This is a genomic window from Pseudomonas sp. 18-147, from assembly GCF_051048045.1.
Classification (GTDB): Bacteria; Pseudomonadota; Gammaproteobacteria; order Pseudomonadales; family Pseudomonadaceae; genus Pseudomonas; species Pseudomonas aeruginosa.
Map to the genome: position 1 here is coordinate 4080018 of NZ_CP182296.1, position 56739 is coordinate 4136756.

General features: G+C 66.1%; 53 protein-coding genes (2 of these 53 running past the window's edge). 33 read left to right on the plus strand and 20 right to left on the minus strand.

Annotated elements, in window-relative coordinates:
• Together ACM0M4_RS19295 and lepB are read left to right on the plus strand one after the other, a co-directional pair.
• Window positions 1-831, plus strand: partial view of a S9 family peptidase gene (locus ACM0M4_RS19295; protein ID WP_003082674.1) — the end only. The gene continues 1221 nt to the left of window position 1, outside the view; only the last 831 of its 2052 coding nucleotides appear in the window; its start codon lies off the left edge, out of view; its stop codon occupies window positions 829-831.
• A gap of 76 nt (window positions 832-907) precedes the next feature.
• Window positions 908-1447: a signal peptidase I gene (lepB, locus tag ACM0M4_RS19300; protein WP_014834071.1), complete on the plus strand. Its 540-nt coding sequence runs from the start codon at window positions 908-910 to the stop codon at window positions 1445-1447.
• A gap of 6 nt (window positions 1448-1453) precedes the next feature.
• Here lepB and hxuC read toward each other — a convergent pair whose 3' ends face one another.
• The 5 genes from hxuC to ACM0M4_RS19325 form a co-directional block, all read right to left on the minus strand.
• Window positions 1454-4009, minus strand: coding sequence for a heme receptor HxuC (gene hxuC / locus ACM0M4_RS19305; RefSeq protein ID WP_003112363.1), 2556 nt, complete (start codon window positions 4007-4009; stop codon window positions 1454-1456).
• 128 nt (window positions 4010-4137) lie between these two features.
• The gene (locus ACM0M4_RS19310) at window positions 4138-5121 is read right to left on the minus strand and encodes a FecR family protein (RefSeq protein WP_003082671.1); all 984 of its coding nucleotides are present in this window, start codon (window positions 5119-5121) and stop codon (window positions 4138-4140) included.
• Window positions 5118-5645, minus strand: a complete 528-nt coding sequence (locus ACM0M4_RS19315) for an RNA polymerase sigma factor (RefSeq protein ID WP_003082669.1) — start codon at window positions 5643-5645, stop codon at window positions 5118-5120. The genes ACM0M4_RS19310 and ACM0M4_RS19315 overlap by 4 nt, the downstream gene beginning before the upstream one ends.
• A gap of 148 nt (window positions 5646-5793) precedes the next feature.
• The gene (locus ACM0M4_RS19320) at window positions 5794-6243 is read right to left on the minus strand and encodes a YcgN family cysteine cluster protein (RefSeq protein ID WP_003082662.1); all 450 of its coding nucleotides are present in this window, start codon (window positions 6241-6243) and stop codon (window positions 5794-5796) included.
• A gap of 76 nt (window positions 6244-6319) precedes the next feature.
• Window positions 6320-6595: a metal/formaldehyde-sensitive transcriptional repressor gene (locus tag ACM0M4_RS19325; RefSeq protein WP_003082658.1), complete on the minus strand. Its 276-nt coding sequence runs from the start codon at window positions 6593-6595 to the stop codon at window positions 6320-6322.
• A gap of 67 nt (window positions 6596-6662) precedes the next feature.
• Between ACM0M4_RS19325 and aitP the strand changes: the two genes are divergently transcribed.
• On the plus strand, window positions 6663-7637 hold the full coding sequence (gene aitP / locus ACM0M4_RS19330) for a CDF family iron/cobalt efflux transporter AitP (RefSeq protein ID WP_174816545.1): 975 nt from the start codon (window positions 6663-6665) through the stop codon (window positions 7635-7637).
• Between the two features lie 11 nt (window positions 7638-7648).
• Here aitP and ACM0M4_RS19335 read toward each other — a convergent pair whose 3' ends face one another.
• The 3 genes from ACM0M4_RS19335 to rnd form a co-directional block, all read right to left on the minus strand.
• Complete coding sequence (locus tag ACM0M4_RS19335; protein WP_003082652.1) at window positions 7649-8581, minus strand: D-2-hydroxyacid dehydrogenase; 933 nt, start codon at window positions 8579-8581, stop codon at window positions 7649-7651.
• Window positions 8582-8835: 254 nt separating this feature from the next.
• Entirely contained in the window at window positions 8836-9129 is a 294-nt protein-coding gene (locus ACM0M4_RS19340) for a YcgL domain-containing protein (protein ID WP_003082651.1), read from the minus strand.
• The gene (gene rnd, locus ACM0M4_RS19345) at window positions 9126-10250 is read right to left on the minus strand and encodes a ribonuclease D (RefSeq protein ID WP_003145300.1); all 1125 of its coding nucleotides are present in this window, start codon (window positions 10248-10250) and stop codon (window positions 9126-9128) included. The genes ACM0M4_RS19340 and rnd overlap by 4 nt, the downstream gene beginning before the upstream one ends.
• A gap of 140 nt (window positions 10251-10390) precedes the next feature.
• Here rnd and ACM0M4_RS19350 point away from each other — a divergent pair, with 140 nt between their 5' ends.
• Window positions 10391-11452: an SMP-30/gluconolactonase/LRE family protein gene (locus ACM0M4_RS19350; RefSeq protein ID WP_003082649.1), complete on the plus strand. Its 1062-nt coding sequence runs from the start codon at window positions 10391-10393 to the stop codon at window positions 11450-11452.
• Between the two features lie 147 nt (window positions 11453-11599).
• Here ACM0M4_RS19350 and ACM0M4_RS19355 read toward each other — a convergent pair whose 3' ends face one another.
• Window positions 11600-12379: a GntR family transcriptional regulator gene (locus ACM0M4_RS19355; RefSeq protein ID WP_003083340.1), complete on the minus strand. Its 780-nt coding sequence runs from the start codon at window positions 12377-12379 to the stop codon at window positions 11600-11602.
• Between the two features lie 374 nt (window positions 12380-12753).
• On the opposite strand from ACM0M4_RS19355, the gene ACM0M4_RS19360 reads away from it, so the two are divergent.
• Window positions 12754-14103, plus strand: a complete 1350-nt coding sequence (locus ACM0M4_RS19360; RefSeq protein WP_003144929.1) for an NCS2 family permease — start codon at window positions 12754-12756, stop codon at window positions 14101-14103.
• 240 nt (window positions 14104-14343) lie between these two features.
• On the opposite strand, the gene uraH is transcribed toward ACM0M4_RS19360, so the two are convergent.
• Window positions 14344-14724: a hydroxyisourate hydrolase gene (uraH, locus tag ACM0M4_RS19365; protein ID WP_003087207.1), complete on the minus strand. Its 381-nt coding sequence runs from the start codon at window positions 14722-14724 to the stop codon at window positions 14344-14346.
• A gap of 372 nt (window positions 14725-15096) precedes the next feature.
• Here uraH and puuE point away from each other — a divergent pair, with 372 nt between their 5' ends.
• The 11 genes from puuE to ACM0M4_RS19420 all read left to right on the plus strand — a co-directional run bounded on the left by puuE (window position 15097) and on the right by ACM0M4_RS19420 (window position 28455).
• A complete protein-coding gene (gene puuE / locus ACM0M4_RS19370; protein ID WP_003083336.1) occupies window positions 15097-16023 on the plus strand; it encodes an allantoinase PuuE in 927 nt (308 codons plus the stop codon).
• Window positions 16020-16535: a 2-oxo-4-hydroxy-4-carboxy-5-ureidoimidazoline decarboxylase gene (gene uraD / locus ACM0M4_RS19375; protein WP_014603106.1), complete on the plus strand. Its 516-nt coding sequence runs from the start codon at window positions 16020-16022 to the stop codon at window positions 16533-16535. Before puuE ends, uraD begins: the two co-directional genes overlap by 4 nt.
• Before the next feature lie 17 nt (window positions 16536-16552).
• Window positions 16553-17551: an allantoicase gene (gene alc, locus ACM0M4_RS19380; protein WP_003083331.1), complete on the plus strand. Its 999-nt coding sequence runs from the start codon at window positions 16553-16555 to the stop codon at window positions 17549-17551.
• A gap of 54 nt (window positions 17552-17605) precedes the next feature.
• Window positions 17606-18115 carry an ureidoglycolate lyase gene (locus ACM0M4_RS19385; RefSeq protein ID WP_003083329.1) on the plus strand — a complete coding sequence of 170 codons (510 nt, stop codon included), beginning with the start codon at window positions 17606-17608 and terminating at the stop codon, window positions 18113-18115.
• 48 nt (window positions 18116-18163) lie between these two features.
• Window positions 18164-19441, plus strand: coding sequence for a urate hydroxylase PuuD (locus ACM0M4_RS19390; protein WP_003122923.1), 1278 nt, complete (start codon window positions 18164-18166; stop codon window positions 19439-19441).
• Between the two features lie 618 nt (window positions 19442-20059).
• Window positions 20060-20578 carry an Hcp family type VI secretion system effector gene (locus ACM0M4_RS19395; protein ID WP_003083317.1) on the plus strand — a complete coding sequence of 173 codons (519 nt, stop codon included), beginning with the start codon at window positions 20060-20062 and terminating at the stop codon, window positions 20576-20578.
• A 180-nt stretch (window positions 20579-20758) separates the two neighbouring features.
• Window positions 20759-23287 (plus strand): type VI secretion system Vgr family protein, encoded by a 2529-nt coding sequence (locus ACM0M4_RS19400; RefSeq protein ID WP_003161815.1) that lies wholly within the window; start codon window positions 20759-20761, stop codon window positions 23285-23287.
• A complete protein-coding gene (locus ACM0M4_RS19405) occupies window positions 23284-24993 on the plus strand; it encodes an esterase/lipase family protein (protein WP_054375894.1) in 1710 nt (569 codons plus the stop codon). Before ACM0M4_RS19400 ends, ACM0M4_RS19405 begins: the two co-directional genes overlap by 4 nt.
• Entirely contained in the window at window positions 24990-26132 is a 1143-nt protein-coding gene (locus ACM0M4_RS19410) for a T6SS immunity protein Tli4 family protein (RefSeq protein ID WP_054375893.1), read from the plus strand. Before ACM0M4_RS19405 ends, ACM0M4_RS19410 begins: the two co-directional genes overlap by 4 nt.
• A 12-nt stretch (window positions 26133-26144) precedes the next feature.
• Window positions 26145-26405: a PAAR domain-containing protein gene (locus ACM0M4_RS19415; protein ID WP_003083211.1), complete on the plus strand. Its 261-nt coding sequence runs from the start codon at window positions 26145-26147 to the stop codon at window positions 26403-26405.
• A gap of 682 nt (window positions 26406-27087) precedes the next feature.
• Window positions 27088-28455 carry a nucleobase:cation symporter-2 family protein gene (locus ACM0M4_RS19420; protein WP_003083208.1) on the plus strand — a complete coding sequence of 456 codons (1368 nt, stop codon included), beginning with the start codon at window positions 27088-27090 and terminating at the stop codon, window positions 28453-28455.
• 91 nt (window positions 28456-28546) lie between these two features.
• Here the strand turns inward: ACM0M4_RS19420 and ACM0M4_RS19425 are convergent, their stop codons facing one another.
• Together ACM0M4_RS19425 and moaA are read right to left on the minus strand one after the other, a co-directional pair.
• Window positions 28547-28876, minus strand: a complete 330-nt coding sequence (locus tag ACM0M4_RS19425) for a low molecular weight protein tyrosine phosphatase family protein (RefSeq protein ID WP_003087185.1) — start codon at window positions 28874-28876, stop codon at window positions 28547-28549.
• 184 nt (window positions 28877-29060) lie between these two features.
• Window positions 29061-30056, minus strand: coding sequence for a GTP 3',8-cyclase MoaA (gene moaA / locus ACM0M4_RS19430; RefSeq protein ID WP_003083204.1), 996 nt, complete (start codon window positions 30054-30056; stop codon window positions 29061-29063).
• 235 nt (window positions 30057-30291) lie between these two features.
• Between moaA and ACM0M4_RS19435 the strand changes: the two genes are divergently transcribed.
• The gene (locus tag ACM0M4_RS19435; protein ID WP_003087183.1) at window positions 30292-30942 is read left to right on the plus strand and encodes a TetR/AcrR family transcriptional regulator; all 651 of its coding nucleotides are present in this window, start codon (window positions 30292-30294) and stop codon (window positions 30940-30942) included.
• A gap of 67 nt (window positions 30943-31009) precedes the next feature.
• Complete coding sequence (locus ACM0M4_RS19440) at window positions 31010-31273, plus strand: SDR family oxidoreductase (protein WP_350320974.1); 264 nt, start codon at window positions 31010-31012, stop codon at window positions 31271-31273.
• Window positions 31274-31315: 42 nt separating this feature from the next.
• Here ACM0M4_RS19440 and ACM0M4_RS19445 read toward each other — a convergent pair whose 3' ends face one another.
• Window positions 31316-31747: a GlcG/HbpS family heme-binding protein gene (locus ACM0M4_RS19445; RefSeq protein WP_003083199.1), complete on the minus strand. Its 432-nt coding sequence runs from the start codon at window positions 31745-31747 to the stop codon at window positions 31316-31318.
• Window positions 31748-32075: 328 nt separating this feature from the next.
• On the opposite strand from ACM0M4_RS19445, the gene gcl reads away from it, so the two are divergent.
• From gcl to ACM0M4_RS19495, 10 genes are all read left to right on the plus strand, one after another.
• Window positions 32076-33851: a glyoxylate carboligase gene (gcl, locus tag ACM0M4_RS19450; RefSeq protein ID WP_054375892.1), complete on the plus strand. Its 1776-nt coding sequence runs from the start codon at window positions 32076-32078 to the stop codon at window positions 33849-33851.
• 95 nt (window positions 33852-33946) lie between these two features.
• Window positions 33947-34729, plus strand: a complete 783-nt coding sequence (gene hyi, locus ACM0M4_RS19455; protein WP_003087181.1) for a hydroxypyruvate isomerase — start codon at window positions 33947-33949, stop codon at window positions 34727-34729.
• A gap of 74 nt (window positions 34730-34803) precedes the next feature.
• Window positions 34804-35694 carry a 2-hydroxy-3-oxopropionate reductase gene (locus tag ACM0M4_RS19460; protein ID WP_003087180.1) on the plus strand — a complete coding sequence of 297 codons (891 nt, stop codon included), beginning with the start codon at window positions 34804-34806 and terminating at the stop codon, window positions 35692-35694.
• A gap of 296 nt (window positions 35695-35990) precedes the next feature.
• Window positions 35991-37256, plus strand: a complete 1266-nt coding sequence (locus tag ACM0M4_RS19465) for a glycerate kinase type-2 family protein (RefSeq protein ID WP_015503184.1) — start codon at window positions 35991-35993, stop codon at window positions 37254-37256.
• A 1-nt stretch (window position 37257) separates the two neighbouring features.
• Window positions 37258-38691 carry a pyruvate kinase gene (gene pyk / locus ACM0M4_RS19470; protein WP_003083183.1) on the plus strand — a complete coding sequence of 478 codons (1434 nt, stop codon included), beginning with the start codon at window positions 37258-37260 and terminating at the stop codon, window positions 38689-38691.
• Window positions 38692-39057: 366 nt separating this feature from the next.
• Entirely contained in the window at window positions 39058-39972 is a 915-nt protein-coding gene (locus ACM0M4_RS19475) for an urea transporter (RefSeq protein WP_003122928.1), read from the plus strand.
• Window positions 39973-40036: 64 nt separating this feature from the next.
• Complete coding sequence (locus tag ACM0M4_RS19480) at window positions 40037-40888, plus strand: ion transporter (RefSeq protein ID WP_003083179.1); 852 nt, start codon at window positions 40037-40039, stop codon at window positions 40886-40888.
• Entirely contained in the window at window positions 40875-41501 is a 627-nt protein-coding gene (locus ACM0M4_RS19485) for an HD domain-containing protein (protein ID WP_003122930.1), read from the plus strand. Before ACM0M4_RS19480 ends, ACM0M4_RS19485 begins: the two co-directional genes overlap by 14 nt.
• A gap of 123 nt (window positions 41502-41624) precedes the next feature.
• Window positions 41625-43280 (plus strand): mucoidy inhibitor MuiA, encoded by a 1656-nt coding sequence (muiA, locus tag ACM0M4_RS19490; RefSeq protein WP_221345414.1) that lies wholly within the window; start codon window positions 41625-41627, stop codon window positions 43278-43280.
• A gap of 128 nt (window positions 43281-43408) precedes the next feature.
• On the plus strand, window positions 43409-44407 hold the full coding sequence (locus ACM0M4_RS19495; protein WP_003087175.1) for a sulfate ABC transporter substrate-binding protein: 999 nt from the start codon (window positions 43409-43411) through the stop codon (window positions 44405-44407).
• An 81-nt stretch (window positions 44408-44488) separates the two neighbouring features.
• Here ACM0M4_RS19495 and ACM0M4_RS19500 read toward each other — a convergent pair whose 3' ends face one another.
• Window positions 44489-44845 (minus strand): DUF1937 family protein, encoded by a 357-nt coding sequence (locus ACM0M4_RS19500; protein ID WP_003083172.1) that lies wholly within the window; start codon window positions 44843-44845, stop codon window positions 44489-44491.
• A 59-nt stretch (window positions 44846-44904) separates the two neighbouring features.
• On the minus strand, window positions 44905-46140 hold the full coding sequence (gene eutH, locus ACM0M4_RS19505) for an ethanolamine utilization protein EutH (protein ID WP_003083171.1): 1236 nt from the start codon (window positions 46138-46140) through the stop codon (window positions 44905-44907).
• Between the two features lie 346 nt (window positions 46141-46486).
• On the opposite strand from eutH, the gene ACM0M4_RS19510 reads away from it, so the two are divergent.
• The 4 genes from ACM0M4_RS19510 (at window position 46487) to ACM0M4_RS19525 (ending at window position 51518) form a co-directional block, all read left to right on the plus strand.
• Window positions 46487-47263, plus strand: coding sequence for a DeoR/GlpR family DNA-binding transcription regulator (locus tag ACM0M4_RS19510; RefSeq protein WP_003449757.1), 777 nt, complete (start codon window positions 46487-46489; stop codon window positions 47261-47263).
• A 184-nt stretch (window positions 47264-47447) separates the two neighbouring features.
• Window positions 47448-48857, plus strand: a complete 1410-nt coding sequence (locus ACM0M4_RS19515; protein WP_023084447.1) for an NAD(P)/FAD-dependent oxidoreductase — start codon at window positions 47448-47450, stop codon at window positions 48855-48857.
• Window positions 48844-50082: an NAD(P)/FAD-dependent oxidoreductase gene (locus ACM0M4_RS19520; protein ID WP_003122934.1), complete on the plus strand. Its 1239-nt coding sequence runs from the start codon at window positions 48844-48846 to the stop codon at window positions 50080-50082. The genes ACM0M4_RS19515 and ACM0M4_RS19520 overlap by 14 nt, the downstream gene beginning before the upstream one ends.
• A 20-nt stretch (window positions 50083-50102) precedes the next feature.
• Window positions 50103-51518: a glycerol kinase gene (locus ACM0M4_RS19525; RefSeq protein WP_003145093.1), complete on the plus strand. Its 1416-nt coding sequence runs from the start codon at window positions 50103-50105 to the stop codon at window positions 51516-51518.
• A 7-nt stretch (window positions 51519-51525) separates the two neighbouring features.
• Here the strand turns inward: ACM0M4_RS19525 and ACM0M4_RS19530 are convergent, their stop codons facing one another.
• Window positions 51526-52626, minus strand: coding sequence for a P1 family peptidase (locus tag ACM0M4_RS19530; RefSeq protein WP_003145095.1), 1101 nt, complete (start codon window positions 52624-52626; stop codon window positions 51526-51528).
• Between the two features lie 13 nt (window positions 52627-52639).
• Window positions 52640-54007 (minus strand): APC family permease, encoded by a 1368-nt coding sequence (locus tag ACM0M4_RS19535; protein ID WP_003110692.1) that lies wholly within the window; start codon window positions 54005-54007, stop codon window positions 52640-52642.
• Between the two features lie 200 nt (window positions 54008-54207).
• On the opposite strand from ACM0M4_RS19535, the gene ACM0M4_RS19540 reads away from it, so the two are divergent.
• Window positions 54208-55014 (plus strand): helix-turn-helix transcriptional regulator, encoded by an 807-nt coding sequence (locus tag ACM0M4_RS19540; protein ID WP_003083150.1) that lies wholly within the window; start codon window positions 54208-54210, stop codon window positions 55012-55014.
• Between the two features lie 3 nt (window positions 55015-55017).
• Here the strand turns inward: ACM0M4_RS19540 and ACM0M4_RS19545 are convergent, their stop codons facing one another.
• The 3 genes in view from ACM0M4_RS19545 to ccmH are tightly spaced (at most 26 nt apart) and all read right to left on the minus strand, a layout consistent with a single transcriptional unit that may run on beyond the window.
• Window positions 55018-55434 (minus strand): hypothetical protein, encoded by a 417-nt coding sequence (locus tag ACM0M4_RS19545; RefSeq protein WP_003087156.1) that lies wholly within the window; start codon window positions 55432-55434, stop codon window positions 55018-55020.
• Window positions 55435-55460: 26 nt separating this feature from the next.
• On the minus strand, window positions 55461-56684 hold the full coding sequence (gene ccmI, locus ACM0M4_RS19550; RefSeq protein WP_003083145.1) for a c-type cytochrome biogenesis protein CcmI: 1224 nt from the start codon (window positions 56682-56684) through the stop codon (window positions 55461-55463).
• Window positions 56681-56739, minus strand: partial view of a cytochrome c maturation protein CcmH gene (ccmH, locus tag ACM0M4_RS19555; RefSeq protein ID WP_003083144.1) — the final stretch only. Its footprint extends 409 nt past the window's final position; only the last 59 of its 468 coding nucleotides appear in the window; its start codon lies beyond the right edge, outside the window; its stop codon occupies window positions 56681-56683. The genes ccmI and ccmH overlap by 4 nt, the downstream gene beginning before the upstream one ends.

A 56739-nucleotide genomic window follows, 5' to 3' on the forward strand; every position in this document is an offset into this window, starting at 1 on the left:
CCCTTCGACGCCGACGCCTACGCCAGCCGGCGCATCTGGGCCAGCAGCGGCGACGGCACGCAGGTGCCGGTCAGCCTGGTGGCGCGCAAGGAAGTCCTCGACGGCATCGCCGCCGGGCGCCCCGCGCCGCTCTATCTCTATGGCTACGGCGCCTACGGGCATAGCCTCGATCCCTGGTTCTCCCACGCCCGCCTGAGCCTGCTCGAACGCGGCTTCGTCTTCGCCATCGCCCATGTCCGTGGCGGCGGCGAACTGGGCGAAGCCTGGTACCGGGCCGGCAAGCTGGAACACAAGCAGAACAGCTTCGACGACTTCATCGCCTGCGCCGAGCACCTGCTCGCCGAGGGCTACTGCCGTCCCGAGGGCCTCGCCATCAGCGGCGGCAGCGCCGGCGGGCTGTTGATCGGCGCGGTGCTCAACCAGCGCCCGCAACTGTTCGGCGCGGCCATCGCCGAGGTGCCGTTCGTCGACGTGCTGAACAGCATGCTCAATCCGGACCTGCCGCTGACCGTCACCGAATACGATGAGTGGGGCAACCCGCAGGAGCCCGAGGTGCATGCGCGGATCGCCGCCTACGCGCCCTACGAGAACGTCAGGGCCCAGGACTACCCGCACCTGCTGGTGGTCGCCGGCTACAACGACAGCCGCGTGCAGTACTGGGAAGCCGCCAAGTGGGTGGCGAAACTGCGGGCGACCAGGACCGACGCCAACCTGCTGCTGCTCAAGACCGACCTCGGCGCCGGCCACGGCGGCATGAGCGGCCGCTACCAGGGGCTGAAGGACGTGGCGCTGGAATACGCCTTCCTGCTCAAGGTCCTCGGCCTGGTATGACCACCGCGGGGGCCGGCGACGCCGGCCTTCCGCCACGAAAAAGGGAACCTTCGTGAAACGACGCTTCTGGCCCGCCATGGGCCTGCTCGCCGCGATCATGCTGGCCGTCTACCTGGCGAATCCGTTCGGCACCGCCAGTCTCGACCCGCGCGCACGGCTCCTCGGCGTGGCGCTGTACAAGATCCCTTCGCGCTCGATGGAACCGACCTTGCAACAGGGCGACTTCATCCTCGCCAACGCCGCGCGCTACGCCTTCGCCGACCCGCAGGTCGGCGACCTGGTGGTGTTCCGCTTCCCGCCGCAGCGCAGCATCGCCTATGTGAAGCGCATCGCCGGGATACCCGGCGATCGCGTGCGGATCGATGGCGGCCGGCTCTACGTCAATGAGCGCCCGGTGACGGAGCCCTACCTGGCGCAACAGGCGCTGCGCCAGCCGGACTCCCTGCGCATGGCCCAGCGGACCGTCCCCGCCGGCCACTACTTCATGCTCGGCGACAACCGCGACAACTCCAACGACAGCCGCTACTGGGGCTACGTACCGCGCGCCGACCTGGTCGGCCGGGTGTTCGCCGTCTGGTATGCCGAGGACACCCGGCGCATCGGTTCGGTGCGCTGACGCCCCTCAGAAGAACTGGGTGACGCTGATCTTGGCGTTGCGTCCCTGGCTGTAGACCAGGTCGCCGCCCAGCGGCTGGCGATAGGAGCGGTTGAACAGGTTGTCCACGGTGAAGTCGATGCGGGTGTCCTTCAGGCCCAGCTTGGCCGGGACCCACTCGGCGAACAGCCGATGAGTGTCGTAGCTGTCGTTGGCCGCGTGATCCCAGTAGATATCGCCGGAACCGGTACCCATCCCGCCGCTGTAGCGATCGCTGGGCAGGCGGTCGGTCTTGCGCACGAACTCGCCCTGCCAGCCGAGCTTGGCATCCCATTCCGGAACCTTCAGGCCGAGCATGGCCACCCACTTCGGCGGCGGGATGTCGCGCGCCCACACGTTCGGTCCCCAGGGATTGCTGTAGGCCCCATCGTGCTTGCCGGTCATCCACGAGTAGGACAGGCTGCCGAACAGCCGCTGGCTGTCGTAGAAGCTCTCGATCTCGAAGCCCTTGATGGTCAGGCCCGGCAGGTTGCGGTAGTTGCTCAGCGGCAGCATGTCGCCGCAGCTACCGCCGATACTGCCGTTGTCGATCGACTGCTGGCGGCAGCCGACGCTGCGGGTGCGGAATATCTCGTCCTTGATGCGGTTCTGGAACAACGTGGTGCGGATCTGCAGGCTGTCGCCGGCGACCAGCAGGTCCGGCAGGTTGATCACGCTGCCGCCACGGATCGCATGGATGCGCTCGGCGTCCAGGTCGCGGCTGCTGCCACCGATGGTCGAACTGTTCTGCACTTCGTACTGCTCGTCGATCACCGGCGCTCGCCAGGTCTCGGTGTAGTCGGCGAAGAACGCCAGGTTCGGCGTCGCGGTCCAGAACACCGACAGCCGCGGCGACCAGCCGGAGTAGGTCTGGGCGCGATAGTCATGGCCGAGCTTGGGATTGTCGTAGATCGGCGCCAGGTTGGCCTGGCCGTCGTTGCGCACGCTGTCGAAGCGCATCGATGGGGTGACGGTCAGGCTGCCGTAGGTGATCGCGTCCTGGATGTAGAAGCTCTGCGTGTCCTGCTTGCCGGCCGGCATGAATGCCGGTTGCAGCCAGCCGTAGTTGTAGCGCGGGGTCTCGTAGGTCTTGCCCGGCATGTGCATGAGGATGTCGCGCTTGTGCTTGTGCAGCGCCGCGCCCAGGGTCAGCTCGTGCTGTAGCGCTCCGGTATCGAAACGGCTGGTGTTGCGCAGCTCCAGGACCTTGTCCTGGTACTCGGTACGCATCCGTTTGCCACCGGTGGCGAGCTGGTAGAAGGCGGTGTCCTCGCGACGGTCGAGTTGCTCGGTGCGGGCGTCGGAATAGCTCAGTTGCAGGTCGATCCAGGGGTTGTCCAGCGGATGGTAGTTGTACTTGCCGGTCCAGGTGGTGTCGGTGGTATCGCGGTGGGCCAGCAGGCGGGTCAGGCCCAGCTCGTAGCCGTAGCGGTCGATGGTCCACTGGCTCGGCGGGGTCGGGTAGCTGCTGGCGGAGAACGGCGTCCAGCGCGAGCTTTTCGAGCGCAGGTAGGTGAAACCCAGGTCGTGCTCCTCGGTGGGGTGCAGGTTGAGCTTGAACAGGCCGGTCTTCTCGTCCTGGGCGCTGTTGGGCAGGCGCTTGGGGTTGATCGGGTAGTCGGTGGGCGACAGCGGCAGGTTGTCGGCCAGCTTCATGTCGCGGCCGTCGCGACCGTTGAGATAGAGCAGGGCATCGACGCGGCGGTCTTCGCTGCGACCGAACACGGCGCCGGAGTAGATCTTCTGCTGGTCGTTGGAGTGATAGCCGTACTTGAGCATGGCGCCGACGTCGCGGCCTTCGCGCAGCAGGTCCGGCGCGTCCTTGGTCTCCATGTGCACGGTGCCGCCGAAGCCGCCATTGCCGGTGAACACCGAGTGCGGTCCCTTCTCCACCTCGATGCGCTTGATCATTTCCGGTTCGATGAACACGGTGCCCTGCTGGTAGCGCTCGAAGCCGCTCTTCTGCGCGCCGTCCAGGGTATAGGGCACGTCCTCGGCGTCGCCCAGGCCCCAGATGTTGGTGGTCTGTCCGCCCGGCTTGGGCGAGCCGCCCATGGTCACTCCGGGCAGGGTCTGCAGCAGGCTGGGGATGTTGTCCGCCTGCTGGCGTTCGATATCCCGCCGGGTCAGGGTCGAACGGCCGACGTTGCTGGCGTCCACTTCGCGACCGTTGCCGACGATGGTCTGCGCGTCCAGTTGCAGCGCGTTGTCGCTGTAGGCGTCGACCTGGCGCCGGCGCACCACGTAGCCGCCGCCCGCCTCCACCAGCTCCAGCTCGGAACCGACCAGCAACCGCTCCAGCGCCTCGCGCACCCCGTAGCTGCCGCTCAGCGCCGGAGCGCGCAGGCCCCGCAGGAGCGACTCGTCGAACAGCACCTGGACCTGCGCCTGCTGCGCCAGGCGCGACAGCGAGGCGGCCAGCGGCTGCGCCGGCAGGTCGAAGCGTCGTTCGGCAGCGCTGGCGCCGGCGGCCCACAACGCGGCGCCGAGCACGGCGGCGGAACACAGCGGGCGCCAGGCGGCGCGGGTGAAAGGCAAGGTCATGCTGGAACTCTCCCCAAGTGACTGCTGGATGTCGCCGGCAGCGGCGACGGACAGCAGAGAAGACGCAGCAGGGAGAAAAACCCACATATGCGAATGAAAAATATTTTCATTAATGCTGACGACGCGCCTCAGCGCGCCAGGATCAGCACCTCGCCACCAGCCTGCGGCTGCACCCGCACCGGCAATAGCGCCGGCAGGGCGAGGAGAAAATCGTCGGGGCGGGCGATCCGCACCGTACCGGAGACCCGCTTGCCGGCAAGCCGGGGATCTCCCAGGCGGATCGGCGCGGCGCGATAGCGCGACAGTTCCTCCACCAGTTCGCCCAGCGGCTTGTCGCGGAACACCAGCTGCCCATCGCGCCAACTGGCGACCTGCTCCGGCGCCACATGGCCGAGTTCCAGGCGCTGCTCGGCGAGGTCCAGGCGCGCGCTGTCGCCAGCCAGCAGCACATGTTCGGCATCCTTCTCCAGGGACGGCTGCAACGCCACGCGCCCCTGTTTCACCGCCACGGCGAGGGCCTGCGCGTTGCGCCGGACGCTGAACTGGGTACCGAGTACGGTGACCCGGCTGTCGCCGCTGCCGACCCGGAAAGGCCGGGCCGGATCGTGGCTGACCACGAAGAACACCTCGCCTTTCTTCAACAGCACGTCGCGGGTGCGCTCGGCGTAACGCACCTGCACCTGGGTATCGACGTCGAGGAACAGCTTCGAGCCGTCCGCCAGGACCACCTCGCGCTGCTCGCCAGGCGCCGTGCCGTAGGCGAGGTTCGGCCCGAGCGACTGGTCGCGCCAGAACAGGGTGGCGACGAGTAGCGCGCAGAACACGAAGAACGCCGCCGCCAGCGCCCGTGGCAGGCGCCAGGCCGGCACCGGCTCGGGAATATCGTCCAGCGCCGGGCGCGGCAGGCCGTCGAACTCGCGCCAGAGCCGCTCCATGCCCTCGAGCGCTTCGCGATGGCGCGGATCGGCGCGTAGCCAATCCTCCAGCTCGGCCCGGCAGGCAGCGCTGAAATGCCCGGAACGACGCCGGCTGAACCAGTAGGCGGCGCGGTGATCGATGTCCTCTTCGGTTTCGTCTGCGAACAGCGGTTCCAGTCGTTCCAGCGGCTTCATCCTTCGCCTCCCTGGCCAAGCCGCCGCTTGCAGTGCAGCAAGGCGCTGGCGATGTGCTTTTCCACCATGCTCAGGGAGATTCCCATGCGCTCGGCCACTTCGACCTGGGACAGGCCGTCGAACTTGTGCAGGACGAACGCTTCGCGCCGCCGCGGCGGCAGCTCGGCCAGCGCGGCCGCCAGGTGGCTGAGACGCTGCTGCTGTTCGAAACGCTCGCCCGGCCCGGCCGCCTCGCCTTCCAGCGCGGCGGGTTCGTCGTTCGCCGCCGGCCGGTCGAGATCCTGGCCGCGGCTCTGCTGCCGGCGCCAATGGTCGCGCAACAGGTTGCGGGCGATCTGGAAAAGAAATGCGCGCGGCTGCTCGACCGATTGCCGGCCCGGCCATTTCAGCCACTGGGCGAAAGTATCCTGGGCGAGGTCGGCGGCGTCCGCCGAACTGCCCAGGTGCTTGCGCAGGAAGCGCAGCAACTCGCCATGGAACGCCTGATAGGCATGCGAGACGGAACCACGGAAGCGCTCATCCATCCGTGCATCCTCCGGCGGCGCCCCCCGCGCCGTTGACCCGCTGCAACACCTCGCCTCCCCGCTTCCGTCGGATACGGAAGTCCCTTGCAAATATGCGAATGATAATACATATCATTTCACAAGGTAAGGAAGTGCGACGGACGCGAGCTCAGCCGGCGCGGAAGATCAGGTAGTCCTCCCAGTCGTCCTCGGCCACCTGGGTCTCGCTGAGCATGCGCCCGGACTGGGAAATGCGTTCCTTGTGGACCCGCTCCGGGTCGCCGCAGACCAGGTGGTGCCAGAGCGGCAGGTCCTTGCCTTCGGCAACCAGGCGATAGCCGCAGGTCGGCGGCAACCACTGGAACTCGTCGGCCTGCGCCGGGGTGAGCTGGATACAGTCGGGGACGAAACGGATGCGCTCGGCGTAGTTGGTGCAGCGGCAGCTTTGCAGGTCGAGCAGCTTGCAGGCGATACGCGTGTAGTAGACGCTGCCGTCGTCCTCGTCCTCGAGCTTCTGCAGGCAGCACAGGCCGCAACCGTCGCACAGCGACTCCCACTCGTCCTGGTCGAGTTGGGCGAGGGTCTTGCGTTTCCAGAAGGGTTCGACTTTGGCGGCCATGGCATCGGGGGCTGGTGAAAAGGCGCGATAGTCTAGTCCCCCGCCCCCTCCAGGCCAAGCACCGGCCGGCACATGGCTACTTCAGGTAGGAACGCAGCGCGGTCACCACCAGTTCCAGGTCTTCGCGACGCTGCTCCGCGCTCGCCTGCTCGGCGCCGAGGTGTTCGCGGATGTGCCCCTCCAGCACTTCGTTCATCAGGCCGTTCACCGCACCGCGGATCGCCGCGATCTGTTGCAGCACCGCCGCGCATTCGCTGCCCTCTTCCAGCGCCTGCTCCAGCGCCCGGGTCTGCCCGGCGATGCGGCGCACCCGCGCCAGGAGCTTCTTCTTCCCATGGATGGTATGGGCCACCGCTCTCTCCTCAAGGTAATATACTGGGGTATAGTATATTTTCGACGTCTCGACAGGACAGTAGCAAATGCCCGGCACCCCGACTACCCAGCCCCTGCGCCATTCCCATCGGTTCGACCAGGGCAACCCGCTGGCCGAGCACAACACGCGCTGGGCGGTATTGCTCACCGCCTGCATGATGGTCGCGGAAATCGCCGGCGGCTGGCTGTTCAACTCCATGGCCCTGCTCGCCGACGGCTGGCACATGAGCTCCCATGCCCTGGCCCTGGGTCTTGCGGTACTCGCCTACGGCGCCGCGCGGCGCTATGCCAACGACCCGCGCTTCAGCTTCGGTACGTGGAAGATCGAGGTGCTCGGCAGCTACACCAGCGCCCTGCTGCTTCTGCTGGTGGCCGGGCTGATGCTCTACCAATCGGTCGAACGCCTGCTCGACCCCAGCCCGATCCACTACCAGCAGGCGATGCTGGTCGCCGCGCTCGGCCTGCTGGTCAATCTCGCCTGCGCCTGGCTGCTGCGCGACGGCCATGCCCACCACGGGCACGGCCACTCGCACCACCACCACCACCACCACCACCACCACCACCACCACCATCATGCCCACCGGCACGATCTGAATCTGCGCGCCGCCTACCTGCACGTGCTGGCGGATGCCGCCACCTCGCTGCTGGCGATCGTCGCGCTGGCCGGCGGCCTGCTGTGGAACGCGGCCTGGCTGGACCCGCTGATGGGTATCGTCGGCGCGGTACTGGTCAGTGTCTGGGCATGCGGCCTGATCCGGCAGAGCAGCCGGGTATTGCTGGATGCGCAGATGGACGCGCCGGTGGCTGCGGAAATCCGCGCGGCGATCGCCAGCAGCCCGCTGCCGGCGGAACTGCTCGACCTGCACCTGTGGCAGGTCGGCCAGGGCAAGTACGCCTGCCTGCTGAGTCTGCTGACCACCGAGGAAGGCAGCGCCGACTATTTCAAGCGCCGCCTGGCCGAGCATGAGGAACTGGTGCACATCACCGTCGAGGTGAACCCGCTGCTCCCGCTCGCCGCCTGAGGGAACGCGGCTCAGTAGCCGCGAGCGAAGTCCACCTCGCCGCGCATGGCGGTACCCGCCCAGAAGCGCGCGAGGTTGTCGCGGAACAGTTCGACCATCGCCCCCGGCAGGGTCGGCGCGGCGGTGTGCCCGGTCAGCAAGAGGCGCGGGGTATGCCAGAACAGGTGGTTGGCCGGCAGCGGCTCTTCGCGGCAGACGTCGATCACCGCGCCGGCCAGTTGGTTGTTCTCCAGTGCCGCCACCAGGTCGGCGTCCACCACCGCGACACCACGCCCGGCATTGATAAACAGCGCCGTGGGCTTGAGCCGGGCGAACAGCGCACGGTCGTAGATGTCGTGGGTATCGGGGGTGTCGGGCAGCAGGTTGATCAGGTAGTCGGCCGTCTCCACCAGGCGACCGAGGTCGTCGAGCGACCCCATGCGGTTGAACGGCACCAGCGAACGCGGATTCTTCGCCACCCCGGTCAGGTCCATGCCGAAGCCGGACAGGGTATGCGCCACCGCCTGGCCGATCTCCCCGGTGCCCACGATCACCACCTGCCGGCCACGCAACCCGCCAGGCGTGCGGCTATCCCATTGCGAACCGACCTGGCTGGCCAGGCGACCGAGGAACTGGCGCTCGTGGGCGAGCATGTAGGTCAGCAGGTATTCGCTCATCACCTGGCCGAAGATGCCTACCGCGCGTGTCAGGCTGTAGTCCTTCGGCAGGTCGGCGGCCAGCAGCGGCGTGATGCCCGCCCAGGTCGACTGCACCCAGACCGGATGCACGCCCTGGCGCAGCATCTGCGCCACCAGGTCGGGCTGGCCGAGCCAGATCGAGCACTCGCTGGCGGCGTCGATGAGTTGCAGGGGATCGTCCCCCGCCACCACCTTCAGGCTGGGGTCGGCCGCCATCAGCAGCGCGGCATAGAGAGCGTGGTCACGTTCGAGAATCAGCAAGCGCATGGGTCACACTGCCAAGCCGGACAAGGGCTGGCGATCAGGCCGGAGAATATTGTTCTTTCATGCATCACGGCTCCTGGAGGGAAGCCCTCGAGAGCAGCAGGTTTGGCGCTGGTAGACCACGGTCGCTGCCAGGGGTTCCGCTATCGTGCGACATCTTGCGGACATCATGCACCGAAGGCGCAACCTTGCACAGAGCGGGTTTCACGTCGTGAAAGTGGCGCCGGGAAGCCGGCGCCAGCGGGGTACGGCTCGCGTCAGAGCGGGTCGTTCATGCGCAGCAACTCTTCCGGGAGATGCTCGATGTACTCTTCTTCGCCCGGCGGCATCTGCAAGTGGAAGCCCTGCTTCTCGATGTTCTCCAGGACCTTGGCGACATCCTCGCGGGCCAGTTGGCGCTCGGGGGTGAGCAGCAGGTCGAAGACATGTTGCGGCGCGCCGAACGGCACCAGCAGGGCCTCGGGTACGCGGCTCAACGCCTCGCGCTTGTCGACGTAGAGGTACATCTCGTTCTTGCGCGGGCTCTTGTAGACGGAACAGATTCGTTTCATGCGCTCTCCAGGGCGTCCAGCAGGGCCTGGCCCATGCGTTCGCGGCGCCAGCCGCGGAGGGAATCGGGCAGTTCGTAGGGACCGTCGGGATAGCCGCTCTTGAGCAGTGCCTCGAGGATCTTCTTGCGCAGCATCAGCTCAGGCGCCATGCCCAGGGTCTCCGCTTCGCGCTGGCCGATGGCGCGCAGGCTCTTGAGCAGCGGGGTGACCTCCGGCGGCAGCGGCTCGGGCAGCGCCTCGGGCCATTCGCTCTGCGGCAGGCGCGAAGCCTGGGCGATCAGTTCGATGAGGAAGTCGCCGTCCTGGCGCACGGTGCGCGGATGCATGTCTTCGATCGCCGCCAGGTCGGTCTTGTTCTTCGGCAGCAGGCGCGCCAGCGGCCACAGGGTACGTTCGCGCAGCACGTGGTTGCGCGGCCGGTTGCGCAGGCGTGCCTGCTCCTCGCGCCAGGCGCAGAGTTCGCGGAGCACCGCCAGTTGCTGCGGACGCAGCCGCCAACCCAGCTTGACCTCGCGGTAGGCCTCGCGCGGATCACTCTCGCGGCAGAGGTTGGCGACCAGCTCGGCGCCGTCCTCCAGCAGCCAGGCGCGTTTCTCCTCGCTCAGCCGCGCATCCAGGGCCAGGTAGACCTGGGCGAGGTGCTGGACGTCGTCGGCGGCGTAGCGCATCTGCATCTCGGTGAGCGGCCGTTGCAACCAGTCGGAACGGGTCTCGTCCTTGGGCAGGTCGATGTCCAGCACCTCCTTCACCAGCTTCGAGTAGCCCATCGAATGGGCCATGCCGAGATAGGCGGCGGCCAACTGCGTATCGAACAGCGGCACCGGCAGGCTGCCGGTGAGGCGCAGGAACACCTCGAGGTCTTCGCTGCAGGCATGCAGCACCTTCACCACCCGCTCGTCTTCGAGCAGCTCGGCGAAGGGGCTCCAGTCCTGGATCAGCAGCGGATCGATCAGCCACTCCTGCCGGCCATCGCCCACCTGCACCAGACCGGCCGCGGGATAGAAGGTATCGACGCGCATGAACTCGGTATCGAGCGCGAGGTACGGCTGTGTGCGCCATTCCCGGCATTGCTGCGCCAGGCTGGCATCATCGCGGATCCACTGGATTTCGGGCGCGGTCACGAACATCTCCTTGGTCAAGTGCGGCGCATTATATAGAGCCTGGCGCCATGCGAGCATTCCGCTCGGCACCGCGCTTGCCGATGAGCGTAGCGAATGTCCATACTCCGCCCTTTGTCCGACAATCCGAACAAGGGAACTGCATGAAGAAGCTCAGCGGAATAATCGTCCTCCTGCTGGCTGGCGCGGCTCTTTACCTGGCCCTGAAGACCAGCCCGATCGACCCGCTCGCCTGGGATGCTCCGGCCGCTCCGCAGATGACCGGGGTCCTCGAACCCAACGACACCCTGATGAAGGCCGAGCTGCTTGGCCAGGGCCAGTTGCACGGCCCCGAGGACACCGCCGTGGACAGCCAGGGCCGCGTCTATGCCGGTCTCGCCGACGGCCGCGTGGTACGCCTGGACGCCAGCGGCAAGGTCGAGACCTTCGTCGACACCGGCGGCCGCCCGCTGGGCATGGACTTCGATGCCGCCGGCAACCTGATCCTCGCCGACGCCTGGAAAGGCCTGCTGCGCATCGATCCGCAGGGCAAGGTGGAAACCCTCGCCACCGAGGCCGACGGTGTCCCCTTCGCCTTCACCGACGACCTCGACATCGCCAGCGACGGCCGCATCTACTTCAGCGACGCTTCCAGCAAGTTCCACCAGCCCGACTACATCCTCGACCTGCTCGAGGCCCGACCGCACGGCCGCCTGCTGCGCTACGACCCGTCCACCGGCAAGACCGAGGTGCTGCTCAAGGACCTGTACTTCGCCAATGGCGTGGCACTCTCGGCAAACGAGGACTTCGTACTGGTCAACGAGACCTACCGCTATCGCATCACCCGCTACTGGCTGAAAGGCGAGAAGGCTGGCCAGCACGAGGTGTTCATCGACAACCTGCCGGGCTTGCCGGACAACCTCCAGGGCGACCGCAAGGGTACCTTCTGGGTGGCCCTGCCGACCCCGCGCAAGGCCGACGCCGACTTCCTCCACCGGCATCCCTGGCTGAAGGCGCAGCTGGCCAAGCTGCCGCGCATGTTCCTGCCCAAGCCGACCGCCTACGGGCTGGTCATCGCCATCGACGAACAGGGCAGGATCGTCCGCAGCCTGCACGACACCAGCGGCCACCACCTGCGCATGATCACCTCGGCGAAGCCGGTGGGCGACCAGCTCTACTTCGGCAGCCTGGAAAACGACCGGATCGGCCGCCTGGCGATCCCCTGAAAAAGCCGAGCGTCTAGTCCTGAAGTAGGTTTACACCTTGCTCCATCTAGTTCTCCGGAAAATCGGCATGGGAGGTGTAAACCTTATTTAGGACGGGACAGCGGAAACGAAAAAGCCCCGCATCGCGGGGCTTTTCAATGCTTCGGATCAGGCCGCCGAATCGCTGTCGGCCTTGGCCCGGCGTGGCTTCTTCTTGCCGCCGAGGAGGTGCGAGAACACCGCGTGCAAGTCGCCGGAAGCGTTGTCGCTCTCCAGGTTGAGCTTGCTGTCGATGTGCTCCATGTGGTGCATCATCAGGGTCACCGCGCGCTCCTTGTCGCCCTTCTCGATGGCGTCGAGGATCTCGTTGTGCTCGTCGAACGAGCAGTGCGAGCGACCGCCGCTTTCGTACTGGGCGATGATCAGCGAGGTCTGCGACACCAGGCTGCGCTGGAAACTCACCAGAGGAGCGTTGCGCGCCATCTCGGCAAGCTTCAGGTGGAACTCGCCGGACAGGCGGATGCCGGCGCCCCGGTCGCCACGGGCGAAGCTGGATTGTTCCTGCACCACCATCTCGCGCAACTCGGCCAGACGCTCGGCGGTGGCGTTGTCGGTGGCCAGTTCGGTGATGGCGCGCTCGACTGTGCGGCGGGCGAAAAGGATCTGCCGGGCCTCGTCGATGCTCGGGCTGGCGACCACCGCGCCGCGGTTCGGCCGTAACAGCACCACCTGCTCGTGGGCCAGGCGCGAGAGGGCGCGGCGAATGATGGTGCGGCTGACACCGAATATCTCGCCGAGCGCCTCCTCGCTCAGCTTGGTGCCGGGGGCCAGGCGTTGTTCGAGGATGGCGTCGAAGATGTGGGCGTAGACGATCTCGTCCTGGGTACCGCTGCGGGCAGCCTTGCCGGTGCGCGGCGGCTTCCTGATGTGTTGCAACTGATCGGTCATCGGTCTCGAACCTTGTGCGTCCGGCTTGTGGCCTGGGCTGATCCTCGCTCACGGGCGTGGGTGAGGCACGCCGGCGGCTGATAGCGAAATAGTGTACACAAGCAGCGGCATCCGACGCACCACCCCTTTCCGCCCCTCGTTCCGAGCGCGCGGCACCGCCCGGAAGGGGGCGTGACGGAAAGCTGATAAAAATGTGGCGAAACACCCTCAAACATTCTTTGACCTTTTTGTATACAAAGGCATAATCGCTCGCACGAGTTCTTGACCCAGAGGTCAGAAAATCGTGCCCTCACATCACCTTCGAGCCGCGTCAGGGACCTGGTAACCAACCGGCCCGCAGGACCTAACAACAAGAGCGATGAGGAGTACCTGCTGTGGAAAGCACCAAACAAGAAGAACAAGGGATCTACGCTGCGACACCGCCCGCCACCGGCCTGCTCGAACGCCTGTTCAAGCTCCGCCAGCATGGTACGACGGTCAGGACCGAGCTGGCGGCCGGGCTGACCACCTTCATCACCATGGCCTACATCATCTTCGTCAATCCCAACATCATGGCCGACGCCGGCATCGACCACGGCGCGGCGTTCGTCGCCACGTGCCTGGCGGCCGCCCTCGGCTGCTTCCTGATGGGCCTGTACGCCAACTGGCCGGTGGGCCTGGCGCCGGGAATGGGACTGAACGCCTTCTTCACCTACACCGTGGTCGGCACCATGGGCTACAGCTGGCAGATCGCCCTCGGCGCGGTGTTCATCTCCGGGGTGATGTTCATGCTGCTGACCTTCTCCCGGGTCCGCGAATGGCTGCTCAACAGCATCCCCCGCAGCCTCAGGTTCGCCATGGGCGCGGGAGTCGGCCTGTTCCTCGGCCTGATCGGCCTGAAGACCGCCGGCATCGTGGTGGCCAGCCCGGCGACCCTGATCAAGCTCGGCCACCTCACCTCGCCCGGCCCGCTGCTGGCAGCACTGTGCTTCCTGATGATCGCCGTGCTCGAGTACCGCCGGGTGTTCGGCGGCATCCTCATCAGCATCCTCAGCGTCACCCTGGTCGGCTGGGCCCTCGGCCTGGTGCAGTACGGCGGGGTGTTCTCGGCGCCGCCGAGCCTGGCGCCAACCCTCCTGGCGATGGACATCGCCGGCGCGTTCAACGTCACCATGATCAGCGTGATCCTGGCCTTCCTCTTCGTGCACATGTTCGATACCGCCGGCACTCTCATGGGCGTCGCCCAGCGCGCGCACCTGGTGAAGGAGGACGGACGTATCGAGAACCTGTCGAAGGCGATGAAGGCCGACAGCGCCTCCAGCGTGTTCGGCGGCATGCTCGGTGTCCCGCCGGTGACCAGTTACGTGGAGAGCGCCGCGGGCGTGGCCGCCGGCGGACGTACCGGGCTCACCGCGGTGGTGGTCGGCGTGCTGTTCGTCGCCGCGATGTTCTTCGCCCCGCTGGCCGGGATGATCCCCGCCTTCGCCACCGCCGGCGCGCTGATCTACGTGGCCATGCTGATGATGGGCGGAATGGCGCACATCGACTGGGACGAGCACACCGAGACCATCCCGGCGATCGTCACGGTGATCATGATGCCGCTGACCTTCTCGGTGGCCGACGGTATCGCCCTGGGCTTCATCACCTACGTCGCGATGAAGGTCCTCACCGGCAAGCACCGCGAAGTCTCGGCCAGCCTCTATGCCTTGTTCGTGATATTCGTCGCCAAGTTCATCTTCCTCTGACCCGCCCGGATGGCGGATGGCCGCACGCGGCTATCCGCCTCGAACCTGTCGTTGCCCCGCAGGGCTCGCGACGCGCAGCTTCATCCCCCGCCCATTCGTACCCTGCGCCGCATTTCCCTTCCTGCCCACGAGTGGCGGATAACCGGCAACCCTCGGCGCACTCCCCGCGAACGAAAAAAAGCCCGCTCGATGGCGGGCCAGGGAAAAGGACTCGGAGAGTCAGTGTTTCGTGGCACGCACCTAGCTGCCGCGATAGGTCGAATAGCTGTAGGGCGAGATCAGCAGCGGCACGTGGTAGTGATCGTCGGCGGAGGCGATGCCGAAACGCAGCACCACCTGGTCGAGGAAGGCCGGCTCCGGCAATTGCACGCCGCGGGCGCGATAGTAGTCGCCGGCGTTGAACACCAGTTGATAGACCCCGGGACGGAAGTCCTCGCCTTGCAGCACCGGCTGGTCGCAGCGGCCGTCGTGGTTGGTCAGGGTGGTGGCGATCAGTTCTAGTTGCTGGCCTTCTACCCGGTACAGCTCGATCTTGATGCCATGGCCGGGGCAGCCGTGTGCGGAATCCAGTACATGCGTGGTCAAACGTCCCATGGGTTGCGGGCGCCCGCTGGCGGACACCACTCCTCCTCTTGCCTTCGTTCGATGGGGATCGCTCCGGGACCTGCCCGGCGCCGCTCGCTTGCAGCCCGCCAGGGAGCCGCTTGCGAAGCAATATAAGTTATCCTTCGATGAATTGTATACAAAAAACACCGCCACAACCGAAAATGCGGCAGCCGCCCCGAAATCGGGCATTCCTTCCACAAGCCCCACCCCGCAGGGCCTCATTCTTCGCTAACCGACCAGTCGGGCAGGTTTTTTGCTGGATGAATGGCAGGGATCGGCAAGCAGGATTGTATTTACAGACCGCAGGCAAACTTGTATACAATAAATCCATCACGGCATCCCCGGCCCGTCCGGCCCGCCGCCCCATCCACAATAAGGAACACTGCTGTGAGCGCTGACTACCCACGCGACCTGATCGGATACGGCAACAACCCTCCCCACCCTCACTGGCCCGGCGATGCCCGCATCGCCCTGTCCTTCGTGCTCAATTACGAAGAAGGTGGCGAGCGCTGCGTCCTGCATGGCGACAAGGAGTCCGAGGCGTTCCTTTCCGAGATGGTGGCTGCCCAGCCCTTGCAGGGCGTGCGCCACATGAGCATGGAATCGCTCTACGAATACGGCAGCCGCGCCGGGGTCTGGCGCCTGCTCAAGCTGTTCAAGCGACGCAACGTGCCGCTCACCGTGTTCGCCGTGGCCATGGCGGCGCAGCGCAACCCTGAGGTGATCAGGGCGATGGTCGCCGACGGCCACGAAATCTGCAGCCACGGCTACCGCTGGATCGACTACCAGTACATGGACGAGGCCCAGGAGCGCGAGCACATGCTCGAAGCCATCCGCATCCTCACCGAACTCACCGGCCAGCGCCCGGTGGGCTGGTACACCGGACGCACCGGCCCGAACACCCGGCGCCTGGTGATGGAGGAAGGCGGCTTCCTCTATGACTCCGACACCTACGACGACGACCTGCCCTACTGGGACCCGGCCAGCACCGCGGAGAAACCGCACCTGGTGATTCCCTATACCCTGGACACCAACGACATGCGCTTCACCCAGGTGCAGGGCTTCAACAATGGCGAGCAGTTCTTCCAGTACCTGAAGGACGCCTTCGACGTGCTCTACGAAGAAGGCGCAACGGCGCCGAAGATGCTCTCCATCGGCCTGCATTGCCGGTTGATCGGTCGCCCGGCGCGGATGGCCGCCCTGGAGCGCTTCATCCAGTACGCGCAGAGCCACGACAAGGTCTGGTTCGCCCGCCGCGAAGACATCGCCCGCCATTGGCACCGTGAGCATCCTTTCCAGGAGACCGAGGCATGAGCCGTTTCCAGACCCTGACCCCCGCCTCGCTGTCCCGCGAGGCCTTCGTCGAAGCCTTCGCCGACATCTACGAACACTCCCCCTGGGTCGCCGAGAAGGCCTATGACCTGGGTATCGACGACAACCTCAACGATATCGAGGGCCTGCACCAGCGCATGGCCGACATTCTCCTGTCGGCAAGCCGCGAGGCCCAGTTGGCGCTGATCAACGCCCACCCGGACCTCGCCGGCAAGGCGGCGATCCGTGGCGAACTGACCGCCTCCAGCACCTCCGAGCAGGCCGGCGCCGGGATTCACGAATGCAGCGCCGAGGAGTTCGCCCGCTTCACCGAACTCAACGACGCCTACAAGGCCAGGTTCGGCTTCCCCTTCATCAAGGCGGTGAAGGGCAGCAACCGCCATCAGATCCTGGCGGCCTTCGAGGAACGCATCCAGCACTCCGCCGACGAGGAGTTCGCTACTGCGCTGGCCGAGATCAACAAGATCGCCCTGTTCCGCCTGCAGCAGCTCTGAGGCCTGCGGAGACGAGCATGAACGCCGAACACGCGCCCTTCCGCCACTACCTCGACCTCGCCGACGCGCGCCTGGGCAGCCAGGTGGTCGCCGTCAGCGACGAATGGTTCGCCCCCGCCAGCCGCATGCTGCAGGCCGGCGAACCGGTGTGGAAGGAAGGCGTGTTCGACGACAGCGGCAAGTGGATGGACGGCTGGGAAACCCGCCGCAAGCGCTTCGAGGGCCATGACCAGGCGGTGATCCGCCTGGGTGTGCCGGGCGTGCTGAAGGGCGTCGACATCGACACCCGCTTCTTCACCGGCAACCATCCGCCGGCGGCTTCCCTGGATGGCTGCTTCTGCGCCGAAGGCGACCCGGACGACAGCACGTCCTGGAGCGAAGTGCTGCCGGCGGTGGGGCTGCAGGGCGATAGCCATCACTACCACCCGATAGACGACGAACGTCCCTGGACCCACCTGCGCCTGAACATCTACCCGGACGGCGGTATCGCCCGCCTGCGCCTCTATGGCGTGCCCTACCGCGACTGGAGCAGCCAGCCGCCGGGAACGGCGCTCGACCTGGCCGCAGCGGTCAACGGCGGCCGGGCGCTGGCCTGTTCCGACCAGCATTTCGGACGCATGGGCAACCTGCTCAACCCCGGACGTGCCATCAACATGGGCGACGGCTGGGAAACCGGCCGCCGCCGCACGCCGGGCCACGACTGGGTGATCGTCGCCCTCGGCCATCCCGGCAGCATCGAGGCGGCGGTCGTCGATACCTTGCACTTCAAGGGCAACTATCCGGAAAGCTGCAGCATCCAGGCCGCCTTCGTGGAAGGCGGGAACGAGGCCCGGATCGAGGCGCAGAGCCTCTTCTGGCGCGAGCTGCTGCCAGCGCAGAAGCTGGAAATGCACCAGGAACACCGGTTCGAGCGGCACCTCAACGCCCTCGGCCCGATCACCCATGTACGCCTGAACATCTTTCCCGACGGCGGCGTCAGCCGCCTGCGCCTGTTCGGCAGGCCACAATTACCGTGAGACCCGGGCCCCGCGTGCGTCCGGAATACAACAAACAGAATCGACAGGATCAGTATGCGCACTCTCAAGATCGAGCCGTTGACCAAGGAAGCCTTCGCCCCGTTCGGTGACGTGATCGAAACCGCCGGCAGCGACTATTTCATGATCAACAACGGCTCCACCCGCCGTTATCACAAGCTGGCCACGGTCGAGACCGCGCAGCCGGAAGATAACGCGATCATCAGCATCTTCAGCGCCGAGAAGCTGGAAATGCCGTTGCGCATCCGCATGCTGGAACGCCATCCGCTGGGCAGCCAGGCCTTCATCCCGCTGCTCGGCAACCCCTTTCTGGTCGTGGTCGCGCCACTTGGCGATGTACCTGTACCGGGCCTCGTCCGCGCCTTCCTGACCAACGGAAGGCAGGGCGTCAATTACCACCGCGGCGTCTGGCACCATCCGGTGCTGACGATCGAAAAGCGGGATGACTTCCTGGTGGTCGATCGCAGCGGTTCCGGGAACAACTGCGACGAGCATTTCTTCACCGAGGACGAACAGCTCCTCCTCGACCCCCAATCAAACCAATAAGAGAGGTCCTGCCGCCGGTCCGCCGGCCAGGGCAAGAGGTACAAGACTGTGGAAGCACATCTCATCGAATGGCTGAACCTGCTGGTGCGCTGGATTCACATGATCGTCGGGATCGCGTGGATCGGCGCTTCGTTCTATTTCGTCTGGCTGGAGAACAACCTCAACCGCAGCAACCCGCGTGAAGGCCTGTCCGGAGACCTCTGGGCAATCCACGGTGGCGGCATCTACCACCTGGAGAAGTACAAGCTGGCTCCGCCGAAAATGCCGGAGAACCTGCACTGGTTCAAATGGGAGGCCTACTCCACCTGGATGTCCGGGGTGGTGTTGCTGACCATCGTGTTCTACCTGAACCCGACCCTCTACCTGATCGCCCCCGGCAGCGACCTGGCGCCGGCAGCGGCCATCGCCATCGGCATCGGTTCGCTGGTCTGCGGCTGGTTCGTCTACACCGTCCTCTGCGATTCGGCACTGGGCAAGACCCCTGCCCTGCTCGGCCTGGTCCTGTTCGTCCTGCTGGTCGCCGCCGCCTACGGCCTGACCCAGGTGTTCAGCGGCCGCGGCGCCTACCTGCACGTCGGCGCGATCATCGGCACCATCATGGTCGGCAACGTGTTCAGGGTGATCATGCCGGCCCAGCGCGCGCTGGTGAAAGCCATCGAAGAAAACCGCGAGCCCGATCCGGTGCTGCCGGCCAAGGGCCTGCTGCGCTCCCGGCACAACAACTACTTCACCCTGCCGGTGCTGTTCATCATGATCAGCAACCACTTCCCGAGCACCTACGGCAGCCAGTACAACTGGCTGATCCTGGCCGCCATCGCGGTGCTCGCGGTACTGGTACGCCACTACTTCAACACCCGCCACGAAAGCAACCGCTTCGCCTGGGCACTGCCCGCCGGCGCGCTGGGCATGATCGCCCTGGCCTTCGTCACCACGCCGAACTACCAGCAGGCTTCCGCACCGCTGGCCAGCACCCCGGCGGCGGCACCGGCACAACCGGCGACCGGCGGCGACGCACCAGCCGCGCCCGCCGCGACCCAGGCCTCCAATGCCGGGGCCGCGAGCGGAGCCGACTTCGACAAGGTCCATCACGTGATCCAGGAGCGCTGCACCGTCTGCCACTCGGCGAAACCGACCAGCCAGCTGTTCAGCACCGCGCCAGGCGGGATCATGCTCGACACCCCGCAGCAGATCCAGCAACTGGCACCGAAGATCCAGGCCCAGGCCGTGGCCTCGCAGATCATGCCGCTGGGCAACATCACGCAGATGACCCAGGAAGAACGCAACCTGATCGGCAGCTGGATCGCCAAGGGCGCACAGATCAACTGAGCCTTGGCCGAAAGGCTAAGAACCGTACCTCCGGTTCCCCGCAGCAGAACAACCCTGCTGGCCCTACCCCAAAAGCCCTCTCCATAGAGGGCTTTTGGCCATAACTGGCCATATCTTTCAGCCCCCAACCTCTCCGATAACTCACTTTCCTTCACCCTGGGCCGATGGAACGAAACCGTGCGGCGCTCCACCATTGAAAGCGACCAACCAACCATCGCTATCCGCAGGTACGTGTCGTCTCGTATTTGCCCAGCAAACTTCGCTCGGGTGATCTGTGTGGCCGGGGGACCTGTGCTGCGTCGTGTGATAGTGCGCGCCCCATCTTCGGCTGCCTTGCCAATGAAGAACTGTGCAACTTTTTGGTTGATAACGTTGTGGATAGAACGCTAGGGAACAAATACCCAAAGGGTTCCGAGAGAATGCGCAACTTTTTGCAAGCGGTGCGCAAAAAGTTGCGCAATTTTCAGTGTTCTTCCTATGAGAATCGCCAGAGAATTTCTGGTTTCCCCCAATAACGCCTTGATGGAAAAGAGTTTCAAGACCAGTGGCACAGTTCTTGTCTAGCACTGGTGCCCCCGGCATGTCGCCTGGGCACTTTCAAAGACAAGGAACGTATCCATGGCAACCCCCGCCTACATGTCCATCACCGGCACCAAGCAGGGCCTGATCACCGCCGGCGCCTTCACCGAGGACTCGGTCGGCAACACCTACCAGGAAGGCCACGAGGACCAGGTGATGGTCCAGGGCTTCAACCACGAAGTGATCATCCCGCGCGACCCGCAGTCCGGCCAGCCGACCGGCCAGCGCGTGCACAAGCCGGTGGTCATCACCAAGGTCTTCGACAAGGCCTCGCCGCTGCTGCTGGCCGCCCTGACCTCCGGCGAGCGCCTGACCAAGGTCGAGATCCAGTGGTACCGCACCTCCGCCGCCGGCACCCAGGAGCACTACTACACCACCGTCTTGGAAGACGCGATCATCGTCGACATCAAGGACTACATGCACAACTGCCAGGACCCGGGCAACGCCCACTTCACCCACCTGGAAGACGTGCACTTCACCTACCGCAAGATCACCTGGACCCACGAAGTCTCCGGCACCTCCGGCTCCGACGACTGGCGCTCGCCGGTGGCAGGGTGAGTTGACAGGCACACCGGTCGTACACCTGTGCGGCCGGTTCTCCGTCGAGCCGAAAATGTCCGCGACTTCGCGAAATCGACACAGAGCCAAAGACTTTCGGCGCCGGCTGAGCAAGAGTAACGTGGCTTGCTCCTCCAATGGATTGGAAAGGAACTGCCCACCCGGAACAGGGAACGATCCATGCGTCAAAGAGACCTGAAATTCACCTTCGTCGTTGGCGAAGGGAACCTTGCGTTCGATGTCGTCGAGTTCGAACTGGAAGAAGCGCTCTGCGAGCCTTTCCGCCTGAGCCTGAAGCTGGCCAGCGACAAGAACGCCATCGATTTCAAGCAGGTACTCGACCAGCCGGGCACCTTCACCCTCTGGCAGGACGGCCGTCCGGCCCGCTACGTCCATGGCATCGTCAGCCACTTCACCCAAGGCAGCTCGGGTTTTCGCCGGACCCGCTACGAACTGCTGCTGGAACCACAGTTGGCGCGCCTGGAGCTGTGCTGCAACTGGCGGATCTTCCAGGAGAAGAGTGTTCCGGAGATTCTCCAGGCGCTGCTCAAGGAACACCGGGTGCTCGACTACGAACAGCGCATCTACCATGAGCACCTGCCGCGCGAATACTGCGTGCAGGCCGGCGACAGCGATCACTACCTGCACGACCGGCTGGCCTTCGAGGAAGGCCTGGTCTACTACTTCCGCTTCGACGAACACCGCCACACCCTGGTCTGCAGCGACCGGCTCTACGTCCAGGAGCGTATCGCCGGCGGCCCGGTGCTGTTCAGCGCCCAGCCGGAGGGCGACAACCCGCAGCCGGTGCTTCATTCTTTCCGCTACAGCGAAAATGTTCGTACGGCTCGACAGACCCAGCGGGACTACAGCTTCAAGCGCCCGACCTACGACCAGGAGCATCATCTCGCTGGCGAGGCGCTCGAGCATCAGGACTCGTCCTACGAGCGCTACGACTACCCCGGTCGCTACAAGCGGAGCGGCGCGGGCCGGCCTTTCAGCGAAAGCCGCCTCAGAGGACATCGGCGCGATGCACGGGTGGCATCGGTCAGCGGCGACGACCCGCGGCTGATCCCGGGCCACGCCTTTGCCCTGGAAGGTCATCCGCGTGCCGACTTCAACGCCTGGTGGCGGCCGGTGCGGGTGGTCCATCGCGGCACCCAGTATGCCGGCCAGGAGGAAGAGTCCGCCGACGCCCCTCTGGGGGTGAGCTACGACCTGCGCGCCGAACTGGTGCCCGAGGACGTCGAATGGCGTCCCGCACCGCTGCCTCGGCCACGTATCGATGGTCCGCAGATCGCGACGGTAGTCGGCCCGGCAGGGGAAGAGATCCATTGCGACGAGTGGGGACGGGTGAAAGTCCAGTTCCCCTGGGATCGCGAGGGACGTCACGATGAGTTCAGTACCTGCTGGATACGGGTCGCGCAGAACTGGGCAGGTGCCGACTGGGGGCACATGGCGATCCCGCGGATTGGCCAGGAGGTGATCGTCGATTACCTGGACGGCGACTGCGACCAGCCGATCGTCACCGGGCGCACCTACCGGGCGACCAACCGGCCGCCCTACGCGCTGCCCGACCACAAAATCCTCAGCACCATCAAGAGCAAGGAGTACAAGGGCAGTCGGGCCAACGAGCTGCGCATCGACGACACCACGGCGCAGATCAGTGCGGCGCTGATGAGCGACCACGGTGCCAGCGCGCTGCACCTGGGCTACCTGACCCATCCTCGGCCCGAAGGCGGCAAGCCGCGCGGCGAGGGCTTCGAACTGCGCACCGACGAACATGGCGCGGTGCGTGCGGCCAAGGGGCTGCTGCTGAGCACCGAGGAGCAGCTCAGGGCCGGCGCCGGCCATCTCGACCGAGGCGTCGTGGTGCAGGTGCTGGAGGCGGCGCTGGAGCTGGCCCGCGAGCTGGGCGACTACGCCGGGGAGCACCAGGGCGTGGGGCACGACGCGGCGCCGCAGCAAACCCTCCAGGAAGCCGTGCGCGACCTCGGCCACGGCGCCAACGACGAGTCCGGCAAGAGCAACGGAGGCAAGCCGGCGATCGCCTTGAGCGGTCCGGCAGGGATCGCTGCGGCGACGCCGGCGAGCCTGACCCTGGCCGCCGGCGAGCACGTCGACAGCGTGGCCCGGCAGAACCAGCAGGTGACCGCCGGGCAGAAGGTGGTGATCAACGCCGGCAGCGACATCGGCCTGTTCGCCCAGGGCGGCGAGCTGCGCCAGATCACCCACCAGGGGCCGATGCTGCTGCAGGCGCAGAAGAACGACATCCGCCTGGAAGCCGAGCAGAGCGTGGAGGTCAGCGCCAGCCAGCAGCACGTGCTGGTCACCGCGAAGGAGCACATCACCCTGATGTGCGGCGGCGCCTACCTGACCCTCAAGGGCGGCAACATCGAGCTGGGCATGCCCGGCAACTTCGTGGTCAAGGCGGCGAAGCACAGTCATGTCGGTCCCGCTCATGCATCGACCAGCTTCAACGCCTGGGATTCGACACCGTTCGATGACCGGTATGTCCTGCGCGACGAAGCCACGCTGGAGCCGTTACCCAATATCGCCGTTGAAGTGATACGAGGCGATGGTGGTGTGGTGAAACTGATGACCGACAGCCAGGGCCGTTTACCCAAGCAACAACACCTGGCCATGGACCCGGTGCAGATACGCATCCTGGGCAAGGGCAGTCACAACAGCGACACGGAGTCCAAGACATGAGCAGCGAACCGCTCGAGCCGAATCAGGATGTGATCATCCCTCGCTCTCGCGACAGGCTGGGACGGCCTGTCTACAAGGCGCAGTTGACCCGTACCGACAACCAGAGCGAAAAGGTGGCACTGATTCGGCAGACCGCTCCCCTGCCGGTGATCTTCATTCCGGGGATCATGGGAACCAACCTGCGCAACAAGGCAGATAAAAGCGAGGTCTGGAGGCCGCCGAATGGTCTGTGGCCCATGGATGACCTGTTTGCCTCCATCGGTGCGTTGTGGACTTGGGCCTGGAGGGGTCCAAAGGCCCGTCAGGAGCTCCTGAAGGCTGAGCAAGTAGAAGTCGATGACCAGGGTACGATCGATGTCGGTCAATCTGGTTTGTCCGAAGAAGCTGCCCGCCTGCGCGGCTGGGGCAAGGTCATGCGCAGTGCGTATAACCCGGTCATGGGATTAATGGAGAGGCGACTGGATAACATCGTCAGCCGGCGGGAACTCCAGGCATGGTGGAATGACGAAGCCCTCTCTCCTCCTGGAGATCAGGGTGAGGAGCAGGGAAAGGTTGGGCCGATCGATGAAGAGGAATTGCTCAGGGCCAGCCGATACCAGTTCGATGTCTGGTGCGCCGGCTATAACTGGCTACAGTCCAACCGGCAGTCGGCGCTGGATGTACGCGACTATATCGAGAATACCGTGTTGCCTTTCTACCAAAAGGAGTGCGGTCTCGATCCCGAGCAGATGAGACGTATGAAGGTCATTCTGGTCACCCATTCGATGGGAGGGCTGGTGGCTCGCGCCCTGACGCAGTTGCACGGCTATGAGCGCGTATTGGGGGTGGTGCATGGCGTACAACCTGCGACAGGTTCCTCGACCATCTACCATCATATGCGCTGTGGCTATGAAGGTATCGCACAGGTCGTGCTGGGGCGAAATGCCGGTGAAGTGACAGCCATTGTCGCCAATTCGGCCGGCGCGCTGGAATTGGCCCCTAGCGCGGAATACCGGGAAGGGCGTCCCTGGCTGTTTCTATGCGACGCGCAGGGGCAGGTGCTCAAGGATATCGATGGAAAGCCTCGGGCTTATCCGCAGAATCAGGACCCTTATGAAGAGATATACAAGAACACTACGTGGTATGGATTGGTGCCTGAGCAAAATTCACAATATCTGGACATGTCAGACAAAAAAGAAGGTTTAAGAGTTGGCCCCCGTGATAACTTTGAAGACTTGATAGATAGCATTGCTAATTTTCATGGTGAATTGTCAGCAGCAGGATATCACTCAGAGACCTATGCCCATTACGGAGCTGACGATAGCCGCCATAGTTGGCGCGACCTGATCTGGAAGGGTGACCCTACCCCTCTGGAGACCCCCGGTGCCACACTCAACGACGATGAGAACGGCACTTACAACAGTTGGTTCCGCCGGGGCTTGCCCACCATAGTGCAGGGTCCGCTGGAGACGGGAAATCCTCTGGACGCTTCCGGTAGCGGAGGTGACGAAACGGTACCGACCGACTCCGGCCAGGCGCCTGCCCTGGCGGGCGTCAAGGCCAGCTTTCGGCATGGCAGCAAGGGCAAGGGACAGGCCAATACCAAACGGGGCTATGAGCACCAGGAGAGTTACAACGATGCTCGTGCTCAATGGGCAGCGCTATATGGGGTGATCAAAATCACCCAGTTGGCGGATTGGCATCCTAATGACAAAGGAGGGACATGATGCATCCCCGTCGGTTGCTTGCTGTACTTGGAGTGGTGGTCTTGACCAGCATGACCAGTTGCACTTCGTTTTCTTCTTCTCGGAGCTCTTCCATGGACAAGACCGGATGGATTACTCATTGCTTTGGTCGCTTTCTGATTGATCTGCCACCTGACGCGGTAATCAATGCCGGATACTACCTATGGGGAGACAGAATTGAGTACTTAGATGATAAACCTACCGAACTGGCAGCCAGGGTTGATCGTCTTGAACAAGAGTGGAGGACTCAGAGACATAAATCCAAAGGTAACATGTTTCTTCGTAAAATTGACTTTGGCAATGAATCAGTAGGTTTATTGTCTTGGTCTTCAGAGGTTGCCTCTAAAACCTATTTATTGGATACCTATGTTACATCTAAGCCTACGTGGCATGCCTATCGTTGGAAAGGGAAAGTTTCGGTAGACAGAGAGCAACATGCTGTGGAGATATCTAGGGCTTTAGCTCGAAATCTACGTTCTCGCGCGCCAAAAGAAATCCCCAGCGAGCCGGGCTTTTGCATCGACCACGCTTATATTGCAGGGGATAGTTTTCAAGTGGAGAGGTTTGGAGTGGGAGTCACTTTCCCTGAGCACCCCGGCGCGCGCTTTGAATTCCGCTCCTCCACGGGAGCTGAGCTAAACAGCCTTCTTGAGCGAGTCGACGGCTTCGTGCAGAACATGCTCGCTACGGTTGCTGGAGTCGAGAGATTGAGAAAGGGGAAGCACCCTGTGGGGAGCCTTCCGGGAGAGGAGTACTTGGTTGCGGGAAGCAACAAGGGACAGCGCGCCTACACATTCATGTGGGAGGTTCAAGGCAAGGAGGAATCGCTAACCGAGCCCAATCTTACTGCGGGACTGGCGGTACTGGAACGCAGCAATGAAAACGGTAAACCACCGCCCCCTGCCTTCAAATCGGATAAAGAAGCATTGGAACTGTGGGACACCATTGTCGATTCGATTCGCGTGCGCCCGACTTCTTCATCACCGCGAGATGGAAATGCCGGTCCTTCCCCTGCTCCGAAACCCGCTACGCCTGGCGGCCAAACGCTCGGTGATGACTATGTCTACGAGGAATTCCTCTCCAGCCTGAAGCCGAAAGACAGCTGGCTGGACGACCTATAGGAGCAACCCGCGATGGACATCATTCGCCTTGGCGACACCACCAGCCATGGAGGCACGGTGATTGAGGCGTTCGGCCAGACCGACCTCAACGGCAAGCCGATGGCCGGTGTAGGCCACCAAGTGGTTTGCCCCTTGTGCAAGGGAACCTTCCCCATTACCGAAGGTAGCGCCCTGCTGGATGTGAATGGGGTCCCGGTCGCGCTACATGGGATGAAAACAGCTTGTGGTGCCAGCCTGATTGCCAGTGGCCCGTTGGGCGCTGCCGAAAACTGAAAAAGGGGGACGTTCGATATGCCGAAAGACTTCGGCGACCTCCTTCGTGCCTCTCCTGTAGAACGCTCAGGAAAACTCCGCCGGCTTCTTGTCCAGCATGACCTGCCCAGAGCCTTGGCACCTTGGCCAGTCTGCCGTTGTGCACTCCAGCAAGCGCTGGCGGCATTCTCTTTGCTCGTTGAGCGTCTCCATTGCCGCCAGGATCTACTGGCGCTCAGATAGCCGGTTGCTCTCGCGCACGTCGCTGCTTGTAGTCGCCAATGCAAGCAGGCGTTCCGCAAAGACCCATGGCTGATCCCGGGCGACAGGGTTCAAGGCCTTGCTGCACCGGGCTTGTGCCCACTGAGGTAGGGGTCGCTGAAAACTCCCAGCGGCTAGAGCACGTCGGCTATCCGACCAATGTCGTACACCGCCGGGCGTCCCGGGGGTAGCCGGCGCCAGTTCTATGGATACAGTGGAAGCAGCTCTGGAAAGCCTGTAGTAGACCGATTGGTCAACTACAAAAAATTACTTTGTATACAAAAAATCGATTGAATCGAGCACACAACGGGGATATAAAACACCCCACCGCATCGCCCTGAAGCCTGGGGTGGATGTTCGGCCAGAAATACCCGGCCGCCGGAACCTGCCTTTTCCGGTGTCCGCCTGCGACTGACAACAATAAAAACGCCTGAGGTGTTGCATGTCCGTGGTAACTGATCGCCGCATCCCCGACTCGCCCGTAGACCAGCGCCTGCCGCTGACGCAGCTGCTGCTGGTGGGCTTCCAGCATGTGCTGCTGATGTACGGTGGCGCCGTCGCCGTGCCTCTGATCGTCGGCCAGGCGGCCGGCCTCTCGCGCGAGGAAATCGCCTTCCTGATCAACGCCGACCTGCTGGTCGCCGGCATCGCCACCCTGGTCCAGTCGCTGGGCATCGGCCCGATGGGCATCCGCATGCCGGTGATGATGGGCGCCAGCTTCGCCGCCGTCGGCAGCATGGTGGCGATGGCCGGGATGCCCGGCGTGGGCATCACCGGGATCTTCGGCGCGACCATCGCCGCCGGTTTCTTCGGCATGCTCATCGCCCCCTTCATGTCGCGCATCGTGCGTTTCTTCCCACCGCTGGTGACCGGCACGGTGATCACCTCGATCGGCATGTGCCTGTTCCCGGTGGCGATCAACTGGGCCGGCGGCGGCAAGGGCGCGGAAGACTTCGGCTCCCTGCACTTCCTGTTCCTCTCCAGCCTGGTGCTCTGCACCATCCTCCTGATCAACCGCTTCATGCGCGGTTTCTGGGTCAACATCTCGGTGCTGATGGGCATGGGCCTGGGCTACGCGATCGCCGGCGGCATGGGCATGGTCGACCTCGGCGGTCTGGCCGAGCGCCCCTGGTTCGACATCGTCACCCCGCTGCACTTCGGTGCGCCGACCTTCGACCTGGCGCCAATCCTGTCGATGTGCCTGGTGGTAGTGATCATCTTCGTCGAGTCCACCGGCATGTTCCTCGCCCTGGGCAAGATCACCGGCCGCGAGATCACCCCGACCGAACTGCGCCGCGGCCTGCTCTGCGACGCCGGCGCCTCGTTCTTCGCCGGTTTCCTGAACACCTTCACCCATTCCTCGTTCGCCCAGAACATCGGCCTGGTGCAGATGACCGGGGTGCGCAGCCGCTACGTCACGGTGGCCGCCGCCGGTTTCCTGATCCTCCTCAGCATGCTGCCCAAGGCCGCCTTCCTGGTCGCCTCGATCCCGCCGGCGGTACTCGGCGGCGCCGGCATCGCCATGTTCGGCATGGTCGCCGCCAGCGGCATCCAGATCCTCCACGAGGCCAACATCACCGACCGCCGCAACCAGTTGCTGGTGGCGGTAAGCATCGGCATGGGCATGGTGCCGGTGGTGCGCCCGGACTTCTTCGCCCGCCTGCCGGTCTGGATGGAGCCGATCACCCATAGCGGCATCGCCATGACCGCGATCTGGGCGGTGGTGCTGAACCTGCTGTTCAACATCCTCAGCCGCAACGACCGCAGCCACTTGTGCGGCAGCCACGCGCCGGCGCCCAAGCACTCCTGACTCCCTGGCGGACCGGCGACACTCCCGGTCCGCCCTTCCCTCGGGCCGGACTTCGTCCGGCTTCTTTTTCTCCGCTCGCGGTCCGCACCACTCAGTCCCGCCGAAGGAAAGGCCCCGCCTTGCGCTCCAGCAGATGCAGCAATTCCGCCTGCATGTAGGCGTAGTCGTCCGGGATATCCAGGCAGACCAGGCGCTTGCCTTTCATCGCCGCGGCGTGCCGGCGCAGCAGCGCCTGCCGGTGGCGGCGCTCCATGACGACGACCAGCGTCGCCCACTCCAGTTGCTCCCGCTCCAGGGGCGTCTCGGCGTCCGCCGCCAGCCCGGCGGAATCGGTCTCGACGCCCGGCCAGTCGGCGAACAGCCGTTCGGCGCTGGGACTACGCAGGCGGTTGCGGCTGCAGATGAACAGGACCCGGTGCATGGGAGGCTTTCCTTTGCTGGCGCGGCAGGCAGCATGACGTCTTCGCCGCGTTTCGGCGTTGCGCCGCGTCGCTTTTCCCGGGACGGGGCAGCGAGCGGTGCGTGCCGGAACACGGTCGCCCGGGTGGCATGGGAGAGGAAGCGGCGGATGGCGCCGTTGGTGCCATCGCCCCAGGAGGATACCGTCAGCCGCCGGTCATGCTCATGAAACGCAGCACCTGGACCTGCTCCTGGGCGTCGAAGTGATGCCGCTCCGGCTTCAGGTTCAGCGCCGCCACCAGTGCCGCGCTCAGGCGCTCGCGGTCGCCGGGATGACTGCGCAGCAGTTCGCGCAGGTCGAGCGCCCCCTCGTGGCCGAGGCAGAGCACCAGCTTGCCCTCGGCGGTGACGCGCACGCGGTTGCAGTCGCCGCAGAAATTATTGCTGTGAGGTGAGATGAAGCCGATCCGGCTGGGCTCGTCGCCGATCTGGTAATACCGCGACGGCCCGCCGCTGCGCGCCAGGCTCGGGGTCAGCGGCCAGCGGCGCTCGATGATCGCCCGGACTTCGTCGCTGGTGCAGAGAGTCAGTTCGCGACGGTGGCTGGTGATGCTGCCCAGCGGCATTTCCTCGATGAAACTGATGTCCAACTGGTTGGCCAGGGCGTACTCGACCAGGTCGAGGATCTCGTCGTCGTTGCGGCCCTTCTGTACCACGCAGTTCAGCTTGATCCGCTCGAAACCGGCTTCGCGCGCCGCCTGGATGCCGTCCAGCACCTGCTCCAGGCGATCGCTACGGGTGAAGGCGGCGAAGCGTTCGCGCTGCAGCGAGTCGAGGCTGACGTTGAGGCGGCGGACGCCGGCGGCCTTCAGCTCGGCGGCGCGCTCGCGCAGTTGCGAACCGTTGGTGGTGATCGCCAGGTCTTCCAGTTCCGCACGCTGCCCCAGGCGTGCCAGCAGGCCGGTGATGCCCTTGCGCACCAGCGGCTCGCCGCCGGTGATACGAATGCGCCGCACGCCGAGGCCGATGAAGGCGTCGGCCACCGCGTACAGTTCTTCCAGGCTGAGGACCTGGTCGCGGGGAAGGAACTGCATGTCTTCGCTCATGCAGTAGGTGCAGCGGAAGTCGCAGCGATCCGTCACCGACAGGCGCAGGTAGGTGATGCGACGGCCGAAGGGATCGACCAGGCGGGAATCGGACATAGTGACTCGTTCTGTTCCGGGGGGCTCGCCCGGCGCTCGGTGGGTGAGTGCGAGCGGGCGACTCGATACCCCTAACGAATACTCCAAATACCGGGAAATGTATAGGGCAAATGAACCGGCGGGTCAGGATTTCCCGGGCCTCCGCCTCGCTCGCACCTTGCTTGAGGGGCGCTCCGGGCGGGTGCTACCATCCTCGGCTTCCTGCCGCCGTTGCAGCAATGAAGAACAAGGACTGATGACCAGCATCCGCGAGCGCAACAAGCGCCTGATCCTCCGCGCCGCCAGCGAGGAATTCGCCGACAAGGGCTTCGCGGCGACCAAGACCAGCGACATCGCCGCCCGCGCCGGCCTGCCCAAGCCCAACGTCTACTACTACTTCCAGTCCAAGGAAAACCTCTATCGCTGCGTGCTGGAAAGCATCGTCGAGCCGCTGCTACAAGCGTCGGCGCCGTTCCGCGTGGAAGACGACCCGCTGCTCGCCCTGCCCGCCTACATCCGCTCGAAGATCCGCATCTCCCGCGAGCTGCCGCATGCCTCCAAGGTCTTCGCCAGCGAGATCATGCACGGCGCGCCGCACCTGCCGAAGGAATACCTCGACGAACTGAACGCCCAGGCCCAGCGCAACGTCACCTGCCTGCAGACCTGGATCGACCGTGGCCAGCTCGCCCCGGTGGACCCGCATCACCTGCTCTTCGCCATCTGGGCGGCGACCCAGACCTATGCCGACTTCGATTGGCAGATTTCCATCGTCACCGGCAAGGAACAGCTCAGCGACGCCGACTACGACGCTGCGGTGGAAACCATCACCCGCCTGGTCCTGAAAGGCTGCACGCCCGACGGGCAATCCGGCAAGAGCGCCGGCCGGCTTCGGCCGCTGCCGCTCTGACCCGCCCCAGCGCCGGCTTCGCACCGAGCGGCGTGACGCGGTATTCGACCCGTGGCGGCAGCTCCGCATACACCTCGCCTGGACGCTATCGGCGGAGTTGCTCGAGCGCGGTATCCGGGTCAACGCCCTGAACCCGGGGCCGACCCGGACGCCAGCGCTGGACAAAGCCGCTACCGATGTCGAGGCCACCCAGGCGCTGAGGGAGAAGATTGGCCGGGACGCCTGGGGGAGCCGCTGGAGATCGCCAGTGCCGCGCTATTCCTGGCCTCGAACGAGCCCCGCTGCAGGTATGGCACGGAGATCCTGGTGGATGGCGGCGTACGCCACCTGAAGAAGGGAGCGAAGGCCCGGTCCTGGTGAGCGGGCCGCAAGCTCAACCGGCGTCGGGCACCAGCCCGACCGCCAGCACGCCCTGGATCGCGCATTGCTCGTCGATATCCGAGGTATCGCCGCTGATACCGACCGCGCCGACCACCTCTGCCTTGTCGTTGCGAATCAGCACCCCGCCCGGCGCCGGAACCAGATTGCCATGGGCCAGGGTGTTCACCGCGGAAATGAACGAAGGCCGCTGCTGCGCATCCGCCGCCAGCAGCCGCGACGACTTGCCCAGGGCCACGGCGCCCCAGGCCTTGCCGATGGCGATCTGCGGTCGCAGCATGCTGGCGCCGTCCTCGCGCTGCAGCGCCACCAGGTGGCCGCCAGCATCGAGCACCGCGATGGTCAGGGGCGCGGTGGACAGCTCGCGCCCCACCGCCAGCGCCTGGCGGGTAATGCCCAGCGCGGTTTCCAGACTGATGGTGGTCATGGTCGTTCCTCTCGAGTTGTTAAGGCTAGAAATCGGGAAACCACCCGCGATGCGGGCGCGTTCGAAAATTTGTACCCAATCTAGTAGCCGACCGGCCCTACGAAAGCAACATTCCAGAACAATATGAACATAATTTTGTATACATTTTTTCAAACGCTGGTTTTATAAGCCTGCTAACAAAAATGGTAATTCATTGTTTTTATTATGGAAAAATTGATTTCAGCGGCTTTTTCCAGCGTATACAACCCATCTTGACCTTGCGCTGCCCCTCTGCCTAGAATCGTTCCAACTTTTGTACACAATTAGTATAAGAACGAGGAACAAAACGATGGCCAGAATGAGAGCAATCGAAGCCGCCGTACTGGTGATGCGCCGCGAAGGCGTGGATACCGCGTTCGGCGTCCCCGGTGCCGCGATCAACCCCATGTACGCCGCGCTGAAGAAGATCGGCGGCATCGACCATGTCCTGGCCCGTCACGTCGAAGGCGCCTCGCACATGGCCGAGGGCTACACCCGTACCAAGGCCGGCAACATCGGCGTCTGCATCGGCACCTCCGGCCCTGCCGGCACCGACATGATCACCGGCCTCTACTCCGCCTCCGCCGACTCCATCCCGATTCTCTGCATCACCGGCCAGGCACCGCGCGCCCGCCTGCACAAGGAAGACTTCCAGGCGGTCGACATCTCCAGCATCGCCGCGCCGGTGGCCAAGTGGGCGACCACCGTGCTGGAACCGGCCCAGGTCCCCTATGTATTCCAGAAGGCCTTCCAGCTGATGCGCAGCGACCGGCCCGGCCCGGTACTGATCGACCTGCCGTTCGACGTACAGATGGCCGAGATCGAGTTCGACATCGACGCCTACGAGCCCCTCCCGGTGAGCAAGCCGAAGGCCACCCGGGTCCAGGCCGAGAAGGTCCTGGCCATGCTCGACGAAGCCGAGCGCCCGCTGCTGGTGGCCGGCGGCGGCATCTTCAACGCCGACGCCGCCGAGCGCTTCCGCGAATTCGCCGAGCTGACCGGCATCCCGGTGATCCCGACCCTGATGGGCTGGGGCGTAATCCCCGACGACCACCCACACATGGCCGGCATGGTCGGCCTGCAGACCTCGCACCGCTACGGCAACGCCACCCTGCTGGAATCCGACCTGGTGCTCGGCATCGGCAACCGCTGGGCCAACCGCCACACCGGCAGCGTCGAGGTCTATACCGAAGGTCGCCGCTTCATCCATGTCGACATCGAACCGACCCAGATCGGCCGGGTGTTCATGCCCGACCTGGGCATCGTCTCCGACGCCGGCGCCGCCCTCGACGCATTCCTCGAAGTGGCCCGCGAGTGGAAGGCCGCCGGCAAGCTGAAGTCGCGCGCCGCCTGGCTGGAAAGCTGCCAGCAGCGCAAACGCACGCTGCAGCGCAAGACCCACTTCGACAACGTGCCGGTGAAACCGCAGCGCGTCTACGAAGAGATGAACGAGTTCTTCGGCAAGGATGCCTGCTACGTCAGCACCATCGGCCTGTCGCAGATCGCCGGCGCACAGTTCCTCCACGTCTACCAACCGCGCCACTGGATCAACTGCGGCCAGGCCGGCCCGCTGGGCTGGACCATTCCCGCCGCGCTGGGAGTGGTCAAGGCCGACCCGAGCCGCCAGGTGGTGGCGCTCTCCGGCGACTACGACTTCCAGTTCATGATCGAGGAACTGGCGGTCGGCGCGCAGTTCAAGCTGCCCTATATCCACGTACTGGTGAACAACTCCTACCTGGGCCTGATCCGCCAGGCGCAGCGCGGCTTCGACATGGACTATTGCGTGCAGCTGGCCTTCGACAACATCAACGCCCCCGAGCTGGAAGGCTACGGCGTCGACCACGTCGCGGTGGTCGAGGGCCTGGGCTGCAAGGCGATCCGGGTGTTCGACCCGAACGAGATCGGCGCCGCCCTGGCCAAGGCCCGCGAACTGATGCAGCAGCACCAGGTGCCGGTGGTGGTCGAGGTGATCCTGGAGCGCGTCACCAACATCTCCATGGGTACCGAGATCAACGCCATCAACGAGTTCGAGGAACTGGCCGAGAAAGGCGCCGACGCGCCGACCGCCATCTCGCTGCTCGACTGATCGCCGGCCTTTCCCGGAGGCGCGGACGGTGCGTGCGGCACCCCGCCCCCGGCGAAAGGCCTCCCGAACGTTTGACCGAACGATAGGAGCAAGACATGCCCCGTTTCTGCGCCAACCTGTCCATGCTGTTCACCGAGGTGGATTTCCTCGAACGCTTCGACGCCGCCGCCAAGGCCGGCTTCGCCGGCGTCGAGTACCTCTTCCCCTATGACGTCGAGGCCGAGGCGATCAAGGCCCGCCTGGAAGCCAACGGCCTGGAACAGGTGCTGTTCAACCTGCCGGCCGGCGACTGGGCCAAGGGCGAGCGCGGCATCGCCTGCCACCCGGATCGGGTCCAGGAGTTCCGCGAGGGGGTCGACAAGGCCATTGCCTACGCCAGGGTGCTGGGCAACCGCCAGGTGAACTGCCTCGCCGGGATCCGGCCGCAGGGGCACGACTGCGCCAGCGTCGAGAAGACCTTCGTCGACAACCTGCGCTACGCCGCCGACAAGCTGGAAGCCGCAGGCATCCGCCTGGTCATGGAGATGATCAACACCCTCGACATCCCCGGCTTCTACCTGCAGAACACCCGCCAGGCCCTGGAGATCCGCGACAAGGTCGGCAGCGCCAACCTGTTCCTGCAATACGACATCTATCACATGCAGATCATGGAAGGCGACCTGGCCCGCACCCTGGAAAACCAGTTGGCGGCGATCAACCACGTGCAACTCGCCGACAACCCCGGCCGCCACGAACCGGGCACCGGCGAGATCAACTACCGCTTCCTCTTCGAGCACCTGGACCGCATCGGCTACCAGGGCTGGATCGGCTGCGAGTACAAGCCGGCCACCACCACCGAAGCCGGCCTCGGCTGGATGAAGACGCACAACGTCGTCTGATCCGCACCCACGAACAAGACGCTCCCGCTTCCCTGCGCGGAGCCACTCGACAGACAGAACCAGGAGACACTCTCATGGCCAAGATCGGATTCATCGGCACCGGAATCATGGGCAAGCCCATGGCGCAGAACCTGCAGAAGGCCGGCCACAGCCTGTTCCTTTCCACCCACCACGACGCCGCTCCGGCCGACCTGCTGGAGGCCGGCGCCATTGCCCTGGCCAACCCGAAGGAAGTGGCCCAGGAAGCCGAGTTCATCATCGTCATGGTGCCGGACACCCCGCAGGTCGAGGATGTGCTGTTCCGCAAGGACGGTATCGCCGAGGGCGTCGGCCCGAACAAGGTGGTGATCGACATGAGTTCGATCTCCCCCACCGCCACCAAGGGCTTCGCCGAGAAGATCAAGGCTACCGGCGCGCAGTATCTGGACGCCCCGGTCTCCGGCGGCGAGGTCGGCGCCAAGGCGGCGACCCTGAGCATCATGGTCGGCGGCTGCCCGAACACCTTCGAACGCGCCCTGCCGCTGTTCCAGGCGATGGGCAAGAACATCACCCGCGTCGGCGGCAACGGCGACGGCCAGACCGCCAAGGTGGCCAACCAGATCATCGTCGCGCTGAACATCCAGGCGGTCGCCGAGGCCCTGCTGTTCGCCGCCCGCAACGGCGCCGATCCGGCCAAGGTGCGCGAGGCGCTGATGGGTGGCTTCGCCTCCTCGCGGATCCTCGAGGTACACGGCGAACGCATGGTCAAGGGCACCTTCGACCCGGGCTTCCGCATCAGCCTGCACCAGAAGGACCTAAACCTGGCCCTGGCCGGCGCCCGCGAGCTGAACCTGAACCTACCCAACACCGCCAACGCCCAGCAGGTGTTCAGCACCTGCGCGGCCATCGGCGGCAGTAACTGGGACCACTCGGCGCTGATCAAGGGCCTGGAGCACATGGCCAACTTCTCGATCCGCGACGAGTGATCCGCAGTCCGCGCGGGCCGTCACCCCGCGCGGAGCGACGAACCCCTTTTCGAAGGGCTCGGGGAGAGGAACGGTCGGCGAACTCCGGTGTTCGCCGCCGCCCTCTTCCTTCCCCGCCCACAAGGCGGGGTAAAGGAAGCGAACGCCCGGCCGGGAGATTCACGGCCTCTGCGTCCGGGCGCCTCGCTTCCATTCCCCAGTTCCCGCCGGCGCGGGTGCTGCGGAATGGAAGCGTCGACGACGCTGCGACCGCCGGCCCGACCGGCGGCACGACAACAAGAAATTCGGAGCCTGTCATGAGTACCGATCCACGCGCCTTTCTCACCGAGCTGTTCAATACCGCGGTGGCAGCCGGCCATCCCTACCAGGTGCTGGCCGACCACCTGCCGGAAGATCGCAGCGGGCGCGCCATCGTCATCGGTGCCGGCAAGGCCGCCGGAGCCATGGCCGAAGTGGTGGAGAAGCACTGGCAGGGCGAGATCCAGGGCCTGGTAGTGGCGCCTTACCGCTACGGCGCGCAATGCAGTCGCATCGAGGTGGTGGAAGCCTCCCATCCGGTGCCCGACGACGCCGGCGAGCGCGTCGCCCGTCGCGTGCTGGAACTGATCAGCGGCCTGAACGAGAGCGACCGGGTGATCTTCCTTCTCTCCGGCGGCGGCTCCGCACTGCTTTCGCTGCCTGCCGAAGGCATCGGCCTGGCGGACAAGCAGGCGGTGAACAAGGCGCTGCTCAAGTCCGGCGCCGCCATCGGCGAGATGAACTGCGTGCGCAAGCACCTCTCGGCGATCAAGGGCGGTCGCCTGGCCAAGGCCTGCTGGCCGGCCAGCGTCTATACCTACGCGATTTCCGACGTTCCCGGCGACGAGGCCACGGTGATCGCCTCCGGCCCCAGCGTCGGCGACCCGACCACCTCCGCCGATGCCCTGGCGATCCTCAGGCGCTACGCCATCGACGTGCCGCAGAACGTCCTCGACTGGCTCGCCGACCCGCGCTCGGAAACCGTCAAGCCCGACGACCCGTGCCTGGCGCGCAGCCACTTCCAGTTGATCGCCACGCCACAGAACGCCCTCGACGCAGCAGCGGTGAAGTGCCGCGCGGCCGGCTTCTCGACGCTGATCCTCGGCGACCTGGAGGGCGAGGCGCGGGAAGTCGCCAAGGTCCACGCCGGCATCGCCCGGCAGATCCGCAAGCACGGCCAGCCGCTGGCGGCGCCCTGCGTGATCCTCTCCGGCGGCGAGACCACCGTCACCGTGCGCGGCAACGGTCGCGGCGGACGCAACGCCGAGTTCCTCCTCAGCCTCACCGCCGAGCTCAAGGGCGAACCGAACATCTGGGCCCTGGCCGGCGACACCGACGGCATCGACGGCTCGGAAGACAACGCCGGCGCGCTGATGACGCCCTGCTCCCATGCGCGCGGCGAAAAGGCCGGGCTGAAGATCCGCGACGAGCTCGACGACAACAACGGCTACGGCTATTTCCAGGCCCTCGGCGACCTGCTGGTGACCGGACCGACCCGCACCAACGTGAACGACTTCCGCGCCATTCTCATCCTCGAGTCCTGACATGACAGCCGACAAGAAAGCCAAGATCCTCGCCACCCTCGGCCCGGCCACCCGCAGCCGCGACGATATCCGTGCCCTGGTGGAGGCCGGCGCCAACCTGTTCCGCCTGAACTTCAGCCACGGCGACTACGCCGATCACGCGCAGCGCTTCGCCTGGGTGCGCGAGGTGGAAGCGGAGCTGAACTACCCGATCGGCGTGCTCATGGACCTGCAGGGTCCGAAGCTGCGAGTCGGCCGCTTCGCCGCCGGTGCCGTGCAATTGCAGCGTGGGCAGACCTTCACCCTCGACCTCAGCGACGCCCCCGGCGACGAGCGGCGGGTCAACCTGCCGCATCCGGAGATCATCCATGCCCTGGAACCGGGCATGAGCCTGCTGCTGGACGACGGCAAGATCCGCCTGGAAGTGGTCAACTGCCACAGCGACGCCATCGAGACCCGCGTGGCGGTGGGTGGCGAGCTGTCCGATCGCAAGGGCGTCAACGTGCCGGAAGCGGTGCTGCAACTCAGCCCGCTGACCGACAAGGACCGCCGCGACCTGGCCTTCGGCCTGGAACTGGGGGTCGACTGGGTGGCGCTGTCCTTCGTGCAACGCCCGGAGGACATCGACGAGGCCCGTGGGCTGATCGGCGACAAGGCCTTCCTCATGGCCAAGATCGAGAAGCCCAGCGCGGTGAGCGCCATCGAGGCGATCGCCGAGCGCGCCGACGCGATCATGGTGGCGCGCGGCGACCTCGGCGTAGAGGTGCCGGCGGAGAGCGTGCCGGGCATCCAGAAACGCATCGTCCAGGTCTGCCGCCAGCTCGGCAAGCCGGTGGTGGTGGCCACCCAGATGCTCGAGTCGATGCGCTTCTCCCCCGCCCCGACCCGCGCCGAGGTGACCGACGTAGCCACCGCGGTGGGCGCCGGCGCCGACGCGGTGATGCTCTCGGCGGAAACCGCTTCCGGACAATACCCTCGCGAGGCGGTAGAGATGATGGCGAAGATCGTCCGCCAGGTGGAGGCCGAGCCGGACTACCACGTCCAGCTCGAGGTCAACCGTCCGCAGCCCGACGCTACCGTCTCCGATGCGATCAGCTGCGCGATCCGCCGGGTCAGCCGGATCCTCCCGGTGGCGGTGCTGGTGAACTACACCGAGTCGGGCAACTCGACCCTGCGCGCCGCCCGCGAGCGGCCCAAGGCGCCGATCCTCAGCCTGACCCCGAACCTGCGTACCGCGCGGCGACTGACCGTGGCCTGGGGCGTGTATTCGGTGGTCAACGAGCAACTGGCGCACGTCGACGAGATCTGCTCGACCGCCCTCGACATCGCCCTGGCCCAGCGCATGGCGCGCCGCGGCGACACCGTGGTGGTCACCGCCGGCGTGCCGTTCGGTCGCCCCGGCTCGACCAACATGCTGCGCATCGAGACCGTGGCGCCGCCGCTGGGAGATCTCTGAAGCAACGAGTTCGGTCCGGCTCGCGCCGTCCCCCCGGGCATGCGGGTCGGGCCACCCTTGTCTCTCTCGGATGGATGGGGCCGGAAATACGGGGCCGCGTCTCCATCCATCCGGGAAAGACCTTCTTGTCGGACCATGGCCTCCCTCGCGCACTCCCATGCAGGCCATGGACATTCAAGGCCTCCGGTTCAACTCCTGCCGGAGGTCTTTTTTTCTTCTTGGAACGCCCTGCATGCATGACCCTCGCCTGGCCTTCTCGTCCGGGGTGCGTCGCCTCCGCGCCAGACCCTACAATGACCGCCCCCGCCCCTCGCGCAGGCCTGGCATCTCCGTGCCTGCCGAGCGGCCCTTGCCGCACTGACCGCCATGCCCCTGCAATCTCTCCTCAATGCATCCCGAATCCTCCTGCGCGGCATCAGCCAGGTGTTCCTCCAGGGCGACCCACGCCTGGGCCTGGCCTGTCTGCTGGCGATCGCCGTCGGCGCGCCGCCGCTGCTCGCCGGCGCCCTCCTTGGCGGCGCCCTCGGCCCGTTGCTGGCGCGCCTGTTGCACTGCGCCGACAGCGACATCGAGGCCGGGCTGTACGGCTACAACGCCGTGCTGATCGGCATGCTGCTGGCATTCCGCTTCGCCTGGTCGCCGGGGCTGGTGTCGCTGGTAGCGCTCGGCTGCCTGGCCAGCGTGGCGTTGCAGCGCCTGTTCCTGCATGGGCTGCGCCGACGCCGCTGGCTTCCGCCCTATACCCTGGGCTTCGTCCTCAACGGCTGGTGGCTGGTGCCCCTCGGCGCCTGGCTAGGCCTGGCCCCGGCGACCCATGGCGGCTGCTTCAGCTGCGCCTGGAGCGGCACGGCGGAGCTGGCGGCGCTAGCGCAGGGGATCGGCGAGATCATCTTCCTCGGTGAACCGCTGGCAGGGCTGCTGGTCTGGCTCGGCCTGCTGCTGGTCTCGCGTCCCTCCGCCGCCTGGGCCCTCGCCGGCGCCGCGGCCAGCCTGCCGCTGGCCTGGCTGCTGGGCTACGACTGGGCGAGCGCGCTCGCCGGGTTCTACGGCCTGAACGCCGCCCTTGCCGGGCTGGCCCTGGCCTTGCGCTACCGCAGCGTCTGGCCGCCACTGCTCGGCATGGGCCTGGCGGTGGCGCTGCAACCGCTGTTCGGCCTGCTCGGCCTGCCGGCGCTGACCGCACCGTTCATCCTCGCCTGCCTGCTCTGCATTGGCGGCGAGCGCCTTTACCTGCGCCTGGCCGGCAGCCTCGGCGCGCGCCTCGGCCGGCGGCGCTCCTGAGCGGGGAACGCTGGCGCCGGCGGGCTAGTCTGGTAAGGTGCCGCATCCATCATCAGGAGCCACGATGAGCGCACCCGACAGCTGGCGCGAACGCCTCTACATCGTCATCTTCCAGACCGACACCCGCGACGGCCGGCGCTTCGACAGCGCGCTGCTGCTGGTGATCCTGGCCAGCCTGCTGGTAGTGATGATCGACAGCATCGACGAGATCCACCAGGACTACGGCGACCTGCTGGCCTACATCGAATGGGGCTTCACCGGCATCTTCCTGGTGGAATACCTGCTGCGCCTGTACTGCTCGCCCAAGCCGCTGCGCTATGCCTTCAGCTTCTACGGCCTGGTCGACCTGCTGGCGATCCTCCCCGGCTTCCTCGCCCTGCTCTACCCCGACGCCCAGTACCTGCTGATCGTCCGGGTGATACGCATGCTGCGGATCTTCCGCGTGCTCAAGCTGCGCCAGTACCTGAGCCAGGCCAATTTCCTGCTCACCGCCCTGCGCGGCAGCAAGCAGAAGATCATCGTGTTCTTCCTCACCGTGATGACCCTGGTCACCGTGTTCGGCGCGCTGATGTACGTGGTCGAAGGCCCGGAGCACGGTTTCACCAGCATCCCCCGCGGCATCTACTGGGCGATCGTCACCCTCACCACGGTCGGCTTCGGCGACATCACCCCGAAGACCCCGCTCGGCCAGGCCATCGCCAGCCTGGTGATGCTCACCGGCTACTCGATCATCGCGGTGCCCACCGGGATCTTCACCGCCGAACTCGCCACCGCGATGCGCCAGGACCCGGCCAACCTGTTGCAGCGGGATTGCCCGGTGTGCCGCAAGGCGACCCACGAAGTGCAGGCGGCATTCTGCTGCCGCTGCGGCAACCCGTTGTTCCCTCGCGAGGAAGGCAGCCATGGGAAGTCTTGACCGGCAGCGCTGGGACGCCCTCTGGCAGCGACTCGGCGGCAACCCGCCGGCGGATGCCTTCGACGCGCTGCTGGCGGCCTATGGCGGGGCCGACCGGCACTACCACAGCGATCGCCACATCCTCGCCTGCCTGGAGCACTTCGACCGCTGGCGCCAACTGGCGCTGCGGCCGGACCTGGTGGAGCTGGCGTTGTGGACCCACGACCTGGTCTACGACACCCAGCGCCAGGACAACGAGGCCGCCAGCGCCGCCAGCACCGAGCACTGGCTCGACCAGGCCGGGCTGGCGGCGCTGCGGCCGGCCCTGCGCGAACTGATCATGGCCACCTGTCACCAGGCGCCGCCGGGAGACGCCGACGCAGCCCTGGTGGTGGATATCGACCTCGCCATCCTCGCCGCGCCGGCGCCGGTCTACGCGCGCTACGAGGCGGACGTCCGCGCCGAATACGCCTGGGTGCCGGAACCGCTGTTCCGCGCCGGGCGCGGCAAGTTGCTGCGCCAGTTGCTGGAGCAACCGGCGCTGTACCACTGCGAACCGCTGCGGCAACGCTGGGAGGCCGCCGCCCGCGCCAACCTGCGCGGTGCCCTGGAGCGCCTGGAACAGCCGGCCTGAGCCGCACGGGAAAATTTCTTCGCGCCGCTTAACCCGTCTTTCGCCGCACTTGCGTCTTAGGCAGCAGGAAGGGACCGCACGCACGGGTTCCTCGCCCCTCCATCCGCCCAAGGAAGAGATATCGTGAATCGACTCGCCGCCTCTCCGCTCCTGTTCGCCGGCCTGTTCGCCAGCGCTCCGTTGCTGGCCGCGCCACAAGCGGTCGACAGCCGCATCAGCGCGGTCACCGTCTACGCCGACCGTGCCGTGGTCACCCGCACCGCCCGCCTGCAATTGCCCAAGGGCCAGCATGAGATCGCCCTGGAGCAACTGCCCTTCCAGCTCGACGACACCAGCCTGCGCGCGTCCCTCGGCGCCAGCGCCGCCGCCACCCTGCTCGACGTCAGCAGCGCCGCGCAACGGGTCGAGCGCCCGGACGACAATCGTGTGCAGCAGCTCGACCAGCAACTGCGCGAGATAGACCGGCAACTGCGGGAAATCCATGACCGCGGCAGCGTGCTCGAAGCGCAGAAGAAGTTCCTCGCCGACATCCAGAGCGGCAGCACCCAGCCCGGCAAGGATCGCCCCATGCCCGGCATCGACGAGCTGAAAAGCCTGCTGCAACTGACCGAAGGCAACCTCGAACGCCTGCTCGCCGAGCAGCGCCAGCTGGACGACCGCGCCGCCGAACTGGAACAGCGCAAGCAGCAGTTGCAGGAGCAGCGCGGCACCCTCAACGGCGACGGCAAGCGCTTCAAGCGCGCGGTCCTGCGGGTCGCCCTGGAGCAACCGGCACAGGTCGAGGTGAAGCTCGACTACACCCTGCGCGACGCCTCCTGGCAGCCGACCTACGACGCACGCCTGCGCGACGGCGCGAAGACCATCGAACTGACCTACCAGGGCCTGGTCCGGCAGAGCAGCGGCGAAGACTGGACCGACGTCGACCTGACCCTCTCCACCGCCCGTCCGGCCCTGGGCGGCAACGTACCGCGGCTGAATCCCTGGATCGTCGACATCGACGCGCCCAACGCCTACTACGGTGCCGAGATGGCCATGCAGGACGTTCCGGCGCCCATGCCGCAAGCCGCTCCCATCGCCAGGACCTCGGCGCAGATGGCCATGCCGGCCCCGGCGCCGAAGCTGGCCGAGGCGCGGCTCGCCACCGCGGAGGTCAGCAGCGGCGCCGCCAGCGCCTCTTTCCACATCCCCGTGCCGGCGACCCTGAACAGCGACGGCAGCGCGCAGAAGGTCACCATCGCCCGCCTGGAAATGCCGGCCAAGCTGCGCTATCTGGCGGCCCCGGCCCTGCGCGAAACCGCCTACCTGGAGGCGGAGACCCGCAACGACAGCGACTACCCGCTGCTCCCCGGCACCCTGAATACCTTTCTCGGCAACAGCTTCGTCGCCAGCGGCCATCTGCGCGGGGTGATGCCCGGCGAGAGCTTCGAACTGGCACTGGGCGCCGACGAGGGCATCGGCATCGAACGCAAGCTGGTCAAGCGCTATACCGACAGCAGCGGCCTGATCGGCAACCGCACGCGGGTCAACTACGAATTCCGCATCGACGTGCGCAACAACCACAAGAACGCCGAACGCGTGCAGTTCGAGGACCAGTTGCCGGTCTCGCGCAACGAGCAGATCCAGGTCACCTTGCTGGAACCCAAGGCGCAGGAAGTCAAGCGCGAGGACGACGGCAAGCTGAAGTGGGACTGGACCCTGCAACCCGGCGAGAAACGCAGCGCCACCCTGAAGTTCAGCGTGGAGTATCCCAAGGACCTGGCGGTCAGCGGCCTCGACTAGCGCTGGCCAAAGCGCCGGCCGCGGCATAGGCTCGAGCGGGTAATAAGCAAAGCAGTTTTTGATATTTACCCTGCATATAACCCGACGTTATAGTCGAGCCACTACAACATGCTCAAAGGAACTGCCCTGTGAAACGACTGTTCAGCGCCTCCCTGCTGGCCGCCGGCCTGGCGCTCGGCGGCGCCGCTCACGCCGCCCAGCCCCTGCTCAACGTCTCCTACGACGTGATGCGCGACTTCTACAAGGAATACAACCCGGCCTTCCAGAAATACTGGAAAGCGGAGAAAGGCGAGAACATCACCATCCAGATGTCCCATGGCGGTTCCAGCAAGCAGGCGCGCTCGGTGATCGACGGTCTGCCCGCCGACGTCATCACCATGAACCAGGCCACCGACATCGACGCCCTCGCCGACAACGGCGGCCTGGTGCCGAAGGACTGGGCGACCCGCCTGCCGAACAACAGCGCGCCGTTCACCTCGGCCACCGTGTTCATCGTTCGCAAGGGCAACCCCAAGGCCCTGAAGGACTGGCCGGACCTGCTCAAGGACGGCGTCCAGGTAGTGGTGCCGAACCCCAAGACCTCCGGCAATGGCCGCTACACCTATCTCTCCGCCTGGGGCTACGTGCTGAAGAACGGCGGTGACGAGAACAAGGCCAAGGAATTCGTCGGCAAGCTGTTCAAGCAGGTACCGGTGCTCGACACCGGCGGCCGCGCCGCCACCACTACCTTCATGCAGAACCAGATCGGCGACGTACTGGTGACCTTCGAGAACGAAGCCGAGATGATCGCCCGCGAATTCGGCCGAGGCGGCTTCGAGGTGGTCTACCCGAGCGTGTCCGCCGAGGCCGAGCCCCCCGTGGCGGTGGTCGACAAGGTGGTCGAGAAGAAAGGCAGCCGCGCCCAGGCCGAGGCCTACCTGAAGTACCTGTGGTCGGACGAGGGCCAGACCATCGCCGCCAACAACTACCTGCGCCCGCGCAACCCGGAGATCCTCGCCAAGTTCGCCGACCGCTTCCCGAAAGTCGACTTCTTCTCGGTGGAGAAGACCTTCGGCGACTGGCGCAGCGTGCAGAAGACCCACTTCATCGACGGCGGCGTATTCGACCAGATCTACAGCCCCAACTGATCCCTCGCCGCTTGACGAAAAAGCCGGAAGCGCTCGCGCTTCCGGCTTTTTCATTCGGCTTGCAGTTCAGCCACTGCCGCCTCAGCGAAACTCGTGCTCCACCTCGGACCAGAGGCTGACCCGCTGTCCGCCGGCCTCGAAGAACTCCATCTCGCGGCGGATGCCGGCGCTGTCTCGCCAGCCCGGCAGGTCGAGGACGATCAGCTCTTCCAGGTGATCCATGTAGAAGGCGTCCACCGGCGCCCACAACCTGCCGATCGCCGCGCGGTCGAGCTCGGCCAGGCACAGGTTGATCGGGTGGGACATGGAGACCTGGCTGAATACCACGTGGCCGGCGCGGACGATGGTCGCCGCGACCTCGTTGCAGGCACGGAAGCGCTGCTCGACCACCTCGGCGTCGGCATGGCTGTAGGGACAGGCTAGGAATATCTTGCGCATGGTTACCTCGTTGCGGAAAGCGACGCCGCGATGGCTCGCGGCGCTCGTCGGGGGATGTTTCAGGCTGCGTGCAGGGCGCTTTTTTCCGCCTCGTCATGCTCCTGCTCCTGCCGCGCATAGCGCTCGGCGGCAGGCACCGAGATGCGGATGGCGATGAATACCGCCAGCAGGCCGCCGAACAATTTGCCGAGCAGGATCGGTAGGATCAGCGTCGGCTGGAAGTTGGCGGTGAATGCCAGGTGATCGCCGATGGTGGCCTGGGCGCAGACGCCCAGGGCCACGCAAAGCACCTTGTCGCGAGCATTCATGTATTTGAACAGGTGGTAGGTGGCGATGATGTTCGCCAGTACCATGACAAAGGCGGTGGCGCCCGGCTGGGACAGCCCCAGGTAACGGCCGAGGACCGCCATCGGGCGCTTGCAGTAGCGCTGGAACAGGTAGCAGATGGGGAAGGTCCCGGCCAGCATGATGCCGATGTAGCCAGCGATCTCGATGGCGCGGAACAACTCTTTCTCGTCGGCGAACATCGGGTCGAAGCCCCAGCCGCCGAAGACCTTGGTGAAGACTCCGGTGAAGTGCTGGACGATGGAAAGCGCCAGGGCCATCTTGATGAACGCGTCCATCACCTTGCCGAATACCAGGAACCCGGTGACCATCGCCGTCGCCCGGTACTTCAGGCCGGCGGCCAGCAGGAAGCAGAAGACGAACAGCGGCGCCAGCAGCCGAAGCATGTCGAGGAAGTCCAGCGACAGGTAGTGCAGGGCCGGCGAACCGGTCGATACCAGTTCGCGCACCGGGATGTGGTTGAGGGTAATCAGCAGCAACGCCGCCAGCACCGCGAACGGAATGCTGATCAACCCGGCCATCGCCCCCAGCGCCAGGTACTTGTGGTCCTTGCGCTCGAGCATGGTCAGGCCGACCGGGATCAGGTAGACGATGGTCGCGCCGGAGGTGTAGCCCACCAGCATGGCAGTAATCCACATGTCGCGGTTGGCGGTCAGGGCATCGGCCAACTGGTAGCCGCCCATGTCCACCGCGATGATCGACAGCGCGGCGATGGATACGTCGGAACCGAGGGTCTGGAAGAACGGGCCGAGGGCATGGGAAATCGCCTTCGACAGATAGGGAATGGCTACCATGATGCCGGCCTGGGCGAGGAACACCGGACCGATGGCGTGGATGCCGTTGACGAACTCGCGGCCCAGACCGCTTTCCGGGCGCAGGATGGAAGCCAGCGCGCCAAGTACCGCACCCAGCATGATCAGGTAAATCACATAGTTTCCGAACTCGGCCATCTGCGTCGTTCTCCCCTCGGCAGGCTCCCGTAGCGGGATGCGTTCTTCTGGTTGTCTGGTCGGGAGGCCGGCCACGCCGGTCGCTCCGCCGAAGCGAACACTCGCATTTCGCGTGCCACAATTTGGTTTTCGTGTTGATTTGAAGGTTCGTTTTACCTAAATTGGTCACCCATACGGTCAAGTAGGCGGCCAATCCAAGAGCGTACCTGCCTTACGGACCTGTGGGATTTTCCGCCGGGCCTGCGCAAAGCCTCGCCCCGCCCCCTTCCGCCCAGCGCCGCCAGGCGCTACCGGGCGATTCACGGTAACAATCGCCGCACCAGGATGCGGCCCATGGGAGAACACGATGCGCCCCGAGGAACGCCGCCGCCACATTCTCGAATTGCTGCGCCAGCGCGAGCGGATCTCGGTGGACGAACTGGCGCGGACCCTTTCCACCTCTCAGGAAACCATTCGCCGCGACCTCACCGCGCTGGCCGAACAAGGCCTGGTCAGCAAATTCCACGGAGGGGCCGCCCTGCCGCCCAGCGGCGAGCACGAGAACGCCTTCCAGACGCGAATGAACGAGCACGCCCAGGAAAAACGCGCAGTCGCCCGCTACGCCGCCGGCCTGTTCGGGCCCGGTGACAGCATCTTCATCGACACCGGCACCACCACCCTGCTGTTCGCCCGCGAACTGGCGCGCCAGAGCCATCTGACGGTGATCACCAACTCGCTGTTGATCGCCGGCAGCGTCGGCGCCTCCGGCAACCGTGCATTCATGATCGGCGGCGAATACCGCCCGGAATCCGAACAGAACGTCGGCGCCCTGGCCATCGAGCAGATCGCCCGGTTCAACGCCGAGCATGCGGTGATCACCGTCGGCGCGCTGAACGGCGATGGCGCCATGGATTTTTCCATCGAGGAAGCCGAGATCGCCCGTGCCATGATCGCCCAGGCCCGCCAACTGACGGTTATCGCCGACTCCTCGAAGCTCGGCCGGCGCGCCCTGTTTCAGGTCTTCCCGCTGAGCCGGATCAACCGCCTGGTGGTCGACCGCAAGCCTACCGGGGAACTCTGGGAAGCCCTGCAACAGGCGCGGGTGGAAGTCCACGAAGCCCCCCTGCGCACCCCGCAGGCCTGACTCCCCTCGCGCGCAGCCCCGGAGACAGGCCGGGGCTGTGCCGGTGGCTGCCCGTCGATTAATCGATTGACTGTTTCTCTTTCAGTTGCCACATTAAAACAACAAATTTCACATAGAATTCTGTGTGAAAAATCAGTGTTACGGTCAAAAAGCAAACTGATACCAAAAGAAACAGGCAGAAACGATGACTGAGCCGCTTGCGACAAAGACCGCGATCTTCGACGTTGCAGTGATCGGCGCTGGCGTGGTGGGTTGCGCCATGGCCCGCCGCTTCGCCCTGGAAGGTGCACGGGTGGTCCTGCTGGAAAAAAGCACCGACATCCTCTCCGGTGCCAGCAAGGGCAACAGCGCGATCCTCCATACCGGTTTCGACGCGCCGCCCGGCAGCATCGAACTGGCCTGCATGCAGGAGGGCTATCGCGAATACCGCGACATCCATGCGCGCCTCAACCTGCCGCTGCTGGAAACCGGCGCCCTGGTGGCGGCATGGAGCGACGAGGATCTGGCGCGCCTGCCGGCCATCGTCGAGCAGGCCCACGGCAACGGTGTCGATGACGTCCGCCAGGTCGGTCGCGACGAGGTCCTGGCGCTGGAGCCGCAGTTGGCCGGCAACGTGCTCGGCGCGGTGCGGGTCCCCGGGGAACATCTGGTCGACCCTTGGTCCGCGCCGCTCGCCTATCTGCAACAGGCGCTGGCCCATGGCACCGAGGCCTGTTTCGACGTCGAAGTGCTGGACGGCGCCTTCGACGGCGGCGAATGGCTGTTGCATACCCGCCGCGGCGATCTGCGCGCGCGCCAGGTAATCAACTGCGCCGGACTCTTCGGTGACCAACTGGAACAGCGCCTGCTCGGCGCGGCGAGCTTCGCCATCCATCCGCGCAAGGGCCAGTTCGTGGTCTTCGACAAGGCCGCCGCGGCGCTGCTGCGGCACATCCTGCTACCGGTACCCAACGAGCGGACCAAGGGGGTGGTATTCACCCGTACTGTCTTCGGCAACCTGCTCGCCGGCCCCACCGCCGAGGAACAGGACGACCGCGAACAGGCACGGGTCGACAGCGACACCCTGCAGCGACTGATCGACGCCGCCGTCGAGCGGATCCCCGGCCTGCGCGGCATGCCGGTCACCGCCACCTACGCAGGATTGCGACCGGCCAGCGAAAAGAAGGAATACCGCATCCGCCAGGTCGACGGACGCAACTGGATCAGTGTCGGCGGCATCCGTTCCACCGGTCTCACCGCGGCGCTGGGCATCGCACGCCACGTCTATCGTCTCTACCAGGGCGAGCGCTTCCACGAAGCGGTTCGCGAGCCGCTCTGGCCACAGGTACCGAACCTCGCCGAACACCTGCCGCGCGACTGGCAGCGTCCCGGCTACGACGAGATCGTCTGCCACTGCGAGATGGTCACCCGCCGGGAAATCCTCGCCGCCCTGGAAGGCCCGCTGCCAGCCGGCGACTTCGGCGGTCTGAAGCGTCGCACCCGCGCCTGCATGGGACGCTGCCAGGGTTTCTACTGCAACGCGCGGGTCGCCGAGCTGAGCGCCGGCCGCCTCGCCCAGCCCCTCGCCACCGGGAGTTGCCATGAGCATCACTGAACAGGTCGACGTCGCCATCGTCGGCAGCGGTCCCGCCGGATTGGCAGCCGCCATCGAACTACGCCGCCAGGGCGTCGCCCGGGTCTGCGTGCTGGAGCGCGACGGCGAGGCCGGCGGTATACCCCGGCATTGCGCGCATCCGCCGTTCGGCCTGCGCGAACACGGCCGCCTGTTGACCGGCCCGGCCTATGCACAGCGTAACGTCGAACAGGCCGAACGGGCCGGGGTGGATATCCGCCTGCGCCATAGCGTGGTTGCTCTCGCCGCCGCCGGCCTGCTGCAACTGGCCACCCCCGAAGGCCCGCGCAGTCTGCGCGCGACACGCGTGCTGCTGGCCACCGGCGCACGCGAGACGCCGCGCTCGGCGCGCCTGCTGGGCGGCGACCGGCCGCTGGGCGTGATCAATACCGGCGCGCTGCAAGCCTACCTCCATCTGCAAGGCCTGAAGCCGTTCGAACGGCCGCTGATCGTCGGCACCGAGCTGGTCAGCCTGTCCGCCGTGATGAGCTGCCGGCGTGCCGGCATCCGCCCGGTGGCCATGCTCGAACGCAACGCACGGGCCACCGCGCGTTGGCCGCTATCGCTGTTTCCCAGGCTGTGCGGAGTGCCGATGCACTTCTCCAGCGAGCTGCTGGAGATCGAAGGCCGCGGCCGGGTCGAGGCGGCGCGGGTACGCCTGGGCGACGGGCGCGTCGAACGGATCGCCTGCGACGGCATCCTTCTCAGCGGACGCTTCGTTCCCGAATCGAGCCTGGTCCGCCTCAGCCACCTGGAACTGGACCCGGCCAGCGGCGGCCCGCGCATCGATCAGTTCGGCCGCTGCTCCGACCCCGCCTATTTCGCCGCCGGCAACCTGCTCCGGCCGATCGAGACCGCCGGCTGGTCGTTCCGCGAGGGACGAAGGATCGCCGGCCTGCTGGCCGCCGACCTGCGGGCCGAACTGCCGAGTGCCGCACCTGGCATAGCCATCGATTGCAGTGGTCCGCTCAAGCTGTGCGTGCCGCAGCGGCTGCTGGCCGACCCGACACCCGGCCTGGCGCATCTGCAGCTACGCGTAAGCGAGGCCGCCAGCGGCCGCCTGCGGATCCTGGCCGATGGTCGCCCGGTGTGGGAGCGTGCCCTGTCCTGTCTGCCGGAGCGCCGCCTGCTGGTGCCGCTGGCCGCCCTGCGCCTACCGCCGGACACCCGGCGCCTGGAAGTCGCCTTCCTCACCTCCGGCCACTGAACCCGCGAAGAGAACCGACCATGCGAATCGCCGCCCTCGACCAGGGAACCACCAGTACCCGCGTGCTGGTCGCCAACCAGGACGGCAGCGCCGATATTCAGTTGGCGCTGCGTCACCAGCAACACCATCCGCAGTCCGGCTGGGTCGAGCACGATCCGCTGGAACTGCTGGCCAACCTGCAACGCTGCCTGGAGGCCAGCGGCCGGGTCGACGCCATCGGCCTCGCCAACCAGGGCGAAAGCTGCATGGCCTGGGACGCCCGCAGCGGCGAGCCGTTGTCGCCGCTGATCGTCTGGCAGGACAACCGCACCACCCCGCACATCGAGCGTCTACGCGCCAGCGGCGCCGAGGCGCTGGTCCTGGAACGCAGCGGCCTGCCGCTCGACGCCTATTTCTCGGCCAGCAAGCTGGGCTGGATCGTCGAGCACCTTCCTGCCGCTCGCAGGGCTTTGAAGGCAGGCCGCCTGCGCCTGGGAACCAGCGATGCCTGGTTTCTCGACCGCTTGTGCGGAACCTTCGCCACCGACGTCACCACCGCCTCGCGCACCGCATTGATGAACCTCGCCGAGGGCAGCTGGGACCCCGAGCTGTGCGCCCTGTTCGGCGTGCCGATCGAGTGCCTGCCGGACATCCGCGACACCGTCGGCCATTTCGGGGTGATCGGCAACACCCCGCTGACGGCCTCGGTGGTCGACCAGCAGGCCTCGCTCTACGGTCACGGCTGCCGCCAGCCCGGTGATGCGAAGATCACCTTCGGCACCGGCGCCTTCGCCCTGACCCTCAGCGGCGAGCGGATCATCCGCTCGCCGGAGACAGGCCTGCTCGCCACCATCGCCTGGCAGATCGATGGCAAACCGGTGTACGCCATGGACGGCGGGGTCTACGACGCCAGCGCCGCGGTCGAGTGGGCCGGGCGTCTCGGCCTGTTCAGCGACTTCTCGGAACTGGCCGGCTTCGACCGGCCGCCGGCCATCGAGCGCGGCCTGGCCTTCGTCCCGGCCCTGTCGGGACTCGCATGCCCGCACTGGGACCGCAGCGCCGGCGCGATGTGGCTGGGAATGGACGCCGGCACCCGCCGCGAGGACCTCTGCCAGGCCCTGCTCGAAGGCGTGGTGCTACGCAGCGCCGAGGTGATCCAGGCGATGGACGGCTACCTGAAGGTCACCGACCGCCTGTCCATCGACGGCGGCCTGGCGCGCAGCCCCTACTTCGCCCAGTTCCTCTCCGACAGCCTGCAACGGCGCATCGTCACCCAGCGCTTCGACGAACTCACCGCCTTCGGTTGCGCCGCCCTTGCCGCGCGTGGCCTCGGCTACGAGCTGGCGGAGCCGCGCAACACCCGCACGGAGTTCCAGCCGCGGGTCGACGCCGGCACCGCCCGGCGCTGGCAGGTGCGTTTCAGCGAAGCGGTGGCGCGCACCCGCGGCTGGCGCTGAGCCGCTTTCAGCGTCCCGGCCAGCCGGTCTCGCGCAGCGCCGCCAGGAGCCTCTCCCCCTTCAGCGCGGGCACCAGCCGGCCGTCCTCGGTGCGCATGTCCTCGCCGGCCAGCAGCACGTTGACGATGGCTTCTTCCACCGCCTCCGCCGCCGCGGCGAACAGCGGCGAGATGTGGTCGTTGTTGAGCATCCGCAGCGGCGTGCTCTGCGGCAGGTCCTTGCGCGCATAGTCGGCTGGCGGCAGGTCCTGGTTGCCGGTGGCGAAAGCGAGGAACACGTCGCCGCTGGAGTCCTCGGTACCGCCGCCGGTGCGCGCGACGCCGATCGAGGCGCGCTGCGCCAGGCGCTGGCACTGGTGCGGCAACAGCGGCGCATCGGTGGCCAGGATCACCACGATGGAGCCCATACCCGGGGTGCCTTCCTCGCTGAACGGCGAGGGGATGTCGCCCAACCGGCGGCCGACAGGATAGCCGTCGACCCGCAGCTCGCGGCGCTGGCCGTGGTTGGCCTGGACCAGCGCGCCCACCGTCCAGCCGCCCTGCTCCGCCGGAAGCCGCCGCGATGCGCTACCGATGCCACCCTTGAACTCGTGGCAGATCATCCCGGTACCGCCGCCCACCGAACCTTCGCGGACCGGTCCGGACTCGGCGCAGGCCAGCGCCTCGCCGACCTGGCGGGCGCCGACATGCTGGCCCCAGATATCGTTGAGCAGGCCGTCGAAGGTCTCCATCACCACCGGCATGCACCAGTACAGCCCGCTGTCGCCGAGTTCGGCGCGCTCCTCGGCGATCAGCGCGTCGCGCACCGCGCCGACGCTGTGGGTATTGGTGATGGCGATCGGGGTGGTCAGCAGGCCGGCTTCGCGGATCCACTCCAGGCCCGTGGCGTCGCCGTTGCCGTTGAGCACATGGCAGCCGGCGAAGCAGGGTTGCAGGCGCGCCGCACCGGCGCGCGGCTGGACCAGGGTGACGCCGGTGCGAACCTGCCTGCCGTCGATCCGCTGGTTCAGGGTGCTGTGGCCGACGCGCACGCCGGGAACGTCGGTGATCGCGTTGAACGGGCCGGGAGTGCCCAGGCCGAGGGTGATGCCAAGTTGTCGAGCGCGCATGCGGACTCCTGTTTCAAAGCTTCTGGAACGCCGGACTGAGCTTGCCGTAGGTGCAGTAGAGAATCACCGACACCGCCAGCAGTCCGACAATGATCATCACGTCCCTGGCCGAGGCCGCCAGGAACAGGTTGAGCAGCAGGTATCCCGCGCCGCTCACCGCCAGCAGCGCCGGCAGCGGCCACAGCGGCATCCGGTAGGGATGCTCGCGGTCGCGCCGCAGCACCCGGCTGAACAGCGCGCAGAGGGCGACGATCAGGTAGACCATGACGATCAGCAACACGGTGAACGAGGTCAGTTCGGCCAGGTTGGAGCTGAAGCTCAGCGCCGCCGAGGGAATGGCGAGGAACAGCGTGGCCAGCCAGGGCGATTCCCAGCGCGGATGGATACGGGTGAAGGCACGGTTCAACGCTGGCATCCAGAGCGCGTCGCGACCGCTGCTGAAGATCACCCGGGCGCTCTGGATGACGATGGCGACGATGGCGTTGAACACCGAGAGGAAGATCCCGGCGCTGACCAGGCGCGACAGCGTCTCGTTGCCATGGCTGTTCAACAGGTAGCCGATCGGGTCGGGGCTGGCGAGCATCGCCGGGAGCGACGGCGCGCCGATCAGCAGCGCGGCGAGCGGGACGATCTCGATCAGTACTACCAGCGCCAGCGACCAGAGCACCGCGCGATGCACGCTGTGACCGCCGTCCTTCATGTCCTCGGCGAGCAGCACCGCGCCGCCGAAACCGTTGTAGGAGAACAGCGCGGTACCGACCGCTCCGATCACCAATGCCCAGGGTGCGATCGCCAGCAGCCCGCCGTCGCCGACTACCTGCGGCTGCAGAAGGACGCTCGCCGGTTGCTGTGCATGGCCGAAACCGAGGCCGACGATCACCAGCAGCGCCGCCACTTCCAGCAGCAGGCAGGTACCCGTGACCCAGGCGTTGACGCGGATGTTGAGGATGCCCAGCAGGTAGCTGAAGGCAACGATCGCCAGGGCCACGGTCTGCGCATCGAAGTGGGTGCCGAGGGCAGCGTTCAGGTAAGTCGCCGCGCCGGTGGCGAGCACCGGCGGGATGAACAGCAGCATCGCCAGCACCGTGAGGAAGGTGGCGTAGCCGGCCAAGCCGCCGAACACCCGCTTGGCGTAGACATACTCGCCGCCGGCGGTGCTGTGCGCCCTGCCCAGCTCGGCATAGCACCAGGCGAACATCAGCGCCAGCACCCCGGCCAGGGCGAAGGCCCAGAAAGCGCCGGTGCCGGCCTGCTGGATGGCGAAGGGGGCGATGACGAAGACGGAACTGGCGGGAGTGACTGCGGAAACGGTGATGGCGACCACGTCGAACACGCCCAGCGTGGGTTTCAGCGCACTTTCGGGCGCGGGGGAAGAGCTCATGTCGTTGTCCTCTGATTGTTATTGAAGTTGAGGCAGTAACGGAGACTCGCGGCGGCCCCTTGCCGGGGCGCTGGTTATGCGCCGACTCTAGGAGCGCGGAACCGGCGGGCCAATCACCCTTTGGGGTTACGCCCCTTGACGCGGCGGGTGGAAAAGCCGCAAACCGGAGCCTGCGAAAACCCACCGTGGAGCGAATACGGATGCACACCCTGTTCCGGGACATCGGCATGCACGCCAGCCTGGGCCGCGCCATCGAACAGATCGGCGGCAACCGTTTCTGGAAGCAATTGATCCTGCTGCTGCGCCAGCACCTGCCGTTCGACAACGCCCTGGCGATCTTCTACCCCGCCAACGGCGTGCCGGTGGCCCTGGAGGAATACGACGCCGAACCGCACGCCGGGCCGGCCTCGATGCTCGCCTACCTGAACGGGCTGTACCTGCTCGACCCCTTCTACCAGGCTTGCCGGGAAGGCCTGGCCAGCGGCCTGTACCGCCTCGAGGAGATCGCCCCGGACCATTTCCGGCAGAGCGAGTACTACCTCAGCTACTTCCACGACAACGTTCTGGAGGACGAGGTGCAGTTCATCCTACAGGTGCCCGGCCAGGGCGCGCTGTCGCTGTCGCTGGGCATGCAGAGGATGTTCGCCGACGAGGAATGCGGGATGCTCGGCTTGCTCTCGAGCTGGGTCCTGGCGCTGATGCAGCAGCACTGGCAGCAGCGCAGCCAGCGCCTGTTGCCGGCTGCACCGCAGGAAGAGATGGCCACGCAGATACGCGACGCCCTCAGCCACTTCGGCGCCAGCGTGCTATCGGAACGGGAACTGGAGATCGCCCGCCTGATCCTTCGCGGCTACTCGTCGAAGGCCATGGCCGAGCGCCTGGCGATCTCGCCGGAGACGATCAAGGTCCATCGGCGCCACCTGTACGCCAAGCTGGACATTTCCTCGCAACCGGAGCTGTTCTCGCTGTTCATCCAGTCGCTCGGGCACGACCCGGAGAACCCCTAGGGATCATGGATTGGCGTAGCGCCGGCTGAGACCGGGCGGGATGCCGCGAGCGTCGGTCTCGGTCCATGGACCCTGCGGGCTGGTGGACCAGAACCAGCCGCCGTCCCACCGGTAGTAGGTGCGCTGGCGGTAGTAGAGATCGCGCTCGCCACGGATCACGTAGACCCCCAGGCTGCCGTCCCAGACGCCCTTGCCGCCTGGCGGCGGGGCGAACTGCGGACGCGAGCGGCTGGGCTGCGCCGGAGTCTGCGGTTGCGGGGTGATGCGCGGCGGGGTGGCGCCGGGCGCGCTGGACGGACCGGGCTGCGGCTGGCTCTGCGGCGGCAGCGAGGCCGGCGGTTCGCTGGTCTGCGGCGGATGCACCACGCACCCGCCGAGACCGCCCAGGAGAATCGCCAGACCCAGATACTTCGCCTTCACCGCCGCACCTCCCCAACCGATTGTCGTTATGGCCGGGCCGCCTGGGGCTGGTCCGGGCCGTCGATGGTCAGCGCTTGCGCCGACGACTGGGCAGTAGACAACGGTTTGCCGCGTCCGATCCACTCGCCGGAGATGGCGTTGCCGGCGCGGGATACCCGTGCCACCAGCTCGACCTGCGGGAAACCGCTGAGCTTGAGCTGCGGCATCATGGCGTCGGCATCGCTCAGGCTGACCTCGGCCGGCAGGTCGGCGACGGTCAGGCGCTTCACTGCCAACGGCATCGGCGGGCCGCCGACGGCGCGGGCGAAGACGAACACGCTGTCGTCGGCCTTGACCTGGCCCTTCACCGCGTCGCTGATATCCACCTTCACCGTCAGGGTCACCCCGGCGGCAGCGGGCGCGGCCGGCGCCGGCGGAGTCTGCCCGGCCTCGGTCATGCGCTCGCGGGCGCGCTGGATGCCGCCCTGGATCGCCGAGCGTGCCGGGTCCTCGTTCGGCAACACCGACACCAGGCGCTCCCAGAAGCCGATGGCGTCGGCGTAGCGCTGCTCTTCGAAGGCGGCGATGCCGAGCAGGCCAAGGGTGGTCACTTCGGCCGGGTCGCCCTTCAGCGCCTCGTCGGCCAGGGCCTTGATCTGCGCGGTCATTTTCTTGCCACCGGAGAAATACAGTGCCTGCGCCCACTGGCCGAGCACTTCCGGCTGCCGCCCGCTGAGTTCGGCGGCGCGTTCGAAGGCCCGCGCCGCATCGGCGCCGCGTTCCTGGGTCATGTAGGTGCGACCGAGGAAGTACCAGCCCTGGGCGGAATCCGGCTGGGCCTGTACCGCGCGCTCCAGGCGCGCAGTCATCTCTTCCATGGAGTGCGGCGCCTGGGCGAATTCGCGGGCCAGCTCGACCTTGTCGCTGGCGCCCCAATGCAGGTACAGGCCGAGCGCGACCAACGGCACCAGCAGCGCCGCGACCAGCGGGACCGCCCGGCCCAGGCGCGAGCTACGCTCTTCGCCGCTGCCCTCGGTGTCGGCGAGCAGTTCGCGGGCAGCCTCGGCGCGGCCATTCTCCAGTTGCTCGGCGGTCAGCGTGCCGGCGGCCTGCTGACCGGCCAGCTCGGCGATCCGCTCCTGATAAAGCGCGACGTTCAGGGCGGTACGGTCTTCCTCGGCCTGGGCGCGACGGCCACGCAGCAGCGGAATCAGCAGGAATGCCAGGGCCGCCAGCAGCAGCAGGCCGGCAGCGAGCCAGAAATCGATCATTTGTCGTTCTTCAACAGGTTGGCGAGGCGCGCTTGCTCCTCGGCGGACAGGGTGG

Excerpts from the sequence above, each read along its gene's own strand:
- ACM0M4_RS19395 (WP_003083317.1), top strand. The coding sequence starts at position 20,060 with ATGGCAACCCCCGCCTACATGTCCATCACCGGCACCAAGCAGGGCCTG.
- ACM0M4_RS19515 (WP_023084447.1), top strand. The coding sequence starts at position 47,448 with ATGACTGAGCCGCTTGCGACAAAGACCGCGATCTTCGACGTTGCAGTG.
- ACM0M4_RS19425 (WP_003087185.1), bottom strand. The coding sequence starts at position 28,876 with ATGCACCGGGTCCTGTTCATCTGCAGCCGCAACCGCCTGCGTAGTCCC.
- hxuC (WP_003112363.1), bottom strand. The coding sequence starts at position 4,009 with ATGACCTTGCCTTTCACCCGCGCCGCCTGGCGCCCGCTGTGTTCCGCC.
- aitP (WP_174816545.1), top strand. The coding sequence starts at position 6,663 with ATGCCCGGCACCCCGACTACCCAGCCCCTGCGCCATTCCCATCGGTTC.
- ACM0M4_RS19475 (WP_003122928.1), top strand. The coding sequence starts at position 39,058 with ATGCCCCTGCAATCTCTCCTCAATGCATCCCGAATCCTCCTGCGCGGC.
- ACM0M4_RS19510 (WP_003449757.1), top strand. The coding sequence starts at position 46,487 with ATGCGCCCCGAGGAACGCCGCCGCCACATTCTCGAATTGCTGCGCCAG.
- gcl (WP_054375892.1), top strand. The coding sequence starts at position 32,076 with ATGGCCAGAATGAGAGCAATCGAAGCCGCCGTACTGGTGATGCGCCGC.
- ACM0M4_RS19405 (WP_054375894.1), top strand. The coding sequence starts at position 23,284 with ATGAGCAGCGAACCGCTCGAGCCGAATCAGGATGTGATCATCCCTCGC.
- ACM0M4_RS19525 (WP_003145093.1), top strand. The coding sequence starts at position 50,103 with ATGCGAATCGCCGCCCTCGACCAGGGAACCACCAGTACCCGCGTGCTG.
- ACM0M4_RS19340 (WP_003082651.1), bottom strand. The coding sequence starts at position 9,129 with ATGAAACGAATCTGTTCCGTCTACAAGAGCCCGCGCAAGAACGAGATG.
- ACM0M4_RS19465 (WP_015503184.1), top strand. The coding sequence starts at position 35,991 with ATGAGTACCGATCCACGCGCCTTTCTCACCGAGCTGTTCAATACCGCG.
- ACM0M4_RS19315 (WP_003082669.1), bottom strand. The coding sequence starts at position 5,645 with ATGGATGAGCGCTTCCGTGGTTCCGTCTCGCATGCCTATCAGGCGTTC.
- ACM0M4_RS19500 (WP_003083172.1), bottom strand. The coding sequence starts at position 44,845 with ATGCGCAAGATATTCCTAGCCTGTCCCTACAGCCATGCCGACGCCGAG.
- ACM0M4_RS19480 (WP_003083179.1), top strand. The coding sequence starts at position 40,037 with ATGAGCGCACCCGACAGCTGGCGCGAACGCCTCTACATCGTCATCTTC.
- pyk (WP_003083183.1), top strand. The coding sequence starts at position 37,258 with ATGACAGCCGACAAGAAAGCCAAGATCCTCGCCACCCTCGGCCCGGCC.
- ACM0M4_RS19320 (WP_003082662.1), bottom strand. The coding sequence starts at position 6,243 with ATGGCCGCCAAAGTCGAACCCTTCTGGAAACGCAAGACCCTCGCCCAA.
- ACM0M4_RS19310 (WP_003082671.1), bottom strand. The coding sequence starts at position 5,121 with ATGAAGCCGCTGGAACGACTGGAACCGCTGTTCGCAGACGAAACCGAA.
- hyi (WP_003087181.1), top strand. The coding sequence starts at position 33,947 with ATGCCCCGTTTCTGCGCCAACCTGTCCATGCTGTTCACCGAGGTGGAT.
- ACM0M4_RS19485 (WP_003122930.1), top strand. The coding sequence starts at position 40,875 with ATGGGAAGTCTTGACCGGCAGCGCTGGGACGCCCTCTGGCAGCGACTC.
- ACM0M4_RS19445 (WP_003083199.1), bottom strand. The coding sequence starts at position 31,747 with ATGACCACCATCAGTCTGGAAACCGCGCTGGGCATTACCCGCCAGGCG.
- ACM0M4_RS19530 (WP_003145095.1), bottom strand. The coding sequence starts at position 52,626 with ATGCGCGCTCGACAACTTGGCATCACCCTCGGCCTGGGCACTCCCGGC.
- alc (WP_003083331.1), top strand. The coding sequence starts at position 16,553 with ATGAACGCCGAACACGCGCCCTTCCGCCACTACCTCGACCTCGCCGAC.
- eutH (WP_003083171.1), bottom strand. The coding sequence starts at position 46,140 with ATGGCCGAGTTCGGAAACTATGTGATTTACCTGATCATGCTGGGTGCG.
- ACM0M4_RS19355 (WP_003083340.1), bottom strand. The coding sequence starts at position 12,379 with ATGACCGATCAGTTGCAACACATCAGGAAGCCGCCGCGCACCGGCAAG.
- ACM0M4_RS19410 (WP_054375893.1), top strand. The coding sequence starts at position 24,990 with ATGATGCATCCCCGTCGGTTGCTTGCTGTACTTGGAGTGGTGGTCTTG.
- ACM0M4_RS19435 (WP_003087183.1), top strand. The coding sequence starts at position 30,292 with ATGACCAGCATCCGCGAGCGCAACAAGCGCCTGATCCTCCGCGCCGCC.
- ACM0M4_RS19420 (WP_003083208.1), top strand. The coding sequence starts at position 27,088 with ATGTCCGTGGTAACTGATCGCCGCATCCCCGACTCGCCCGTAGACCAG.
- ACM0M4_RS19460 (WP_003087180.1), top strand. The coding sequence starts at position 34,804 with ATGGCCAAGATCGGATTCATCGGCACCGGAATCATGGGCAAGCCCATG.
- ACM0M4_RS19385 (WP_003083329.1), top strand. The coding sequence starts at position 17,606 with ATGCGCACTCTCAAGATCGAGCCGTTGACCAAGGAAGCCTTCGCCCCG.
- ACM0M4_RS19335 (WP_003082652.1), bottom strand. The coding sequence starts at position 8,581 with ATGCGCTTGCTGATTCTCGAACGTGACCACGCTCTCTATGCCGCGCTG.
- ACM0M4_RS19535 (WP_003110692.1), bottom strand. The coding sequence starts at position 54,007 with ATGAGCTCTTCCCCCGCGCCCGAAAGTGCGCTGAAACCCACGCTGGGC.
- ACM0M4_RS19400 (WP_003161815.1), top strand. The coding sequence starts at position 20,759 with ATGCGTCAAAGAGACCTGAAATTCACCTTCGTCGTTGGCGAAGGGAAC.
- ACM0M4_RS19540 (WP_003083150.1), top strand. The coding sequence starts at position 54,208 with ATGCACACCCTGTTCCGGGACATCGGCATGCACGCCAGCCTGGGCCGC.
- uraD (WP_014603106.1), top strand. The coding sequence starts at position 16,020 with ATGAGCCGTTTCCAGACCCTGACCCCCGCCTCGCTGTCCCGCGAGGCC.
- ccmI (WP_003083145.1), bottom strand. The coding sequence starts at position 56,684 with ATGATCGATTTCTGGCTCGCTGCCGGCCTGCTGCTGCTGGCGGCCCTG.
- ACM0M4_RS19520 (WP_003122934.1), top strand. The coding sequence starts at position 48,844 with ATGAGCATCACTGAACAGGTCGACGTCGCCATCGTCGGCAGCGGTCCC.
- moaA (WP_003083204.1), bottom strand. The coding sequence starts at position 30,056 with ATGTCCGATTCCCGCCTGGTCGATCCCTTCGGCCGTCGCATCACCTAC.
- lepB (WP_014834071.1), top strand. The coding sequence starts at position 908 with ATGGGCCTGCTCGCCGCGATCATGCTGGCCGTCTACCTGGCGAATCCG.
- ACM0M4_RS19350 (WP_003082649.1), top strand. The coding sequence starts at position 10,391 with ATGAAGAAGCTCAGCGGAATAATCGTCCTCCTGCTGGCTGGCGCGGCT.
- ACM0M4_RS19415 (WP_003083211.1), top strand. The coding sequence starts at position 26,145 with ATGGACATCATTCGCCTTGGCGACACCACCAGCCATGGAGGCACGGTG.